The following is a 48,669-nucleotide window of genomic DNA, read 5'->3' as shown; positions in this document are numbered from 1 at the left end:
CCATTGGATTCCCTCCCTAAAATTAAGAGCGGAATTCTAATGCTTTTTAGTCAGCCAGCAAGTCCCGTGCGTAACATGAGTTATTAAATAAATTTAATCATTGGTATTTTCTTAGAGAAGCTGTTTGTAAGAACAACTTTCGAAAGGCTATGTTTCTTATGAGTTGGATTCTTATAATCTTATTGTGTTATTTATCTTTCACAGTTCATGAAGCGATTTTTCTATTATTAGCACTATCAATGTTTTTCCAGCTCTATACTGTTTTCCATACAATGGATAAAGACTATGCACCATTTATCCCTCCTAAGACTCACAAATTATTAAACCGCCATTATCTCAGCTTAAGGTTATATTCAATTAAAAAAATTTTACAGCAAGATAGAGTCTATGAAAAAAATTTTCTAAATAAATCCTTGGCAGAATGCGAAGCCTTTTTGCTTTTAGAAGCTAACAGTAATGCATCTATTTATAAACACCCAATAGCGGGTGCTTTCATAGCCATTGCTACTTTTATACTTGGGAGTATCATTTGGGAGTCAATCAACAAAATGCCTATTTTATTTTTTTATTTTCTAATCTCAATACATTTATTTATATGGGTTTTACCAATGTTTGAAAGTCGCTATCAAAAGATACGGACAATTAAATTTTTTTTATGTACATTTAAGAGTGAATTAGAATATGCAGAGTTTAAATCAATCGAGAAAAAAGCATCTCAAATTGCAAGGAGTCAAGTCACAGATCTAATAGGTGTGATTGACTGATTTTATTTTCTTGATTGATGAAAAATAGCACATTAAATTAGATGCGCCTGATTTTATGTCAAATAATATAGCTATACAAAATAGCAGGTACGAGTGTTTTATTTACATGAAATTTTAATAAAATTTTTTGCAAATTAGAGAATGGCTGTATATAATATAACCATGAATACATTAAAGCGTGACAACCTATATTCCCATATGAAAGCCGGCTTCGTTTACCGGAGAGAGGAACTTTTGCCCTTTTCAAGCAATTTGGATAGAGATCTCAATACCTTAGTAGAAGCAAACAAACTTAAAAAGCCAGCAACAGGCTTATATTACAAACCAAAGCATTCTCGTTTTGGATTACTACCACCGACTGATGAGGCGCTTGTTAAAGGTTTTCTCAATAAGCCCTTTCTCATGTATTCATGGAATGATTATAATAAATTGGGTTTAGGCCTGACACAGCTTTATAACCAAGTAGTTGTTTATAACAGTGAACGACATGAAGATAAAAAACTTGGACATCGTGTTTTCTCTTTTAAACGCCCAAGTAATGGTTTCCCAACCAAACTGACTAAAGAGTTTTTATTGGTGGACTTATTAAACAATGCGAAATATTTAACGGAAGATGTAAGCCAATTACAATTAAAAGTTGATAAAAATCTTGATCAGTTTGATAAAGTCCAGTTGATGAAACTATCTGTCAAATATGGCAAAGTTGCCACCAGGAAATATTTGCATACTCTCCTTGGAAAGCACTTAAAAATGAGGACGTAAAGCAAGCCTATGACGTACTAGAGTCAGAGTTTGCATTGGTTAACTCATTACTTTCGAAGCGTCAACAAGCCGGATTAATGCAAGAACAGCTTGCAGAGCGAATGGGAACGCAAAAAGGTAACATTTCTCGATTGTAGAAAGGGAATAGCAACCCAAACTGGACAACATTAGAAAAATAGGCGCATGCCTGTACACTAATCACAAAATCCATATGTTCATTTTTTCATGTTGTTCATTTTTTTTGAACAAGCTATAATTATGAACATGACAAAGAGGATATTGTGATGAATATAGACAAACTATTATCAATCATAAAGGATAGATCAAAGCTTCAATGTAAATTTGATGAAAAACGAAATCAATTAACCCTCCAAATTGAAAAGAATAATAAGCTAATCTATAAGCCTGAACTTGTTGGCAATATTGATAATTCGAATATTGGTGCCATCGTTCAATATATGCAACATTTAAATAAAAAAAGCATTTTAATTAGCAACCACATTAATAAAGTTTTGGCTGATAAATTGCAAAAGGCGAATATTGAGTACGTTGATTTCTCTGGCAATATGTATATAAACTCTCCCCCTGTATTTATCTCTATTAAAGGAGAAACGCCTCAAAAGAAAAGTATATCGGACATCACTCAATTCACACTGAGTGTTGCCAGTATAAAACTTATTTTTACATTGCTTGTCATTAAAAAACCGTTAGAGCATACCTATCGTGAGCTTGCTAAAATGAGTGATGTGGCATTAGGAAGTGTTAGCAAAACTCTTTTAATTTTAGAAAAGCATGGATATATCGTAGAAAAAAATCGTGGTGAAAAGCATTTGGTTAATAAAGATATCTTATTAAGTAAATGGTGTATTGGCTATGCTGAGAAATTACGTCCAAAATTAATGATCGATAAATTTTCAACAGATAATCTGGCACAGTTTAAAGAAACAAATCCCTGTGAATTTAATTTTCTTTGGGGAGGAGAAATAGCTGCTGCAAAGTTAACTCATTATCTAAGCCCCCAAATAATTACACTTTATGCAGACGATGCATTACCACTATTACAATATAAATGCAGGTTAAAAAAAGATAACAATGGGAATATAGAGCTAATAAAAAAATTCTGGAATTTTGATACCAAAACTTATAAAGAAAACCATGTACCATTCATTTTGGTTTATGCCGATTTATTAAGCTCACTCGATGAAAGAACTCAAGAAACAGCGGAAATTATATATGACAAGTTCATTAGAAAACAGATGGAATAATTTTTCAGATAATGATATCGAGTTATTTGAATTAATTAATAAGATTGCTCGTGATAATGATAGTTCTTACTTTTTAATTGGTGCTAAAGCGAGAGATATGCTCTTAGATTATTTTGGTAAAAAGGCAGAATTAAGAAAAACATTGGATACTGATATTGCTTTATGTTGTAGACAAAGTTTGAAGGAATACGCAATACTTTTTTCCGAGGTTGAAGTAGAAGCTATCAAAGCCAAAAGGCTAGTGAATATCAATTACTTGTCCAAGTTTAGTCGGATAGGCATTTGAGTTCATCCACAGGGACGTGCAGGTCGGCATTATGCTGAATGAATAATCACTTGCGGAGTCCCATATGTCTGTACAAAAACCATCCCGTTTACATCTATTAAACGAATTCGAATCAGCGCCTCATTCTGCGCTCTTTAATCAACAAACGATTGCGGCAGTTTTAAGCTGCTCCACCCAGTTACTTGAACGTAACCGTTGGTCGGGTGGTGGTGTTCCTTATTTAAAAATTGGTCGCAAGGTGTTGTACCGAAAAAGTGATGTGTTGAATTTTCTCCAGCAACAAAAAGTTTATCGCTCAACCAGTGACGAAGGTCAGTTACAGCTTGTTGAGAACGCATAAATTTAAAATTCGTCAGAATGAATTGGCTTCATTCCGATGGTTTGACTGTTGTTTGGAGAATTATCTATGTCACAAAATCATGTTATTGAATTACCCAACTCACCAAAGCAGCGTCCAATTGTTTGCGATTATGCTGGTGGATGTTTTCGATTAACTGCTGAGGGGTTAACCTTTATCGGTATCGATAAGGATGGGACTCCATTGCCACCTCGTTGGATATGCGCACCCTTGTATGTCGTTGCCAAAACCCGAGATGCTCAGAGTGGTGAATGGGGTCGTTTGCTGGAATGGCAGGATGATGATGGTATAACCCACCAGTGGGCTATGCCACTATCCTTACTGCAAGGCGACTCCTCCGATGTGAGGCGAGAGCTGGCAAGACTTGGGTTGAGTATTTCACCCAATAGAGCAGTACGCGATTTGCTCACCTCCTATTTACAGGTCTTTCCAGTAGACGCACGTGCACGATGTGTTGATAAACTGGGTTGGCATGGTGATGTCTTTGTAACCGCTTCCCAGTGTATTGGGCAATCAACAGAGAAGATTGTATTCCAGAATATCAATGCTATTGAACCAGCAATGTCTTCCAAGGGTAGTGTTGAAGAATGGCGAGATTCAATAGGTCGGCTGGCATCAGGCAACTCAAGACTGGTATTTGCCATATCTGTTGCTCTTGCACCTGTACTGGCAAAGATTGTTGGTGAAGACTCAGGTGGTTTTCATTTCAGGGGCGCATCTTCATCAGGCAAAAGCACGGCATTGAATCTAGCTGCTTCTGTTTGGGGAAACCCACAATCTTATTGCCGTTTATGGCGCAGCACCACCAATGGGCTTGAAGGCTTGGCAGCATTACACAATGATGGATTGCTGATTCTTGATGAACTCAGTCAAATGGATCCCAGAGAAGCAGGGGAGGCGGCTTATTTACTGGCCAATGGTCAGGGAAAAACCCGTGCTTCTCGTACTGGCACAGTCAGGCAATCTTCCCGATGGTCTTTATTTTTCTTATCTGCTGGTGAAGAGTCTTTGACAGCACTTATGGCAAAATCAGGGCAGCGTATTAATGCAGGTCAGGAAATCAGGCTTGCTGATATTGAAGCGGATGCAGGTAGTCAGATGGGGATCTTCGAAACGATTCACGATCAACTAAGCCCAGCCAGCATGGCATTATCGCTTAAGAAATACAGTGGCCGATACCATGGTGCAATTGGTATGGCGTGGCTGAATCATGTTGTTACCAACCGGCAAACAATAAGCCGATATATTACCAACACCATTCAAACGTTTGTTGATGCGGTCATTCAATCCGATGCTACGGGGCAGATTATCCGTGTTGCAAGACGCTTTGCCCTGGTTGCTGCTGCAGGAGAACTGGCCAGTCAATTTGGTCTGATAGGATGGCAAAAAGGCGAAGCGTTTCATGCTGCGAAGACCTGTTTTATTGCATGGCAGGATGCTTTTGGGGTTGATGGCCACCGTGAAGATCGCGCCATTATGGCGCAGGTGCGCGCTTTCTTTGAATCTCATGGCGCCAGTCGTTTTGATAATGCCAACTCACCCAACAATGACAAAATTCTCAATCGAGCAGGATTTTATCAAACAGATGATGAAGGGTTTCGAATCTATATGGTGTTAACCGAGGCGTACAAAAATGAACTGTGCAAGGGTTTTGATCAACGCACAGTGACAAGGGTTTTATTACAAGCTGGCTGGTTGAAACCCGCCTCAGATGGCAAAGCCTCACACAAGCCAAGAATCAAAGGAGTAGGCACCCCAAGACTGTATGTCTTTACCGGTAAAATTTGGGGAGGTAAATAAAAATTGACTATGAACATGGTTTTTACGTTGAGCACCAAAGGTGCGAATAAGGCTCGTGAAGTTTGGTAGCCAGCGCGCTGGTTAGCTAACTTCACCTATCTTGCCCTGCATTTTGAAATTTATTTTGGAACCGCAATTTTGTAATTATTCGTTATTTTTCTTTAAATAACGATTAGTAACGAAAATAATCATGAATAAACGGAAATAAATAATAAATTACCGAAAATTACCAAAAGGGCGTTACCAGTTACCGAAAAAGTCGAAAATAAATAGAAATAAACGTAACTACTCACCCTACGCCCCGTGGCTTGTCCACGGGGTCCAGTGATTTATGGGAGATCTACTGGATCCCGCTGACAAGCAGCGGGACGTAGCAAGGAGTGCAGTTACAAATAAACTACAAAATTCAAAGGATTGGATAACCAATAATATGGAGACAACACCATGAAAAAATCCTTAACAGAAAGCATAATGACTTCTAAAAAGAGCCAACAAAGAACGAACGCCAGAAAAAATAAAGTGGAATTCTTGGCTATGCGCCAAGACATTTCCGAAGCCTTGGACAAAGGCTGGTCGATGACCGTCATATGGGGAACTCTTAGGGATGAGGGAAGCTTCACTGCAACTTACAATACGTTCCGGTTGTATGTGTTGAAATACTTGAATGGTCAAAAACCAGGGTATTCTCGAAATGATTTAGTTGAACATCGAGCTAAACAGTTAGTTGAAAAGTCTTCAATGAAGAAAGAGCCAACCCCAATACCCAGTTTTACTTTTAGTCCTAAGTGCAATCCAGAGGATCTATTCTGATTGCTTTGCCTTTATTAGATGGTCAAAGTATTTAACCTCAATTGCCCCTTCTGTCCCGCTTCATTACTTTAAATGTGGGGCAGCTAGAGCCTAATGCAGGAAAAGGATTCCCATAAGTCCCATTTGTCCCTTGCATTATCTATTAGTCTGCAATAAATCAGTTTTCAATAGGTAGATTCTCTGCTGTAAAGTCACAATAAATACACATTTTAGATAGGAGAATATATATATTAGTTTAATGTGGACATGGCCATGCTTTAGCAAATGCCTCACTTACAGATTGCCAGTCCTGTAAATAAAGACTTTCTGGATGATCTGTTGCCCATTTCATAAAAACCCAAACCATTTGCACATTTGATACAGCTAATTTTAAACCTGAACTGTCAGAGGGAGGGCAGTTTTGCTCTTTCAGTATTTCTTGAATATTGCTTGTAGTCCATCCATCATACAGTCCTGTTATATAACCTAAACAATATCCATTTGGATTAATTGTACATTGACGTAATAATTCTTCGGCAGTGAGTGGAAATGTATTGGTAACAAAAATTAATAAAGTTAATAGAACAGATATGCGAAAATGAAATTTCATTTTCTTACCTTGTTATAATTACTTCTTTTTATTTTAGTACAAAAATTAAACTTGCATATAAGAATCGATTGGAATCAGACTTGATTGATTTATATTCTAAATATCCGACACATTCTAAATAAATTCCGAAATAATCAATCGAGTTGTCCCCCATTGGCCTTTTTGTTGGGATAAGTAAATACCAAAGCTATAAATCAAATAAAAATGTATAAGGTCTAAGTTATACTCTGGAGTTAATATTTTATGAAAAATCAAAATAAAATATTATTATTTGTAGTATTGGTAACTGTATTCTCAAGCAAATCCTTTGCTTGTCAATTTGATACTGATTGTAATCCTGGAAGTAACTGTGTTAAATCCTCCGGTAATATCTATGGAGTTTGTGTAGGTGGTCTAAGTCCAGGAAATAGTAATGATCAACAACCAGTATACTCACCAACTGATCCAAACGGTACTATAGGTGATACCTGTTCGTTTGATACAGACTGTGGCCCGGGTTCAATTTGTTATAAGAGCAATGGTTCTATATATGGTACTTGTCTTCATAATTAGGACTGGGTAATCAAAAAAATATAAAAAAACCATAGCAACTTTGTTTGCTAGCTATGCTTGCTTATTTCAACATCATTCAAATATCTATGCTATATAAAATATAACCTAAGGATTAATTGAATTAGCTATGGATATTTTAATAGGATTGTTAACAGGGGCGTTAGGTGGTGCTATGGTAACAGCATGGAGTACTAACCATATAAATAAAAGAAATCAAAAAATTGCTCTATTAGAACGTAAAATTAATAATCTTTATGGGCCATTATCTTTTTTACTTCTTTGTACAAAAACTTACATTGAAAACTCCAACGGTTTAATAGAACAACATAAAATATATTTTGTACCCGAAAAATTTTCTCAACATCCAGATGCTCAGCTCAAAATCAATGCACAGTCAATTGCTACTCTTGATTTAAGCAATTACTACTTTGAAAAAGCAATTGACAATATTCAAATGATTTTTAAGTTGATTTCAGATAATTATTCCTTAATCCACAATGCAGAAGACGAGAGCTTAATAAATAATTTTGTTGGAATGTTTATTCGTTTGTCCGTTGAATATATCAACCCACGGGTTGAAATAAGGGAAATTCCACTTGAAATCCAAATGAATAGAGGAAAAATGGGAACGATAGCAAATGCTTTTATAGAAAATATTATTGATAAAAATAAGTCACTAAATGATCAATTAAAAATATTAGTTAATCACAAATTATGCTCTTTTGATTGCGGTAATACAAGGAAGGACAAATGTTAGATTAGGCCGATCACATAGATTGCTTATCATGATTTTAGAGAAATATATGAATAATAATTTAATAGCAGACTTTGACCACAAAATAAGGAAATATTTAAATTCTCTTAAGTTACCTGATAGGGAGTGCGAGCATGTATTTCATTATTGTTCCTTGGAAGCTGGGTTAGGTATTCTTAAATCAGAATGCCTTTGGATGAGTCATCATAGGTATATGAATGATCCTAGTGAAATTGGTTATTCAATGGATTTGATTCAAGGTTGTGTGAGGTCGAATTTAAATGGAGATGTGCGAGACAACGTCCTTTACTTTTTGGAAAATCAAATTGCGGAAAACTACCATTGTCTGATAACTTCTTTTTTGGAGAAGGAAGATTATATGCCCGGCTGGCGGTATTATGCTGAAAATGGCAAGGGTGTAGCAATGAAATTCAAGAAAACGGTATTTATCCAAACAACATTCCCGGAAATAATTACTACTGGCTCTGTCATATACGATACTCTTCAAAGAGATATCATTAATAAAATTTTAAGCATATTTTTGACTTATTCACCAGAAAATCAAAAACTGCTCCAACCAGAGTTAGTTAATCAACTCATAGTGCTTATGCCTTATTTTAAAGTAAATGATTATCAGGATGAATGGGAATGGAGGGCTTGTTCTATTAGATTATTCAATCCAATCCTAAAGATTTATTTACCTTCACCACCACCCGATCTATTGCTAATTGATTCTCAATCAAAACCAATTTATCAAATCTTAAATTTTTCTTTGGATGATTTGGCAGGAATAACCTTTGGTCCTTGTTGTGATGGTGTGTATTCAGAAAATCAGTTTAGAAAAATATTTCTTCAGAAAGGAGTATCAGAAGAACGAATAAGGAATTTTAATTTTGGAGTAAGTACAAGAAGATATCGCTCATAATAATTTAAATTAGCCTCAAGTCACGATATAACCAAGTAATTCGCACACCATCGGAAAATTTTGATTTGAATATTACTTTAACATCGAGCTGATAGAGTCGTATTTGATTCCAAACTTCGACACATATTCGACACGTAAAATTTAAGGTTTGATTGAATTTCGCCACGATCCAGACTAGGAGTGGCTCCCCGGACAAGACTCGAACTTGTGACCTAATGATTAACAGTTATAAAATAATCGTTTCTATTCATTTCTATATTTTCCTTAAAACCCTTACATATCCTATACGTAACAAGGGTTTTTATTTATAATCACTTCTTAAATTTTCTTAGTAATTCTAAATAATTTTTCTACATTGCTTCTACATGTAGAAAAAGAGGTGATCATGAAAGTCAAAATAAATAAGACCTTTGTTGAAAAGGCGGAAGTACCTGTTGGAAAGGATCAAGTGTTCTATCGTGATTCTGAACTCAAAGGTTTTGCATTGCGTGTTACTGCGGCAGGAACCAAAAGTTTTGTGGTTGAAAAAAATATTGGTAATAAGATTCGCCGAATTACTCTTGGTAAGTATGGGGCGCTTACTGCAGAACAAGCACGCAAAGAGGCACAAAAAACTATTGGCCAGATCGCAACAGGGATTGATCCCATTGCGGAAAAACAAGGTATGAAAATTAATAACATGACCTTGAATGACGTTTTTAATGATTACAAGAAAGCCAGAAAATCTTTAAAACATAATACGCTTTATAATTACGAGCGAGTGCTTAATGTTGCTTTTGCTGGATGGGGCAATAAGTCATTCTTGTCGATCACCAAAGATAAAGTAGCAAAACATCATGAGAAATTAGGCAAAGAAAGTGGAGAAGCCTACGCCAATTTGGCTATGAGGTTGTTAAGGGCTTTGTTTAACTTTGCTGCAGGCCAATACGAAGACGCTCAAGGCAGATCGCTTGTCATAGAAAATCCGGTTAAACGTCTATCACAAACTAGAGCATGGTATCGGGTTGAACGTCGACAGACATTTATCAAAGCACATGAATTAGCCCCATGGTACGCAGGTGTACAGCGATTAGAAAATGAGACGTTAAGAGATTATCTTTTATTAATCATTCTTACAGGGCTACGCCGTCAGGAAGCTGCTACTTTACGTTGGGATCAGGTGGATTTAAAAGCTAAAACATTGACAGTGCTTGATACCAAAAATCATGAATCACATACCCTACCTCTTTCTAATTACCTCTACGAATTGTTATTATCACGCAGTCAAAAAAGAAGTAATGAGTATGTTTTTTCTGGCGCGGGGGCGGCTGGTCATATTATCGAACCACGCAAGCAAATGGCCAATGTAACCAAGTTTTCAGGCATCCATTTTACGGTACATGATTTAAGGCGAACATTTATAACCATTGCTGAAGGACTGGATATTTCAGCTTATGCGTTGAAACGTTTAATGAACCATAAAATGAGTGGCGATATCACTGCTGGTTATATTGTTACTGATGTAGAGCGGCTAAGAAAACCCATGCAACAAATTACTGATTATTTCTTAAAGTGTATGGGGGTTCAGCTCTCGGCACTAGTATTAGAGATCCAACCACAACAAGGAGCAGTACATGAACAATGAAATTAAAACGCAGGATGGTTCATTACATCTGAATAAAGAGTACATGGACTTTTTTAGCACCATTAAAACGCGCTTAAAAACAGCGCAAATACGTGCAGCACTGGCTGCCAACAGCGAGCTAACCCAGTTCTATTGGGAACTTGGCACGGATTTAATTGAGAAACAAAAAAGCCACCAATGGGGGTCAGGTTTTTTAGTGCAGTTTTCTCATGATATGCAACGGGCATTCCCTGAAATGCAGGGGTTTTCTGTTAGTAATCTTCAGCGGATGAAGAAATTTGCAACACTATATCCTCGCCTTTCAATTACGGCACAAGCTGTGCCGCAATTACCTTGGGGTCATATTGTCCGTTTAATGCAGATGATCAAAGATGATATAGAGCGAGAATGGTACGCCCAACAGACCATTAAAAATGGGTGGTCACGCTCTGTATTAGAAATGCAGGTTGAAGGCGGGCTATATGAGCGCCAGGCTGAATCTAGCAAGAAAATCAATAACTTCCATAAACAGTTACCAGCCTTACAATCCGATCTAGCCAATGAAATGTTGAAAGATCCGTACAACTTCGATTTTTTAACCATTCAAGGCAAAGCGCATGAACGAGCAATCGAAGATGCACTGGTCACTCATATCCGTGACTTTCTTATTGAGCTCGGCCAGGGGTTTGCGTTTGTTGGCTCACAAGTACCACTAACTTTCGATGATCAAGAATTTTTTGTTGATTTGCTTTTTTATCACTTGCATCTACGCGCATTCGTGGTCATTGAGCTCAAGGCTACCAAATTTAAACCAGAACACACTGGGCAGCTTGGTTTTTATATGGCAGCGGTTGATGACCTAATGCGTAAAGAGGGTGACAATCAAACTATTGGAATCATCCTATGTAAATCTAAACATAAGGTCGTTGCTGAATATGCGTTGCGGAATATGAACGCACCTATGGGCATTTCAGAATATACCCTTGCCAAAGCGTTGCCTAACGAGCTGAAAACAAGTTTGCCGACTGTTGAGGAAATTGAGGCGGAGTTGAATGAAGATATAGGCCAAAACAAGGATGAAATATGAAGCGAAATAGAAAAATTATACTTAATACGGGTATTCAAAAATACCCAAAGGATTTTGATGTGCTTTGCCAATTAGGGGAAATACAAAATATACCGAATATTAAAGAAAATGTACCAGGTTATGTTGAGATAGTAGAAAAAAATGAATTTTTTCGATGGTTAAATGCTTCTGATTCTGATGTTACCAATATAAAAGAGAAAATGATAAAAAAGGGAGCAATTGCTTCAATAAATTTGTCGCCTATGTCACGCGGGGAATTTTTTCACAAATATTGGCTAGATTTAATATGTGCTGCAGCAATCACCTACTTCATACATAACACATCAGGATTAGAAAAATTTTCATCAGCGGGTAAAGGACATAAAAAATTAAAAAAGCAAATGGAGCTTATCCATAAGCAATTCAGTTCAATTTTACTTATAAACGATGATGCGCAGAAATTATTTTATCTTTCACTGGATTTTCTTGTAAAGCGCGGTATCAGCAGCCCATTCCTTTCAGGGAAGGGGCATAGTTTTCTTGCCAGAGACGTAATGACCAAAATCGTAATGTATTTTATCTATTACTTTATCATCCCGGATTTTTTCATAGCCCATATAAATGAACTTGAAAGAATTCCAAGCTTAAAAGCTTTTAATGAATGGGAGCATAAGCAAGGTATCGTTCTTTCTCAAGATGAATTATATTTTGTAGATGACGATCTTGAACTACAAATTATTGAATTAAAAAAACAGGGAGAAAATACTGAGTTATTAAAAACTCTATGCTCAATCCTACCTGAAGATAAATTATTTAAATTTTATGCCTTTTCATCAGTTGATGGAGCGCCCAAAACCTTTGAGGCCTGTGTTTTAGAAACAGACCGCTCATTAATGAAATTTAATATGACAGATCATTTCGTTATTGAAGCATCAAATGCTGTAGCGCATCGTTTCTTTGATTCAAAAATAGAAACTCCACGTCGTCTACAGGCCATGGCAAAAGAAATGAAATATGCTGTAATTAAAAAGAAAAAGCGTGATAGCGTACTTCAACACATCTCTGTTTCTGAGTTATTTTCAACGAATTTTGCAGAGATTTTCTAATGGAGATCATCACCTATTTTTGTTGAACTAGTCCCTTAGACCCGCCCTATTTCCTCCTAAATAATAACGCTTGGTTTTAAGTCATTTTAAAACCCTTGTTTTAATATTTAGGAGCACTAATTATGTTAGAAAAATCCCGTACTGATATCAACGGATATGTAGTTCAAGAAGTTAAATCGCCACGAAAGCGCACTCCAAAACCTAAAAAAACTGATGCTGAGTTGGTCTCTGAATTTTGGACTGCACATCATGAAGCATTATTTGGTCAAGAAACTGTAGCACCTGTTCTTAATAGGAGTATTAAAACACTAGAATCGGATCGTTGGCGAGGTAAAGGGATTCCTTTTAGAAAATGTAAGGGCCGTATCAATTATAAAAAAGCAGATGTGCTCAACTGGATTGAGGCGTATGAATTGGTAACGTCTACAAGTCAATATTCAAAGAAAAAGGAGGGATAATTCATGAATAGTTCAAGTGAGTTAGAACTCAACCATAATTCGCCAAATGTTTCATGCGAAGTGGAAGAAAGCGTTAAAAGCGACAAAACCGACATTGTGGATAATGATAATTTTTTACATGCTGTATTTGGGGAAACATTAAACAGTATGCGGCCACTCTTGGTCAGTTTTGAGGGAGATCCGACAGCAGGGCCAAAGAAGAAATGGTTCGGTCAGCCATGGGTTAGTGATGCTTCTATAATGGTCGCTGCTAATAATAATTATTTTAGCCTTGGCACGTTTCGACCAGATGATGCAGGCCAATATCGCCGAAAAAAAGTAAATTTTTGTGGGCTATATGCTGTAATGCTTGATGATGTTGGTACGAAAGTAAATAAGGAACGAGTAACTTTGCCACCAAGTTGGCTATTGGAGACTTCTTCTGGCAATTATCAAGCAGGTTATTTGTTAGATGAGCCGTTGCTCAGCACCAAAACTATAGATCAACTCATGAATGCCATCATAAGCGCTGGCTTATGCGACCGTGGTGCCAATGGAGAAACAACGCGGCTCGCGCGATTACCTATTGGAGTGAATGGCAAACATGAGCTTCCATTTCAATGTCGAATGGAGATTTGGGAGCCCGAACGTCGTTATTCAGTGCAAGAGTTGATAGATGGTCTTCAACTTGAAATTGTACATACAGAGCGATCAAAACGAGAGAAATCAGATACGCCTCAAAATGAAGAGGTAGATACTGAGACGATATGTATTCCGTGTCCAGAAGAAAATGCTGTAATTACCATTCTTCAGCAACGTAATTTATACAAAGCACCTCTTGGCATGGGTAAGCATGATATCACTTGTCCGTGGAAAGAAGAGCATACGGATGGGATCGATGGTGGTACAGCTTATTTTGAGCCAGATGAAAATTGGCCTATCGGGGGGTTTAAATGCTTTCATGGGCATTGTGCTGATAGGCATATTCGTGACTTATTGCGTATTCTTGGCATTTCCATAAGCATTGCACGTATGAAATCTGTTATACGCGTTATCGCCGGAGAAATTCATCGTGTAGCAGATTCTGCTGAAATTGAATTGGCGCAATCAAAAAAATATTATCAACGAGGAAATCTCATTGTAGCCGTGTTTAACGATGCAGGAACACATGAGACCAGAATACAAGCACTATCCAAACCTGCTTTAGTTCGAGCATTGGCAGGTATTGCTGTTTGGGAACGCTTTGATGGTCGAGCAAAAGATTGGGTACGTATTGATCCACCTGAGCGTCATGCCTCGGTATTATTTGATGCCGGTAATTACCCGCATTTACCGGCACTTAATGGTTTAGCGCGTCAACCGTATCTTCGTCCAGATGGAACCCTCATGAATACGGCAGGATATGATCTATCCACGGGTATGTTTGGAATGTTTGATGCGGCTCAATTCTCGGTTCCTGATAAACCATCACGCATGCAAGCGGAGACAGCTCTTGCACTACTACATGATCTATTAGCTGAATTTCGTTTTGCCAAGGATTCTGATAAAGCGGCTGCTTTATCAGCAATTTTAGCAGCGACAATCCGGCCAAGCCTTGCCCTCGCACCGATGTTTCATGTGCGTGCACATGCAGTCGGATCAGGTAAATCATACTTGTGTGAATTGATTACGGCTTTTGCCACGCCTCAGCGAGGAACGCCGACCACGTTCCCTGCAGATGATGAAGAATGCCGAAAACTATTGTTAGCAGAATTACTGCGCGCCCCCGCGGTAATTGAGTTCGACAATCTCACAAGTGATTTGATAGCCCACAAAAGCCTGTGTACAGCATTAACCTCGGAATTCATCAGTGGACGCATACTCGGTGTGTCCAAAACAGCCGCGGTTAGTACTCGCACACTTTTTTTATCAAGTGGCAATAATGTTGGACCGGTTCAAGATATGGCACGACGTTGCATCACAATTAGCCTTGATCCTGCAGTAGAAATTCCGGCTACACGTACGTTTTGTCGACCCAACTTGATTCAAGAGCTGTTACAAGAGCGAGAACGTTATGTTTCAGCCGCTCTGACAATTATACGTGCATGGATCGTTGCAGGCAAACCAAAAACAAAATGTGAGTCTTTAGGTAGCTATGGTGATTGGTCTGATTTATGTCGTCAGCCGTTATTATGGCTTGGCTGTGTTGACCCAGCTTCATCCGTATTTGAAGCATTGGCAGAAGATCCTGATAGAGAAACCTTAGCGCGTTTATTAGAAGTTTGGTATACAAAATTTGGGAAAACACCAACCATGATACGAGAAGCTATGAAGACCATCAATTATATTTATGAGTGTGAGTTGAGAGAGGTATTGCAGGATATTGCCAGTGAGCGCGGTGAAATTAATCGTCGTAAGTTAGGCTGGTGGTTCAAGCGTCATGCTGGACGGGTTGTCAATGGATTACGTTTAGTTCGTTGTAGTGGCAATAGCTCAGCTGAAAAATGGCGTGTTGAATCGGTTTCGCCGGTTTTATTGGTTTCTGATATCTCGGATGAAAAAACTGTCGATTCATCAGCGTATAAACGTGCGTCTTCTGGAGAGTAATTTTTTACGTATGGATAAATTGTAATAAGTATAAGCATTTTATTCATGATAAAATTGGCATGGTGCTTAGATCTATCAATGTGATTTTCGCACCATGACTGAAATACTGCGTAAAGGGGATTTGACATGAGTGATAGAAAATTAGGTCGGCCTAGTGACTACTCACAAGAATTGGCAGATCTCATCTGCGAACGAATCGCAACTCATGGTGTTGGGTTACAAAGACTTTGCGATATGTATAACGATATACCAGAAAAATCAACCATACGGCGATGGTGTTTAAAATATCCACAATTTAGAACCCAATACGCGCAAGCAAAATCCCTTCAAATTGAAACGCTAGTTGATGAAATCATAGACATTGCTGATGATTCTGCCCAAGATTCTATTTTTAATAATCAAGGCCAAGAGGTATGCAACAGCGAGGTTATAGCCCGCTCACGACTTCGTATTGATACACGGAAATGGCTCGCATCAAAATTAGTACCCAAGGTGTATGGGTTAAATCCAGTTGATACACCAATTCCTGAACCGATACCATCGTTAGAGGGTGTAACTGATCCAAATGAAGCTGCACGAATTTATATGCAAATAATGCGTGCAGGTAGGCCTGTTTAGTAGCAATTGAGTTCGTTGTTACCAAATGTTGTGCGAAGGTTATCGATTAAAACGCTCAGAATACTTTTAATATTGCTGCTAATTAATCGCTAACCATGCTTTTTTGCTATCCAAACAAGATGTTGCTCTTGATCGCTTTCTTTTAAAAGAACTTCAAAGCCATATTTTTTAAGATACTGTTCATAAGCATTCGGGGCTAGGCTGTAAAAATGAAGCTCTTGGTTGAGCATATTACTGTCGGCACCTTCAAACTCATTATCACCACTTGTAAACTCAAGTATTCCACCTGGCTTTAACCACTGTGCAAAACGAGCAATCATAAGCTCATGGTCTGGTTTAGGTAGATGAAAAAGGCACCACCATTCGACAATAGCATCAACAGTTTCATTGAACTCAATAGTACGAACATCACCATATAGGCCACGCATTTTCGGACATTTCTTTTTAGCGATATTTAGTAATTCTTGCGATCCATCAATCCCAGTGACAGAGAAATTTTTCTCAATAAAATAATCAGCAATAGGGAACCCAGAGCCACAGCCAATATCAAGGATATGCGATTTTTCAGGTATATAATTTATTAAAGCATCGAGGTATTTTTGCTCCGTATTAAAAGAATCTCGCATGTTAGCAAAACCCTCTGCAATAATATCGTAAGATTTTCCTTGATTGTTCATCATTGGGCTCCTAAATTTTCATAATATTTTTTTCATGTAATACCTTTTGTGGCCTGGAGGGCAAGCATCAAGGACGCCAAAAATTTCATACCCAGCTTTCAAATAAAAATCCTTTGCTTGCCAGTCAAAGGTATCTAAATGTGAAAGGCTAGCCCCCATTGCTTTAGCTTCGGTCTCAACTTTATTCAGTAACAGGCTTCCAAGCTGTTGACCACGATGACTCTTACCGACAAACAAAACATCGATATAGAGCATGCCCCAGCAATACATTAATGAGTTGATCCCCGCTATTACATGGCCACTCTCATTCTTAATGTGAAAATTTAAACTGACAAAATCGTTGTTCTGTGTAAACGGAGCGTGGCTTCTATTGAAGGCAACAATTTCATCATCTACAAACTGCGCTTCTTCTTCACTGCTGATAACGATATCCCAACTCATAATGCTTTCCTAAGAAAAATTTCATAAACTTGTGTGTATAAATCCAAATAAGTATCTATTTTCATAACAAGTCTCGATTATTATATGGCGCTCTTTGATACTATTGAGCGAAATAATCATTTAATAACTTCATGGTAATAGGCTTCAATATTTCGCTGCCATATAGTTTTAATTTTTCATCTGGTTTGTTAATAGAACTCAATTTATCAGTCAGATTACTCACAAAAATATATTGTTGTGAATCCATTTCAATGAATCCGACAAACCAGCCATCACGTAATTGGCTAGGATTAGGTTCTCTCTCATTAGGCCCATGCCGGCCAGAACCGGTTTTACCATAATAATCCGCTCCGTTATCCAATTTTCCTTGATACATATTTCTCTTGGTATTAATTATGAATTTTTTACTTACGTGTAGTTTGTCACTTAGCATAGCGTTTAAAAAATTGAGCTGCTCCAATGCGGAGATCTTGAGGCTGCTGCTTAACCAAGCATATTGCAGCCCATTTTTTTTACCAGCATCACCTTTGAAATTCTGATTACCATAATTAAAATCAGCCAAATATCGTTTTATTCGAGCAAGGCCTAATTGAGGGGTGATTTGCTGAGAAACCCAAACAACAGAATATTTCAACCAGGTTAGAGGTGTTTGATCTTGATCGTGGGTAGGCAAGACTCCCTTTTTACCATCCCATTTAAAAATAGTATCTTGATTGATAATGCCTTCATTAAAAGCCATCAATGACAGTGCGATTTTAAACGTAGAATCTGGTGCAATGCGCTGTCTACAACGGTTAGTTGGATTATACTTACTTACCACTTTATGTTTATTAACACTATAGAGGATAAAACAGCCATCGTAGTTTTTAAATTGTTGGGAATATTCTTCTGTTGTTATTATTTTGGCATAAACACTTGCAGTGGTTATTGCCAACATCAAGGCTATCAATTTATTCACTTATATTCCTCAAAATAATTTCTGCTCGTTCATCGATAGGCTTGGCTGGAATAACCACACATTCATAACCAAATTTGGCATAAGCTTCTCTATGAATTTGCTCAAATTTTAATGAATCTTCAAAGCTTATTTGTCTCGCATCGGTATTTGTTATAAAGCCTAAGTTTTCAAGGAAGAAAGCTTGTTTTTCATAAATATCGTATTTGTGAATTCGTTTTATTTCACTCATCAGGTTGTGGGATGGCTCAAACCCAAGATATAAGGCAAGTGCATAAGTGCAAATTGGTGAACGGTCATAAAAATGTAAATCCGAATAATCTGCACACATATCAACTTGTCGATGTTTTTGAAGCCTGACAATATCATCAATAAAATTAGGGTATTTCCATGGCTCAATGTCACCCTGTGCTTGTCTAAAAGCAATAAGATCAGTTGCTGCTTCGCTAACAACACTTGCTCCTGTTAATTCCAGAGCACGAATAACAGAGGTTTTTCCACAGCCTGGAGTGCCTGTTATGATGTATCGCTTCATGGTTTGCGATCCAGGAACGCAGGGTAGAATTCAAGTGGCTTCACATCTGACCAACGGGTTTTAACTGCACTTAACATATCTTGTGCCATTTTCCTTAAGTGAGGTAATTGATCATTTTTTGAAGCCACCTCAATAAAGGCTTGGAGTCGTGTCAGAACTCGTGGCCTGACATTATTTTCTTCTGGTTTCCATAAAGAGTTTTCAGGAGTTGGCCCTGATGATCCCACTCTGTCGTTATCTATAACAGAGTTTAGAAGAGGAACGGTTTGTTGCAATAACCAAAAACCGCAAGCTTCGGTGTAGGCCGTCATATAAGCTAAATCATCGGAGGCAGCGGGTATTGCGCGTTTTAATTCTTCTCTATAGATTGTTTCTAAAGATTCAATCACTTCATTGGGTATAGCTTTAGCACACCAACAGGTGGGCATGCTCATTCGCAAGTAGGTGCCATCCAGTAATGCATTACGCACGACTGCCCATTCAAAATCGATAAGCTGTAATTCTTCAGAGTTCTTATGATCAAACACATTGTCTGGACAAATGTCCCCATGAGTTAACACTGTAAATGCGCCAGGTGTAATGAGTGATTCAATTATGCTTTGGGCTTCGTGGATAATCTCTGGGGTGACAGTTAATCCAAGGCTTTTATTAGCTAGCTCAAGTTTAGGCAACAAATCATTAAACATAAAATCAAGTTCATCTTGTATGCTTTCCGCTTGCTGATTGATGCTATGCAGAATAGCTTCATATTTTGAAACATGGCCAAAGCTCGCGGCATGAAAATTTCCCAGTGCCATCATAAATCGCGTCAGTGCAGCAATTGCTTCTGTTCGATTAGGTAAGGTCAAGGAGTCAACCAAACTAACATGTTCCAAGCCTAAATCTTCAAGCAGGATAAATCGATGCTCCTTATGACCGCCATAAAATTTTGGAACATTGTGATGCCATTGTTTGAGCCCACTTAAAAATTCAAGGCCAGCCCAATCTCGTGCGAATCGGGCACAAGCATCTTTGTCGTCATCATCTATTGCTTCGGGCAAGGACTGCTTTAGAATGACGCTTGCAGGGATATCCTCAGATTTATTTTCTAAATAAAGCCGTAAAACCACGTTTCTTCGATCGGGTTCACTTAAAAAAGTGGCGGACTTTATCTCGCATGGATTTGCAAAACATTGCTGTAATAAATATTGTGCTGCTTGGATGACATTTAGGTTTGTTACTTGCTGATCTGATTGATTATTATTCATGCATTCGTCTCTTTATCATCTAAATATTCGGGAAGAAACCTATCCGCTTATATGTGCCACAGTTTGGCATAATGTCCGTTGAGTTTGATTAATTATTCATGTAAATCAATCGAGTCTGATCCCGTTGATCGCTCACACTAGGTCCGTTCAAAAGAGAGTTAAGTTAACGTTAAAGAATCTTTTTGAGTCTTAGTGCCCATACCTATTGAATAGGTTTTTTCTATTTGCTTTTCTTTTTCATTAAACAGAAAACCGCTTGGTAGGCAAGAGGAAGCCACCGTTGGTTCAACCCCAACTAAACTTAAATAATTATTTTCTACCCATTTTAAAATTATTTTATGAAACGAATAATAAGCCCTGTTATTTCTGCTTTTTTCCCCTAGTTTTAATCCCATGATATTTAATAAATATCCTAATATTCTAGCTCCTTTGTAGTTGGGGTACGTTTCAAGTTGCTTTATTTCGTTATATAACAGACGTCTTAATCGACTATGAATAATTTTCCAAGCATGCCTTTGGTTTTGATGCGATTTAAAAAATGCATACCAAACAATGTTATGTTGAATCATCCAGCAATTAAAATTTGGACAGTTAATATAGGCTGCAGAATGTATAATTTCAAAAAGATGATTGGTAAAATAATCGTATATATCCTCATATGAATGGCTGTTATTTCTTCGTTTGAGCTTGGCAGGTGGCGTATTTTCTTGTTGGCTTAGATAATCAATAGCCTCTTTGAAAAATTCCACAGTAATGTTCAAACAGTTATAACTAGTATGATTGGATAAGTCATCGTCTGCCTCATTAAGCTTATAGATATTACCACACGAATTTCTTATATTTTCAAATGCACGACATAAAGAAAATAATTTTTCATTCCAATTAGCAGTATCAATGTAGTTTTTGAAACTTAGCATGACACATCTGCAGTATGTATTTAATTGTGCTGCATCCCAGGAAGATTTAATTTCAATATGGATATCAAGAGGCGAAGCATGATGAACGCCGAGCTCTTCAACTAAGTGATGATTGCCGTATACAACGCGGCTAAAAGGTTTTATATAACCAAGTAATCCTGATTTATAGCCCTCATCCTCATGATACAGGATAGAGTTTTTATTAAGTATTGCTTCTGTAGTAATGTTCTTTGTGAATTGTCCTATTGGAATATTATATTTTTTAGTTTTTGCAATTGACTCAAAAAGGATAATGGCTGTGAAGGGGGCGTTTGCAACAACATGCTGGCAAAACTTCCGGTTACCAATGAGCGATAAAATTTCATAGGCATAGTCCCTAGCCTTAGGTGTGCTAATTTTTTCATTGGGTGTATTCTCTTTGGTTAGCTCTACAAGAGACTCTGCTGAGAATTTTAGCTCCTCTGAGATAACAGCAAGCTCAGTATCAGATCCCTTTAAAATCAATAGATATAAATGTTGCGCGAATTTTTTAGCGTTGCATTTGGAAAATTTAGATGGTTTGAAAATAAACAAAATCCAGATAAAGATTAGGGATAGGAAAATTAATCCCAACGCAGCTTGCCAACGATCTTGATGTCCTAAAAATTTAGACCAACCTTCAGCCGATCCTGTATCCAAGACTAAAGTACCCAACCCCAGTACAGCTATCGCTATCAAACTAATTTTAAATAGGGGAAACGGTGCTACAGCAACTCGGAAACGATAACGAATGTCTATTATGGTGAAGACTATAAGAAATAATGATAATGCTGAAATGAAAGTAGAAAAATTGAATATAGATACATTTGACATGGGCACAGATTGCTCCATTTTAGCATCATCTAACCTTGCTTAATCTCACCATCTTTCTACATTGCTTCTACATGAGAATTTCAGAACTTCGGTGTGAATCGCCACAACCCTTATGTGGTGTGGCTCCCCGGACAAGACTCGAACTTGTGACCTAATGATTAACAGTCATCCGCTCTACCGACTGAGCTACCGGGGAATGAGGCCGAATCTTAAAACGATTCTTGTTGGAGGTCAAGTAGATTTAATAATAATTTTTTAAATCTTATTGTTTTGAGAATTTTTGCTTCATTATTAAAACAGTAATTCTCCTCACTTCTCTAGCAGCGAGGAGAGAGTTAGAATTTATTTGCAAAAATTTTGGAGACGATTTAATGCATCTTGGAGTGTTTCCATGCTGGTCGCAAACGAAAGTCGGATGCAACCTTCATTACCGAAAGCGGAGCCCGGGACTAACGCTACTCCTGCTTCAGTTAAAAGTTTTTCTGAAAATTCTAGGTCATTAGCATAACCGCGTTTTTCAATAATCGCTTGTACACTAGGGAAAATATAAAAAGTTCCGTCTGCTGGAATTACCTCGACTCCAGGAATGTCCTGTAATCGTGAAGCGACAAAGTCATGTCTTTGGTGAAAGGCTTTTACCATTTCTAAAACACTTTCATGACCACCATTTAATGCAGCTACCGCTGCTCTTTGCGCAATAGAACAGGGATTGGAGGTAGATTGAGATTGGATGGTTTTCATCGCATTCATTATAGAGGCGGGACCTGCAGCATATCCTATGCGCCAACCAGTCATCGCATAGGCTTTGGATACCCCGTTTAATACGATAGTTCGGTCATATAATTCAGGACATGCATTAAGGATGTTCGCAAAAGGTTGGCTCCATAGAATATGTTCATACATATCATCAGTGGCAATAACAATCTGAGGGTGTTTTTTCAATACTTCAGCCAACGCTTTTAATTCATCTAAAGTGTAGGCTACTCCTGATGGATTGGAGGGACTATTTAAAAAGATTAGCCGTGTTTTAGAGGTAATGGCCTTTTCCAATTGCTGAGCATTAATTTTGTATCGTTGGCTGGGAGTGGTGGAAATAAATACTGGAGTCGCATCGGCAAGTAAGACCATATCTGGATAAGAAACCCAGTAAGGAGCTGGAATGATGACTTCGTCACCTGGATTAAGCAATGCCTGGCATAGATTATAACAACTTTGCTTTCCACCTACAGAAACTAAAATCTGATTCAACTGATAATCAAGGCCATTATCTGTCTTAAATTTATTTTTAATTGCTTCTTTTAATTCAGGTATACCGTCTACCGCGGTATACTTGGTATGGCCTTGTTGAATGGCTAGGATTGCTGCTTCCTTGATGTAATTGGGGGTGTCAAAATCAGGCTCTCCAGTACCTAAATTAATCACATCATGCCCTTGTGCACGCATTTGAGTCGCTTTTGCTGCTACAGCCAAAGTGGGAGAGGGTTTAACTTTTTGCACGCGTGTTGCCAATGCGATATTCATTTATTGCTCCTGTGAGATATACTATAAAGATATGAAAGATTTATTTAAAATTTATGCCGATTTTCAACCTGCCGGTGATCAGCCAACTGCTATAGCCTCATTAATCGATGGCTTAAAATCAGGTTTGGTCAAACAAACCCTTTTAGGGGTCACTGGTTCAGGTAAGACCTTTACTATAGCACATGTAATTCAAGCTATGCGAAGGCCTGCCTTAATTATGGCTCCTAACAAGACGCTTGCTGCTCAGCTTTATGGTGAATTTAAAGCCTTTTTTCCAGATAATGCGGTGGAATATTTTGTTTCCTATTACGACTATTATCAGCCAGAGGCTTATGTACCTTCCTCAGATACCTTTATCGAAAAAGACTCATCCATCAATGACCACATAGAGCAAATGCGATTGTCCGCAACCAAAGCCTTAATTGAACGTAAAGATGCAATTATTGTTGCCACTGTTTCGGCAATTTATGGTTTGGGTGATCCTGATTCTTACTTACGTATGGTATTACATCTTTCTCGTGGAGAACAATCGGATCAGCGTAAAATTTTAAGACGACTTGCTGAAATGCAGTACACTCGCACCAATTTTTCTCTAGAACGTGGTCAATTTCGCGTGCATGGTGATGTGATTGATATATTTCCTGCTGACTCTGAAAAAGAAGCAATACGCGTTGAGTTATTTGATGATGAAGTCGAAAATATTGCTCAATTTGATCCGTTAACTGGCGAAGTTTTGCGACGATTACCCCGAATTACTGTTTTTCCTAAAACTCATTATGTAACACCTCGTGAACGTATCTTACAAACGGTAGATTGGGTAAAAGAAGAATTACAAGAACGCTTGGCTGAGTTTAAGGCACAAAATAAATTAGTTGAGGCACAGCGCTTAGAGCAACGTACTTATTTTGATATCGAAATGATGTTGGAGTTGGGATATTGTTCCGGTATCGAAAATTATTCACGTTATTTATCAGGACGAGAGGCTGGTGAACCGCCTCCTACTTTATTCGATTATTTACCGGATGAGGCGTTACTGATTATTGATGAGTCTCATGTTACCGTACCTCAAATTGGTGGCATGTATCGAGGAGATCGCTCACGTAAAGAAACTTTAGTGCAATATGGTTTTAGACTCCCTTCTGCTTTGGATAATCGACCTTTACGGTTTGAGGAATTTGAAGCGCGTTCGCCCCAAACAATTTACATTTCGGCAACGCCTGGTCCTTATGAACAAGAACATGCCGATAATGTGGCGGAACAAGTCGTGCGGCCAACAGGTCTGGTAGATCCCGAAGTTGAAATTCGCCCGGTTCGTACCCAAGTCGATGATTTAATGTCGGAAATTCGCCAGGTGATCCAGCATGATGGGCGCATTTTAGTTACTACTTTAACGAAACGAATGGCCGAGGATTTAACCGATTATCTGAATGAACATGGAGTTAAGGTGCGTTACTTACACTCTGACATCGATACGGTAGAACGGGTAGAAATTATTCGTGATTTACGCTTGGGGGTTTTTGATGTTTTAGTGGGAATTAATTTATTACGCGAAGGTTTGGATATGCCTGAAGTGGCTTTGGTTGCTATTCTTGATGCTGATAAAGAAGGATTTTTACGCTCGGATCGTTCTTTAATCCAAACGATAGGGCGTGCAGCACGTAATATGAAAGGACGAGCAATTCTTTATGCCGATAAAATAACCGGGTCCATGCAAAGAGCTTTGGAAGAAACGAACCGTAGGCGTGAGAAGCAACAAGCATTTAATGAGGCGCATGGAATCACGCCTAAAGGGATTAATAAATCCATAGCAGACATTATGGAGGGTGCATATCATGGAAAGCGCAAAGTGGCTGTTGCAGAATCAGTCCCAGAATACAAGCATTGGTCAACCCAGGAGTTAATTAAGCACATTAATACCCTGGAAAAACAAATGTATCTCCATGCGAAAAACATGGAATTTGAAGCAGCAGCGAAGGTTCGCGATGAATATCTTTTATTAAAGAAACAACTGGTAGAAGGATAGCCCCGACAGACATGGATTATGAACCCTTTTGGTTCAAGTGGGTAGCGAATGAATCGGTTCAGGCTTCCCACTTTAAAGTGGGCTTGCTCAACGCCGAGTTCAGGATGCTTCCCATGCTGTTAGCATTGGTTCTAAAATCACTTGCTATCGGGTTAAGTAGATTATAACATGACCAGCTTGATTAAAGTCAATAATAAGAAAAAAAAGTCGAAATACTTTTTTTTCAGATATGAAAATAACGTTGTCAATAAAATCCAAAATTATAAAACAGAGTAATTCTGTTTTGATAAAAAAGAGGAGGGTGTTATGGTAGCAACCCTATCAAATATGCTTCCGCTGGGAAGTAAAGCTGCTGATTTTAATTTAATTGATACACGAAACAAGCAAATGGTTTCTTTGGCACAGAGTAAATCGTCTGTTGCAACCGTTATTATGTTTCTGTGCAATCATTGTCCTTTTGTCAAGCATATTCAAGCGAAACTCGTTGAGTTAGCTGAATATTATCAGAAAAAAGGGATCCAGTTTATAGCGATCAGCTCCAATGATGCGGAAAAATACCCCGCAGATGGTCCAGAAAAAATGTGTCTTGAAGCAGAGCAATTTCATTATTCATTTCCTTATTTGTATGATGAAACCCAAGAGGTGGCCAAGGCTTATCACGCAGCATGTACTCCTGATTTTTATATTTTTGATAAAGAATTACTTTGTGTTTATAGAGGTTGCCTGGATGACTCAACACCTGGCAATAATAAACCGGTAACGGGTGAGCATTTACAAAAGGCGTTAGAAAGCATACTTGCAGGACAACCTGTCAGTGCAGAGCAAAAGCCGAGTATTGGATGTAATATTAAATGGAAGTAAGCTTTGTTTTTTGTTCTATAATGAAGCTATAAGTCATTTTACTATGTAAGCCTTGTATGATTGCAGCAGAGAACGTATTGACATTGAATATAATCCCGGCTTAGCATGCAAGATATTTTATTTATGGATATGTGATGGGAATTGATCATTTACGCGATTTAGTGAGTGAAGATTTTGAAGCAGTTAATCATTTAATCATTGAAACAATCAAATCGCCCATCCAATTGATCGATGATATTGCAAACCACGTCATCCAAAGTGGCGGTAAACGCTTACGATGCCTATTAGTTCTTTTAGCGAGTCGTGCTTGTGGTTACGAAGGTAAAGAGCACATTATGCTTGCAGCAATGATTGAATTTTTCCATACTGCTACTCTTCTTCATGATGATGTGATTGATGATTCGACTTTGCGCCGTGGTCGAGAGACAGCTAATAAAATATGGGGTAATAAGGCAAGTATTTTGGTTGGAGATTATTTATTCACGAAATACTTAGAGCTTATGGTGGAAGTGGGTGATATCGACATCATCCAGCTTCTCATTGGCATTGCACCCCAGATGGGGTGTGGGGAAATCCAGCAATTTTCTAATCGCCATAACTCCGATCTTTCTGTTGAAGAATATTTTGACATGATTCGAGCGAAAACAGCCCTTCTTTTTGCCGCATCTTCTGCCATAGGTGCTCTAATCAGTAAATCAGAACATCAAATCCAGAAAACGATGTATTCTTATGGATTGCATTTAGGAAACGCTTTTCAATTGATTGATGATGCTTTGGACTATTGCTCGGATGCTCAAACAATAGGAAAAAATATTGGTGATGATTTAGCAACGGGCAAAATTACTTTACCTTTACTGCAAGCCTTAAAATATGGCACGGCTGAGCAACAAGTAAAAATAAGAGAAAGCTTAGAAAAGGGGACGCTTCTGCATTTACCCGCCATATTAGATGCAATCACTGAAACAAAAGCGATTGAATACACGCGAGGTATTGCGGATAAAGAAGCAGATTTTGCAATTGATGCGTTAAGTATTTTACCTGATTCAATCTATAAAAAAGCCCTTGAGGAGTTGGCTCGGTATGTTGTTCACCGCAAGCATTAAATTGTGGTGAGTTATTCTTTGCGTAGTATTCATGTTTCCTTTTCTTGAAACATTGAGGCCTTCTACTACAATAAGATAATACTGATTATGAGCAATCTCTTGATGGTTTGATAAATAGTGAATTTCTTTAAGCTTACCCCACAGATTAAAAGTCATTATAAATTGGTATATTTACATTGATGAAGTATAATTAACATTCCGGCATACTTAAGTACTCAGCATGAGCTATCAACTTTATTCGTCAACTGGAACCTAATTATGGAAGATCTTGATACACTTCTAAAGCCTTTTTGGGGCTCCGAAAAATGGATTCTTGAAGGATGGAACAAAATCACTGATGACGAAAGAAAAGACATCAAAAATCGAGTAGAAAATCTATTTAAAAATGGTCTTCCTTTTGAAATAAAATATGACAAGCTTCTGTATCTTTATATTTTCTCGTTGATGGCGCAACTGGAAGTTTTGGGTATTCAGCTACCTATGCGTTTTGAAGATAAAATGCATAACCCAGAGCTAAAAAAACGAATGCGCGCCCAATTAGTGGATGAAATTTATCACGCCATTGTTTTTACTAAAATTATATTTACCCTCTGCGCACCTTATGCAACGCCTCCTGCTTATAATGAAGAAATTGAACGAATTTGTGAGTTTATTCGTGCTCAAGATTGCCTCAAAGTAGGCATGGTTGTTATGAACTTAGTGTGCGAAGGTTTGGTTGAAGAGGTTTTTACTATTTTTCACAAATATGGTGTTGCAACGGAACTTTTTGAACTTATTATCGAAGATGAACATCGACACGTTTGTGAAGCGGATTTATATCGAGAAATAGGGTTACCGGATAAAGAGATCTTAGCAGAGAAACTGCGTGCATTAGAGGAACTCCTCATTTCTGCTTTTTCGTTACAGCCCAAATATGATGTGGCGCTCAGTGTATTAATTGGCCCAAGAGGTACTGGTGAATTTCTTTTGGCGTTGCAAGAAAAACACATTCGCCAACTTAAAAAAATAGATATGGTTCCAAGTGAGAAATGGGAGTTGGTCTTCCAGCTGGCTCCCGAAGCTTTGGCTGAATTAGAACCTCATAAAGAAGAGCTAACTCGTGAAGCGGAGCTTGAAATTTACGAAGTGGAAATGACGCCACTGAAAAGAATTTTCATGTACCAGTTAGATAATCCTGGTGATCCTACTACCGTAGCTCAATTTAGCATTGATATTAGCAATTTTGGATATTTTGATAATAAATACCCGCCTGAGCTTTTAACACCCTTAATAATGCAGGCTGTAAGTCATATGGGAGCCACTGAAGATTCATTTCGAAATTTTCTAAGTTATAAAAAAATGTATCGTACTCGGGGTGCTTATGTTGCGCTTTATCAGAAATTACCTGGTTGTGGCGATCATTTAGCCACCATCTTTTTTAGAGATTGCCATGAGTTAAGCCCCATTGAAATGCTCCCACGAATTAAACGTACTATAGAGATGATGGTGTATTGCTATAAAAAACGCGAGCAAGTTGAGAAAGAACACCCAGAACTTAAGCGACGTTTAGATGATTTGCTTTATGAATATGCTCATGATGTTTATCCTTGTCCAATTCCTGTCAGTTATGGCGCATATGTAGCTAATGCAGGGGAGTGTGGCTATGAGCAAGTGGTAGCTCCTCTATTGAAACAGACGAGCTTGCAGTTGACGCTATTGGCTGTTGATAGAAAACCGGTTTGGAATAATGCAACACGATCATTTGAACCTAAAGATGTGTTACCTGTATCTCTTAGTGCAGACGGTCGAATTTTTGATGGAACGTTACCGGTTCCAAAACTACTCAATGAATCCTTTCAATTAATGTTTGAAAAGATGAACGAACGAATGAATAGTTCATTGAAGGATAGTGATATAGCGGAGAGTCTTTACAAGGAAAAAGCGGATAAAATTGCTGAAACTCTATTAACCAAAGAAAAAATTAAACGTGGGGAAAAAATCGCCCAATATTTAACGAGTAAAAAAATAGTACTCAAAGAAGCACGAAGAATCTTTGGGGATGATATTGAGGATTTCGAGTTATATGGTGAAAAATTATCCCAATACTCAGATTTTAAAAATATTGCCAATAATCTTTTGCTTGATTATTTAGGATTTAATGCAGAAGAGGCAGCGAAAAACGAAAAGCTTACGCGTATGATCGATAAAATGTTGGCCGAAAATGTAGAGATGGGGTATCGCATACTGTCTACCTTACAAACTCTATGGCTCGATTATGTAGATATTGAGGCGGTATTTAATACCGCCTATAAAAAAGTAGCGCAAACACGACTGATCAAATTGGCTAAATTTATTCCTACTGTTGGCAAACGCTTAAAATACGAAGATCCTGAAGAGTGATGATTTATCCGAGTAGCAGCTTTACTGCGGCATAATCAACAGTTCTTTTTAAAAACATGGAGTCACTTATAGTGATGGAATAGGTTTTTAATAGCAAACTAGCACTCTAACTTTTATTTAATACTTTTTCAAAGTAACTTAGGCAACGTCTCTAAAGTTTTTTTATAGTTTCCTCAGGCTGAATCTGAGCACAGATTTTTCAGATTATTTGCCCCCTCTTCCCCAACCCTCGTCCCGCAAGGCATCAACTACTCAAAATATATCACTATAAAATGCCGGCATTGATAGTATCTTATACCGTGGAGCGAAGCCACGGTATTTAGAATGGAGTACATAGGGGCAATTTAAAAACCCGTTATTTCATGAACTCTGGTTGTGGGTAACCTATTGGATAGGCGTTCTCTACCGGTTGCCCAGTACGTGGTTGAGCAAAAATTCCAGGATATACGCTTGGTGTTGTTGGCCAAGAGGCTGAAGTTGTATAAGGATTGCTTTCTCCGATAGGTGCGTTGTATAGCGGAGCCGAAGGAGCGCTGGGTTCAAAACCAGGAGCAAAGGGTGGTGGGAAGCTTTCATTTGGAGTCAACCGAACGGATGAAATAGGAATTTGTCGATTCAGTTCTTTTTGCATTGCTAGCAACTGAGCCCACATCCCTGATCCAGGTTCCGGTTGAAATAACCCTCTTTTTACTGCAAAAAAATTACCCAAAGATGTTTGTTTTGATAGTGCCTGATTAATCAACTCTCTCTGCATAAAGAGAGGTAAGGATTGAATATAGTTTAAAACACGCTCTTTATTGTTTCCATATTTACCTAAAACAGCCAGCGCTTTTGACTCAAGGTATTCCTTTGATTTCATTCGCCATTCAGAACAATCCATAATATGCTCCTGTTTAATAGGAGGGAGATACAATCGGCTGCCCCTAACTAAGATACCTGAACAGGCAAAAACTAATAATGCTGTTGCTTCGCTGTCTATAGATTGCTGGTGTAGAAGATTATATAAAGGGGATTGTCCTGAGTGGTTTACTTTTTTAGCATTTACGCCGAGTTTAAGTGCTAAAGAGATATGGCTTAGACAATTTGAAATAACAGCATGTTGCAACAAATTATTGCCATAAGTATCTTCCGTATCAACTTTTGCACCAGCTTGTATTAATACAGCGGCAGCCTCAAAATCTATGGGGTAATTATTAAATAAACATTGCAGGGGAGATAAACCCACTTTATTGGGTTTTTGAATATCCATGCCTAATCCTAATACTGCAGGAATCAGTGTATAAGCTTTGCAATAAATGACCAAATGAAGCAAGGTATCGCCATTTATATTGGGAGTATTAGGATTTGCTCCTGCTCGAATAAGTGCGGTAACTCCTTCTAAATTAAACTCTGATTGTGATAAATAATCTCTTAACTCGACATCGTGACTCATTTAAAATTCCTTATTAGATCTTAAAACGTATAGGTATCTATGAAAAAACGGTTATCGCTCCTCAAAATCTGGAGATTTACATTAAAATAATTGGTTCTTAAAAGAAAGTATTTAATAATCCCGCATCCTTATGTTTTTTATTGAAATTTTGATTAGGTTTAATAAGTAATAAGAATATTTTAGATAATAGGCTATCTCTCTATTATTTATTGATAACTATAATATAAATTAAATCCGCCAAAAGGAATTGGTATGAGAAAAGAGACTTTTAATAAAAAAATTATTCTACTGGGATTTGGTTGTATCGGACAAGCGATATTGCCGTTATTAGTTAATCGATTAAATATTTCTCCATCGCAAATTTTAATTATCACTGATGAAGATTTTGCAATTTCTCTTGCCAACAAATGTGCAGTTAATTTTTTTATTCAAAAGATTACGAAACAAAATTATATAGAAATTATTGGTAATCAACTCGCATCAGATGATTTAGTTATTGATGTTTCTATTGGTATTTCAAGTGCTGCTATGATTCAACTTTGCAATGAAAAACAGGCATTGTATATAAATGCCTCTATAGAAGAATGGGGAGAAAGTCTTTTTGAAAAAAATATTCCTGAAGAGCGGACAAATTATTGGTTGCGAGAAACAATTTTAAAATTAAAAAAAACCGTTAAAAAAACAGCTGTACTTACCCATGGCGCTAATCCTGGATTGGTTTCTCACTTTGTGAAACAAGCTTTATTAAATATGGCCAAGGATAATAATCTTCAAATTCCTACTCCCAAAAATCAATTGGAATGGGCTCAGCTTGCCTCTACACTTAATATTAAAGCAATTCACATTGCAGAACATGATACTCAAGTGACTCGCTCTCCTAAAAAATTAGGAGAATTTGTTAATACATGGTCTATCAAAGGATTTATCGAGGAAATTAAACAACCTGTTGAAATAGGATGGGGTAGTCATGAACGTCATTTTCCAGGCGATGGAAAAATTCACTCTCAGGGAGAAAAATCCAGTATTTATATAGAACGCCCAAGTGGTAGTTTTAAAATTCGTTCTTGGACTCCAAGCTTTGGTCCTTATCATGGATTTTTAATTACTCATCCAGAAACCACCGCAATTACGAGTTATTTAACCTTGAAACATGATCATGAGATTTTATATAGACCTACAGTTCTTTATGCTTATTGTCCTTGTCCTGATGCAATTCTATCGATTCATGAACTGCAAAATAAAGAGTGGTCTCCCCAAAAAAATAGTCGATTAATTGTTGACGAAATAGTGGAGGGAGTAGATGAGCTTGGTGTTTTACTTATGGGTAATTCTAAGGGGGCTTATTGGTTTGGCTCTACTTTGTCCATAGAAGCTGCTCGTGAAATAGTTTCCCATAATAATGCAACAAGTTTACAAGTTGTTGCGGGATTGCTTAGCGGGATAATTTGGGCGATACAACACCCTAACAAAGGCTTAGTGGAGCCGGACGAGTTAGATTATGATGAGATTTTACAAATTGCCTTACCTTATCTTGGGGCAGTAGGCGGTTACTATACTGATTGGACTCCTTTACAAAATAGAAAAAAATTATATTTTGAAGAATTGGATTTTTCAGATCCTTGGCAATTCATTAACATGCAGTCAAATAAGTAAGACCTAGAATTTTTGTAATGAAACACAATATAGAGCATCTTGCATTCAAGTAAAATCAACCTATTTGGTAAGAAACCACTAAATAAACACCTAAAATTTTTCTGGATCGGCTGCTTCCCAATGAGATTTATAACTCTCCGGAATATCAGAACTTAATAGTTGTCCTGGTATCAGATATTCGTAAATCTCATTAAATGCTTTAACTTCTTGCACGCTAACTCGTCTCATAATATGACTTGGTTTCAAATCACTAGGATTGTCTAGGCCTAATGATCCAACCATTTCTAAAAAGCTTTTCATGGTATTTTTATGGAAATTCGCGACTCGATGTTTTTTTTCATCCACAACCAAACCATATTGTAAGCGTTTGCTTTGAGTTGCTACTCCTGTTGGACAGGTATTGGCATTACATTGTTTTGTCTGTAAACAACCGGATGCCATCATCATTGCTCTTGCTGAATTACACATATCCGCTCCTAAAGCGATATTGGTGAGCAAGTCAAATCCATTAGCGACCTTACCACTACAGATAATACGTATTTTGTCGCGTACATTAATTCCTACTAAAGCATTATGTATGAAAACCAATCCAGCTTCTAAAGGTGTACCAATAAAATTGGTATATTCTACTGGTGCAGCCCCTGTTCCTCCTTCTGCCCCATCAACGGTAATAAAGTCCGGTAAAATATTGGTTTTTAACATTGCCTTACAAATTGCGAGAAACTCATCTCTGCGCCCAAGACATAGCTTAAACCCAACAGGTTTTCCATGAGACAAATCACGTAGTTTTTTTATGAAATGGAGCAAACCAATAGGAGTAGTAAATGCAGTATGCGCAATCGGTGATACTACGTCTTGGCCCATGGTTACTTTTCTGGCTTTTGCGATTTCTGCAGTAAGTTTCGCTGCTGGTAAGATCCCGCCATGAGAGGGTTTGGCACCTTGAGAGAGTTTAATCTCTATCATTTTCACCTCTTTACGGTTTGCTTCTACGGCAAATTCTTTTTCATCAAAATTACCTTGCGCATCCCGGCAACCAAAATAAGCAGTTCCTATTTGAAATACAATATCACCACCTTGAAGATGATAGGGACTTAAACCACCTTCACCAGTGGATTGGGCAAAGCCACCAATCAGGGCTCCTTTATTCATGGCCATAATAGCCTTTCCTGACAAGGAGCCAAAACTCATGCCTGAAATATTAAATCGAGAAGCATTATAAGGTTGTAAACAATCGGGACCTCCGACGACAATTCTTGATTCTACTTCGGAGCGGTGTTTCGGAGCTAAAGAATGTAACGCCCATGTGTAGCCTATACTTAAAATATCTCGTTCGGTTCCATAAGGTATGGTGTCACGCGTATTTTTTGCTCGTTCATAAATAAGCGAGCGTGTTTCACGATTAAATGGAAGTTCACTTTCATCAGTAGCAATGAAATATTGTTGAATTTCGGGACGTAAGAACTCTAAAAAGTAGCGGACATGACCTAAGACTGGAAAGTTACGCAAAATGGTATGCTGCTTCTGTACTAAATCATAGATCCATAGAATTATAAGAGGCGTAAGAAAAACAAAGAACCACCTAACATCTTGCAGCATTGTAAACAGGGCAAGAGTAATTAATAGGGCTACTCCAAAGCCTATATACCATTGGCGTCTCATTTTTAGTCCTTTAACTGGTTATGTTTTAAGTCAAAATTAGCACATAACATTACAGTAATTCAAAAGCGTTCCGAAAGACAGTTAATCTGTTTCCGTAATACTTTCTAGCAATTCACCATCTACCATTTTATTAATTTTATTTTCCAATGAAGTAATAAATTGAGTTACTTGATGTTGCTGATAGGCTTGTTTATTTTTGCATAATATTAACTCATGGCTTATATCAAGAGCAGCAAGTAATAACGTTTGAAGATTATCAAGTTGTTTTGACTTCTTTTTATTAATGAGAATTTGGTTATTTAATTTCTGCACGGCAAGATGTAAATTAGCCTCTTCGCCTTCCGGACATTTGATTTCATAAGTTGAATTAAGCAATTTAATGGTGCATGTTTTCATATGAGTCATAATAATAGACCTTGTAATTCTACTGAATTGTAAGAATAGTAACAATTTTGCTTGCAAGCAGCAATTAGTAGGGTGAACGCTTGCATTAAATCGGTTATTATGGAGATCACTTTATATAAATGAGTTGAATATGTCTGAGAAAGAGCATTTGCATTTGCCTAATTATGGGGAATTTTCCAATAGCATTAATGTATTAAAATTACAGATATCTGCCAGTTTATTACATGGAGCGATGTGTGGCTATCTTTGTGCAGGCGCAGATATTCAAGGTGAAGCTTATTTACGTGCCTTATTGAATAATAAAAAAGATGAAGCGAGTCGTCAGGCTGTTTTAGCGATGTTTGCTGTTTTTTCAATAAGCCAACAACAAATTTGTAGCTTAGATTTTGGCTTTGAAATGATGCTTCCTGATGAATATGAGCCTTTATTAGTACGGGCGCAAGCTTTTAGCGAGTGGTGCCAAGGGTTTATTGAATCGTTGAAGCTAGCAGGTATTGGCGTTGGGCAATTCCAGGACGAAGAAGCACAAGATGCATTCCAACATCTTATCGAGTTTGCCGAACTTGATTGTGACACCATAGATGTAGGTGAAGATGATGAACGTGCATTGATGGAAGTGAGCGAATATACCCGGATGGCAGTGCTGCGCTTGTATAGTGACCTGGTGATGGGTGAACCTAGTGGGAATTCTGGAATAACGCATTAATAAAGGATTTTGATATGATTTCTCAACAAGAATATCAAACAAGAAGAAAGAGTTTAACGCAAAAACTACCGGCAGGAAGTATTGCAATTATCCCGGCAGCTCATGAATCTTTGCGTAATGGAGATGCGCATTATCGTTTCCGTCAAGAAAGTAATTTTTATTATCTGACTGGATTCAATGAACCTGATGCATTGTTAATACTTATCTCTGGCTCAGATATGCACAGTATTCTGTTTAATCGTCCCCGTAATCCAATGGAAGAGCAATGGACAGGAAAGCGTTTAGGCCAAGATGGTGCTTTGTCTGAATTAGGGATGCATGCTTCTTTTCCTATAGAGTGTATCGCCGATGAATTGCCTAAATTATTAAGTGGGAAAACAGCAATTTATTATGCCCTGGCGCGTAATTCAGAAGTTGAGAAAATAATTATGCAGGCCTTGGAGAAGGTGAAAAGCCAAGTACGACGCGGTGTAAAAGTACCTGAGCAATTGTGTGATTTAGAACCTATATTGGGTGAAATGCGTTTATTTAAAAGTGAAGCGGAACTGGAGCTAATGCGTCGAGCAGCAAGCATTTCTGTTAACGCTCATAAACAGGCTATGCGCCGCTGCAAGCATTTGGAGCATGAATATCAGTTAGAAGCTGAGCTTGTTTATGAATTTAGCCGCCAAGGTTGTCGTAGCGTCGCTTATGATCCTATTGTTGGGGGAGGCGAAAATGCCTGTATTTTGCATTATACGGATAATAATAAACCCTTACGGCAAGGTGATCTTGTTTTAATTGATGCTGGTGGTGAATATGAAAATTATGCTGCTGATATTACGCGAACATTCCCGGTAAATGGGGAATTTAGTTTGGAGCAAAAAAATATTTATGAACTAGTGCTCAAGGCCCAAAAAGCAGGAATTGCGGCAGTGAAGCCAGGGCTTCCTTGGAATGAGATACAACAAATTATGTTACGCATTTTAACAGAGGGTTTATGTGAATTAGGTATCTTGCAAGGAAATGTGGACGAGCTGCTTGCTAAAGAAGCCTATAAACCTTTTTATATGCATAATTCAGGGCATTGGCTAGGGTTAGATGTACATGATATTGGTCTTTACAAAATTAATGGTGAATGGCGTCCTTTGGAACCGGGAATGGTTTTAACGGTAGAGCCTGGTTTATATATCAGTTCAAACACTCCTGGAGTAGATCAGCGCTGGTGGGGTATAGGAGTACGTATTGAAGATGATGTGGTAGTGACTAAAACAGGCCATGAGGTAATAACTGCGGCTTTGCCTGTAGACGTGCATGAGATTGAGGCATTAATGCGTGATTAACAGAGAGATTGATATACTGGTTATTGGTGGGGGGTTAACCGGTGCCACTTTAATGCTTGCTTTGCAAGGATTGGGTTATCGCACTTTATTGGTAGAAGCGAAACCATTTAGTGATAAAATAAAGCCTGATTTTGATGCACGCTCATTGGCATTATCACCAGCTAGCCGACGTATACTTAGTATGCTTGGCGTTTGGGAACATCTTAAAGCCTATGTAACCCCTATCGAGATGATTCATGTTTCAGATCAACACCATTTTGGTGTGTCACGCTTACAAAGTCAAGCGGATGAACCATTAGGCTATGTTGTTGAAATGCAGCATATTAACCAGGCTTTGCATCAATTAGTACCTCAAGATCAGCTTATAGCGCCTGCAACATTACAGTCTTTGGATTATGAAAAATGCTCCGCGACTGTTCATACTGACTTAGGAGAAGTTACTATTGCTGCTCATTTAATTGTTGCGGCAGATGGAACCCAATCGGGTGTGCGTCGTTTTTGTAATTTATCAACTAAGGTGAAACAATACAATCAGCATGCCCTTGTTGCCAATGTAGGTTTGCTTAAACCGCATCAACAATGTGCCTATGAGCGATTTACAATTCATGGTCCATTAGCACTCTTACCCATGCAAGACGACCGAATGTCTTTAGTATGGGCAGTGCCTCCTAAGGAGGCAGCACAGTTGTTGTCTTTATCAGATGCAGATTTTTTAAGACAATTGCAACACGCTTTTGGTTATCGTGTTGGTCGTTTTGATAAAATAGGTAAACGTTTTTCTTATCCTTTGCAGCAAGTTTTAATGCCACAGCAAATCCGTTGGCCCATTGTTTTTGTTGGCAATGCAGCACATACCTTGCATCCCGTAGCAGGACAAGGATTTAATTTAGGACTTAGAGATGTGGCAACGTTAGCACAATGCATCGCAGAGCAAGGACTGAATGCAGAAATGCTGCTGCATTATGTGCAACTAAGAACACACGATCAAAAAGCAATTACCTGCTTAACCGATGGTTTAATTCAAGTGTTTACCAGCCGTGTACCAGGTATGGGTTTGATGCGTGGTTTAGGATTGATGGCACTGGATAACATTCCTGTATTAAAAAATCTTTTGGCACGATATGCACGTGGTTTTGGGGGAGCGATTCCCGATTTAGTGTGTGAAATTGCTTTAGGTGAGGTGCAAAAACATGCTCCGCTTAAACTTTCGGAGACAAAATGAGTCTGGAATTTAATGTATTGGTAGTTGGCGGTGGCATTGTGGGATTGGCTTCTGCTTTAGCTATGGCACAACGTGGCTATACTGTGGCCATTATCGATGCAGGCCCCTTAAAAACAGATGTTTCATGTGCCGATACTCGTGTTTATGCCATTAATTATGCCTCACAAATGCTGTTACAACAATTAAATGTCTGGCCCTATTTGGAGCAATCACGAGTTTCTCCTTATTGCCGCATGCATGTTTGGGACTCAGTAAGCGGTGCACATATTGATTTTGATTCACGGTATATTGCAGAACAAAATTTGGGCTTTATCATGGAAGAGTCCGTGCTTAAGAGTGCTTTATTCAAAGAAATTGCGTTGCATCCTACAATTCATTTATTCCCCAATAGTTTTGTGGACGAAATAAGTTTTGATGATAATGGGGTTACTGTGAGCAACATGAAGCAAAGCTGGAAAGGGCAGCTCTTAATGATCGCTGATGGAGCCCATTCTCCAGTACGACAAAAACTAAAAGTTGCTTTAACAAGTTGGTCTTATGACCAGCAGGCTTTGGTAGCTACCGTGTTTACCGAGGAAGAACATAAGCAAACTGCTTATCAAGTGTTTCGTCCTAATGGTCCTCTGGCATTTTTACCGCTCGCGGATCCACATCAATGTTCCATTGTTTGGTCCACTGCACCCAATCATGCGAAGGAATTAATGGGCCTTTCTGATCATGAGTTTAATAAGTCACTTACCCAAGCCTTTGCTAAAAGATTAGGTAAGGTAGAAGTAATGAGCGCACGTCATCAATTCTCTTTACATATGAGACATGCAAAACAATATACAGGTAATCGCTGGCTGCTTCTTGGAGATGCCGCGCATACAATTCATCCTTTGGCTGGTTTAGGTTTAAATGTTGGCTTAGCTGATGTCAATTCCTGGATTCAGTGCTTGGATGCTGCTTCTGGTGGTCTTTGTTCGAAAAAAGCATTAGGTACTTATCAACGCGAACGCAAGGCTGCTGTATGGCAAATTATATTGCTTATGGAAGGATTTAAACGTTTATTCGGTAATTCTTTTGGTCCGGTGGTTACTTTACGTAGTTTAGGCTTGGGATTTTGCAACGAGTTTACTCCTATAAAGCGTTTATTTATTCAACATGCTCGAGGATTACCAACGTAATGAACCTTATGTTGCTTTTTCTTACCTACTTTTCTGTGAAAAAATTTCGGACGAAGTGCGTTTCAAATTTGCAAAATAAGTAACACTAGCTAAGGAGAGTTTTTCGCATGATTTTGTTTTGTTCTTTTATCAAAGCTAAAAACTCTCATTTTTTCATTCAGTTGTGTCAGATTAAGCTTAAACTAAACTATTTCATATCAAGTTTAGGAGACGATTTCTCTACTTTTGTTGTTGAATCTTGACTTAATTCAGTCGTTATCTCATCAGTCTGTTGTCGCACTTCTTTTATAGGAGAGGGGAAATGTTTTACTTCTTGCATCGGTTGAGCACCAGATTTTCTAATGAGAGATGTTACTTTTTTAGGAGCCGGACTATCTGATATTTGTGCTACAGTATCTTTGAGTTTAGTGGCGATATCCATTGCCACACTGACCGGTTCTACGAGCACCTCTTTACGAAATCCTGATGTAAATAAGCGATTAAAAAAATTTTTAATTTTAATGAGAAAGTCTGTAAAAGAGAATGGTGTATTGTGTTCTTTAGTTTGGATCTCTGTACAGATTTGTGCACATTCGTTTTTGAATTCTTGGTTTTTTTTCGTTCCTGTGCTCCAATTTTTATAGAGCTCATCCAAAGATTTAAGTTGTTCTGGATATCTTTCTTTACTTTTAGAATCTTGGTTTAGTTGATTGATAAGCACGCTGCAATAGTGAATCTTTTGTTTTTGTTGTTCTTCACGAATGTTTTTATCTTGAACTTTTTGTACTAGCTCTTGATGCATCATTGATTTTGTTGCTATTCCTTGAGCGTATTCTTGAGCTCTATGAAATTCATAAGCAGTATCATCAATAAGAGCGTAATCCAATTTAATGTTTGCTTGAGCAAAAATAGACTGAATGTGTTGATCTTTAAAGATATCGATGACTTCTTTATAACTGTGGTAACCGTCCTTAATGTATGCAGAAGTCCATAACATTACGATATTATTTATTTTTTTTTCAAGGTGTGGATCGGTTTTATGATTATCCATATATTTTTGTAGCACAACAACCAGAGAGAACGTTGTGCCGGATAATGAAGCTACAAAAGGAACTTGAGGATTTGTTTTTGAGTAGCCGCCAGTTTTTTTCTCATCTATGATTATTTTATCTATTTGTTTAATAGGAACTATATTATCTGCAAAATTAGGCGCATTTGGTTTCATAATGCCAGGGTTGGCTGTTAGAACTTTTCCTAACTCTTCCCGGGAGCGATCTTTTTTCTGGTAGATTGCTGATTGAGCTTTTAATCCCAGTTCGACATTATCATTAAGCATGACGAACGCTAAAATGAGCTTTCGTGCCTCTTCAAAGGTATTAATTTTTGTAAGATCATTGACTGTATATTCAGGCCTTACTGCGTTGTATGCCTCATTTAATTCATCAAAAATGGAGCAATCAAAATCTTTCCTCAAGATAGATTCAAGATGTTCTCCATACAATACTTCATAAAAGCGTCGACTCTCATTGTCTTTAGGTTCACTTTTTATCTGAGTGGCTTTAGTTATCAAACATTGAACAACGTTGATGCCTAATAGCGTTTCATTCTCTTTACACAGTTTTATAATATTTTCTAGAGCATCTTTATAATTTTGTTCTAAATAGTATTTTTGAATTTGTTTCAAAAGAGCAGGAAAACTCTCATTATGAGCTAGTTTTTTTTCAAGAAGCTTAGTAGCAAGTAAAATGAAATCTGACTCATCTAACTTAGGATACTCTAAGGCCAAAAGAAGACCATTTTCAATTTTTGTATATGACATATTAAAGCGCTAAAAATAATTAGTAAGTTTAAACATAGATCATTCCAAGTTTACCGGATATATTAAGCTCGGAGAGCATTGATATAGGGCATCTTTTTTGACTATATATTGTCCTAAATGATAACATATGGATCATCTTATTGGAAGACTGTTTTTTAACCATTTTATACGCAAGAGGAAAACAAAATGCCTAATTTTATGGAAACCCCCAATCCAGCTAAACCTGGTATCTTCAATATTCAATTAACTCGCTCGGCGATAGGCAAACCCAAACCTGACTTTACAGATAAAAAAAATCCAGTCGCTGTTTATTATCCCGATAGTGTATTAGAGGGTTTTCAGGCAATCATTAAAGAAAGTGGCTTATGTGGACAAGAGTTCTATAATCCCTTCACAGAAAAGATGGAACGATTTCCAGAACATCCTACGGAATTTACTGCACGACACTTACAATTTTTAGCACGCAATGAAAGTAGTAATGTTAGTGGTATTATGGATTGTAGCTTATACGGCGGGCTACTTACCGAAGATCAAATTGCGCGTATTCGATGTCTAGTTAAAGAATCAGTGGTTATTGGTAAAGTTACAGCAACTAAAGTATATGGCTTTGGTCGTACAGTGAAAGAACTTCCCAAACCAGAAGATGTAATCGTTATCGATCAAATTGGATTGCAATGGCAAGGCGATTTGCGTAATACAGGTGGAATGTTTTTTTATCCTGAAGATTCAGAGATTGAAAAATTACCCAAGAATTATGCTGCATGGCAGAATGAAATGTTTTTTCAGATGTATGGAGTTGAGAGAAAGGATAAACCCTCTAAAGAAAATGTTTTGGAATTGCAATGGGGGCCAAGCTTAGATAGCGACTTAAGAATACGTGGAGTGCTTGATTTAGATGGTGTGCGTTGGGGTATTATGCATGAGTTTCATCAAGCATTAGCAGGTTTGGTCAATTACAGTCAGACTCTTCCCGAAGATTCAAATCCAATTAACTTTAAATTCCTTAAAGCAGGAATGGGTTTTTTTAGTGCTGGTCTTTATGATCTCGATTTTAATTACCCTTTTACAGCGCTTCAAAATGATGGTTTTGCAAAAATTGAATTAGCTCGATTAAAAGGAATATTGGCTGCTTTAGAGAGTTATCCTACTGACACCTACTTCGGAAAGGTTAAACGTTTGAATTTGCCTTTTAGTGCCTTGGTTCCGGATAATGCAAGCCCAGAAATCGCAAAACAATATGCAACAATTCTTCAAGCTATTAAAAATGAATGTAAGCGATTGGAGTTGGAATGGGGTACTGATCAAATAGAAGATGCTTTAGTTCCTGTACCAGGATACATTAATGCAGTAACAAATTGTGCTGATCCACATGCGTTGATTGGAAATGAAGGTAAATATTCAAGTGTTGATGCAGCTATTTCCAGTAATATTCCCAATATTCATTTGCTTAACTCGGCATATAACACTCATATCCTTTGTTATTCTTTAGCTCCTGGATTTACTATGCCAAAACGAAGCAAGCCTGAAGTGATTATACCTCATGAAGATGTTTCTTTGCTTGGGTATGTACAAAAGCTAGCTACAGGCTTAGTAGATAGCTGGACTAAAAAAACCCCCCTTCCTGAACAAAATGTGGCTACAAAACTCGATAAAGTAGGCTTTTTTGAGTCCTCATTGCATACAAAAAGGGATGAGATTGAGAAAATAGCGAAAGGAGTTCCAGAGAAGCATGAACGTGGCCCAGATATTAGATAATAACCGTGAATCTAGCTACCCCGGTTAATTTTATTAACCGAGGTACTTACGACCATTCCTAGAATAAAAAGTTAATTATAGAGAGCATGATTCTTTATTTTAAACGAGAAAAACTCTCGCGGCTGAAGGCTACTTTTTCTGCGACTGACTCTTTGGGATACTGATGATATCGGGCTTCAATGGTCCGGTATCTTTTCAATCCTCCTTCCCTATTTGCAATTTGGATGTTTAATCCTGGGCGCGCATTTAGCTCAAGCATCAAAGGCCCCTGTTCTTTATCAAGTACTATATCAACCCCAAGGTATCCTAATCCGGTTAACTCATAACAGCTGGAAGCTATTTCGAGTATTTTATTCCAATAAGGTACTTCTATGTCTACTATTGAATTCAAGGTATCTGGATGATAATCGATGATGTCATTGTGATAGACACCGCCTAGAGTTTTTCCAGTGGTAAGGTCGACTCCAACACCAATAGCTCCTTGATGCAAATTGGCTTTCCCTCCCGATAATCGAGTAGGTAGTCGCACCATAGCCATCGCCGGATAACCCAACAAGGTAATAATTCGGATATCGGGGATGCCTTCATAACTGACTTCAGCAAATACAGGGTCAACAACTACTCGTTTCTCAATAATAGCGTAGTCTGAAGATCCCCCAAGACTATATGCGCCTGAAAGTAAGCACGACAAATGATAACTAAGCTCTTGGGTTGTCGTTAATTTACCGTTAATTTGCCGATAACGCCCGTACACTTTATCTTTAAAAACTAAGATGCCATCACCACCAGAGCCACGAGCTGGCTTTACTACAAAATCGTTATAAGGTGCCAAACGTTCTTCAATGGTTTTAATTTGTTGTTCTGTTTCAATAATATCGTATAAAGGTGGAACAGCAATCTCTGCTTTTAAAGCTAATTTTTTTGTTTTTAATTTATCATCTACCAAAGGAAATAATTTTCTAGGGTTATAACGCAATACAAAATCAGTATTACGCTGATTGATACTCAAAATCCCATGATTTTTTAAACGACGAAACAGGGTAATCATTCTACATGTCTCGCTAGTGATTTAAAGCGTTTTAATTCAAACAAGCGATAGCCTCGATATTGTCCAAACCATAAAATTAAAGCTAATAAAATCAAAAGCAACTCAGGGAAAGCAAAGACTAAATATTGTAATGGTTCGTAGCTCATTGCCCAATATGAGATGACTGCTGCGACCAGACTTCCAATGCCAGACTTTATCGCTTCGGAAGCACCTCGCTCGTCCCAAGTAATACACATGCGTTCTATGGTCATGGTTAAAATGATCATGGGGAATAAAGCAACAGATAACCCTGCATCGAGTCCAAGACTTTGACTAATGACACTAATAAAAATCATTAATAAAATGACAACAGTTAGGATTGCTCCAAGTCTTGGTACCAGAAGCAGCCTTAATTGATCCAAGTAAAAGCGTGCTAACAGACCAAATGAAATAATGATAACAAAGAGAGAAATTCCCCAGACCACATGAGTTTCTCTAAATGCTAAAGCGATTAAAACGGGCATAAAGGTACCAAAGGTTTTAATCCCAATAAAATTACGCAGGATTAAAATAATAAAGGCGCCTATAGGAACAGTTAATAAAATTTTATAAGTTGCTTGAACATTGACTGGGAGTTGTAACAATGAGAAACGTAATAATTGTGAATCTGATTGCAATCCTCGTGATTTGGCAATACTTAAGGCATTGATAGGAGTAGGGGAAACTGTTAAAGTAAATTGAGCCTTTTTACCTCCAACAACATCAAAAACAGGTTCATTTCCATATTGCCAAATAAGAAAATCTTTAGGTAATCCCGCCCCCCCTGTTTTGGGATTAATATAAATCCAATTTTTACCATTAAAAACAGCTAAAAATGAATTTAAATCAGCTTTACTTTTTTGGGATAAATAAATTCCCTTGACGGGAACTGCATAAATTTTAGACTGATTTAAAATGAGAATCGCCGCGCTAATGATGTGTTCATCATCAAAGTTATTACCTGTTAATAACTTAGCATTACCATCTTTTTTATTCAGTTCTTTAACTGTGCTTTGCGCAAAGGTTTTAATGTCTGCAGAAGATTGTCTCACTTGGCTGGTAATAGTTTCTACTGCTGATTTTTGATTTTCCTCTAGAGGCTGGGATTTTACCATAGGAGGTGCTCCTAATGGTGATTCATTTGCTTCTGTTTGGCGGAAAATAGCTCGATAATACAACGACTGCTGACCATTCGCTCGTCTTATTGCCCAAACTGTTTCTCGATTATCGCCGTTTAAATTGGTTGTAACTCCATAGTTTCTTGAGACAAAATATTCATCAAGAATAGCAAAATGAGGGGGTAAATAAGGAATATTAAAGCTTGCTTTAATTGGTGTATTCGGTTCGGCAACAAAACGTAAATTGGATTCAACCATCCAGCTGTTTATGGTTTCTGTATCTGTTAAAGGTACATCAAGTACTAGATGCCTGTATAAAAAAATCCCTGCTCCTAAGATAAATAAGGTAAATATCAGTCCATAAACGTGACGCGTATTGTTTTTCATTATTTCTTAAGACTCTTATTTCTTTCTTAAAGTAAAAGTGAGAGCAGGATCAACTGCGCCATTAAACGCAATGATTGCATCTCTTCCTAATAGAAGAGGGTAGAGAAAACGTTTGCGATTAGTGAGGTTGACTTTAATTGTTCTCACCTTATCGCCAAGTTGCATACTGAGCAGTACTACGGGACGTTTAATTGGTACATGTGCCAATATTTCTGAGCCGTGTTCTCCCTCGCGAACTTTGATTTTCACTCGACCTTTATATTCTGCTTCGAATTGGTAATCCCCGTTTTTAGTAGGCACTGTAAATCGCAAATAGGCTATGCCTTTTTTGGTAATTTCGGTAATGTTGGTTGCATTTAATGATGCTGATTTAGCGCCAGTATCCAGTTTTGCTGAGAGAGTTAAATTTTTTTCTGGAAAAGATACTTTTTCAACATAACCATAGATTTGTGCTTCATTTGTTGCCATAACAGGTCCAGTTATTAATAACACAAAAATAAAGAGAGCAAGCGTTGATCTCATTTAATCATCTTTCCTAAGTTGTTTTTATTATTTAGTGCGATATCGTAGCAGGTTTTGCAGCTTAAGTCACAACCGTAAGTATGTTTACAACATATTTTTTGTACGTCTTGAGTGTGATATCATGAGCAATGGCCAATAAAATTGTATTTTTTTGGCCCAGGATGAAGCTATTATTGACACGAAGGTCAATTATACATATAATCCGCGCCATCTTAACTGATGGTCTCTCTGCGTGTAAGCATGTCCCATAAGAGTAAAGATTCAGCTTCAAAATCAAAAGAACTTATTTTTCTTTTAGCTATTGCTGGGCGTATTGACGCGCAAAGCAGGCTTCTGGCTCAAAAACTCGATAAGAATCGATATGTTTATCATGCCTATGCAATTTTAGATTCCCTCAGCTCTTCCTATAGCATGCTTAAATGGTTTTTTGAAGTATGTATGCCAAGTAACGATCCTGATGTAATGCACGATATATTAACTTCACCTGAAGGTATCGCTGCAGTTTCAGCGGAAGCACTCTTTTTAGTTTCTTTTTCTTTTTTAGCAAGTGTTTATGATGGAGAAGATAAAAATCCTGTTAAAAAATTCATAGCAAGTGCATGGCCTTATTTTAGAGATGTAATGAAAGGCTTAAAAAATGCATACAAAGGCTGGAAAAGCGCAGTACAAGTCTTAGGCATAATCAGTGAGGTTGATCTTAAGTATATGGTTGTTCCTGTCGGACTTGTATTAGGTGTGTTTGCTGCAGCAAATCGACTTTGGATACGGGGTATGCTTGAGTCGCGTAAAAAGAAAATGAATGAAAATAAAGAGCTTTTAATTGAAATCCAACAATTAAGCTCGTTAACACCTTTAGATCGCGAATATTATTTATCACGTATTGCCCATCAGGATGAAGAGGAACGTATTCATGCTTATTTGGCAGTGGGCGCTGGTGGTTTGCTTGATGGGTTATATCTCTATATAGGGGTAGTCAGCCTTTCTGTTTTGGCTCCTCCTCTTTTTCTCGCCATGTCAATACTCAGTGCTATTTATGCGTTGTCATGCGTCATTACACGAATTTATGAAGAATATGATTTTCAATTGCGTTTGATGGTTACCCAAACCAAATGCCAACTCGCGCTTGTTACTAAAGAAATGGAGCTGTCTTATGCGAAGTTACTTTCTTTGGAAGAAAAAAAAGACAAGACTCCTGAAGATAAACTTGAAATTAAGCGCTTGAAAGCTGAAGTCTGTGAACTTCTTGAACATTTTGAAGCGTTGCGCCAAACCTTAAAAACACAAACAACCCATAGCTATTGGACTGCTGGCTTGTTAGGAATGAAATATGGTTTATATGCCTATGGAGTGTTGACCAGTATTTTATTTATGGTTTCTTCGGTGTTTTTAGTGACGGCAACAGCGTTTCCACCTGCTTTGTTAGCTGCGTTTATTATCTCAGGCTTAGTATTAATGGCTGGGTTCACTGCTTATACCTTAAGAGCTCACTCTCAACATCTGAAAAAACAAAAAGAGATAGAAGAGAAAGATCATCCCTATAAGCAGTTAATGGAAATGAAAAAAAATATAGCGGCCAATGGAGAAGCTGCAGAAATTTTAACTTCTGATAGTTTTGGAGTCTCCGTAAAAGATGGTCTTGCACTTGATCCATCACCGCAATACTTTTTTCAAGAGTGGTTTGAAGTTTTTCGTTCGCTGGCATCTGGTATTTCTAAAGGAAAAAGCTTTTCTAATTTTGCGACAACCTCCCTCCAAGAGGCTGATTCTGACGGACATTATCATGATACTCCAGTAATGGGTGTCTTAGCTGTCGCAAATGCCGTATTGTTTTCTATAGTTCTTGGCCTTAGAGCTTTGGCACGAGGATTTGGGCGTCCTCCTTTAGGGCAGGTAAATTCACCTAACGTGAAGCAACCACCTGATGTGGTTGAGTCGTCAAAGGGCGGCATAAAAACCAAGTTCCCAGGGGAATCAAGCGAACCTTCCAAGAAAAAAGCGTCTGATTCCCTGTCGAGAAATGAACCTTCTACAGCAAACCTTGGCTTCTTTAGCTCAAAACTTAAAAAAATCCCCCAACGCGATAAACCCATTACTCATTCAAAGAACGAAGCTCTTTTATCTTCATTTGAATCACCTAGCAGTGGTATAATTCTGGGTTTAGATTAGGATCATGATACAATTTTAAATTGATGATAGATTCTAAATGCCCGTTTTTTGCTTGTACTACCTCAAGCAGCTCGCCAAAACATTGAGATAATTGTTCTAATTTGTTGAAGCAGGAAACACAGAGGCTTGAAACAATTTAAAGGGGCATTAAGGAGACAAAGCAACGCTTTGTCTCAGTAGAAACTAAGCGACTAATGTTAAACCAAACTGTAATTGATTTGTGTATAGATGATTCAAACTTAATCCACTATTCATGGTTTGTCCATCAGCTGCGGCAAGATTACTTTTACCCCAGTCCGCGAACTCATAGCCTACGCTTGCGTATAAGGATGATGTAATGGCTCTTTGAATGCCCGCACCTACTGTATAAGTAAAGGTGGTCTTCGTATAGCCATTAAAAGGAGGAGCTGGCACTTCTTCAAAAATTTTGGGTGTAATGACGAAATTATGAGAGTGGTTAAATCCTACGCCAATGCTGCCACTGACATAAGGTTGCA

The 48,669-nt window shown here is 37.8% G+C and carries 43 protein-coding genes, 1 tRNA gene and 1 other RNA gene; 27 read left to right on the top strand and 18 right to left on the bottom strand.

Annotation, left to right across the window (positions count from 1 at the left end):
- The first annotated feature begins 158 nt into the window (after positions 1-158).
- The 7 genes from Lsan_RS10200 to Lsan_RS10170 all read left to right on the top strand — a co-directional run bounded on the left by Lsan_RS10200 (position 159) and on the right by Lsan_RS10170 (position 6,045).
- Positions 159-764 (top strand): hypothetical protein, encoded by a 606-nt coding sequence (locus Lsan_RS10200; RefSeq protein ID WP_058514297.1) that lies wholly within the window; start codon positions 159-161, stop codon positions 762-764.
- Positions 765-926: 162 nt separating this feature from the next.
- Positions 927-1,526: a hypothetical protein gene (locus Lsan_RS10195; protein ID WP_058514296.1), complete on the top strand. Its 600-nt coding sequence runs from the start codon at positions 927-929 to the stop codon at positions 1,524-1,526.
- A 284-nt stretch (positions 1,527-1,810) separates the two neighbouring features.
- Positions 1,811-2,791, top strand: coding sequence for a type IV toxin-antitoxin system AbiEi family antitoxin (locus tag Lsan_RS10190; RefSeq protein ID WP_058514295.1), 981 nt, complete (start codon positions 1,811-1,813; stop codon positions 2,789-2,791).
- Positions 2,760-3,077, top strand: a complete 318-nt coding sequence (locus Lsan_RS22605; RefSeq protein ID WP_058514294.1) for a hypothetical protein — start codon at positions 2,760-2,762, stop codon at positions 3,075-3,077. Before Lsan_RS10190 ends, Lsan_RS22605 begins: the two co-directional genes overlap by 32 nt.
- A 64-nt stretch (positions 3,078-3,141) precedes the next feature.
- A complete protein-coding gene (locus tag Lsan_RS10180) occupies positions 3,142-3,417 on the top strand; it encodes a MerR family transcriptional regulator (protein WP_058514293.1) in 276 nt (91 codons plus the stop codon).
- Between the two features lie 66 nt (positions 3,418-3,483).
- The gene (locus Lsan_RS10175; RefSeq protein WP_058514292.1) at positions 3,484-5,235 is read left to right on the top strand and encodes a DUF927 domain-containing protein; all 1,752 of its coding nucleotides are present in this window, start codon (positions 3,484-3,486) and stop codon (positions 5,233-5,235) included.
- Between the two features lie 444 nt (positions 5,236-5,679).
- Positions 5,680-6,045: a TraK family protein gene (locus Lsan_RS10170; RefSeq protein WP_058514291.1), complete on the top strand. Its 366-nt coding sequence runs from the start codon at positions 5,680-5,682 to the stop codon at positions 6,043-6,045.
- Between the two features lie 235 nt (positions 6,046-6,280).
- On the opposite strand, the gene Lsan_RS10165 is transcribed toward Lsan_RS10170, so the two are convergent.
- Positions 6,281-6,634: a Rap1a/Tai family immunity protein gene (locus tag Lsan_RS10165; protein ID WP_058514290.1), complete on the bottom strand. Its 354-nt coding sequence runs from the start codon at positions 6,632-6,634 to the stop codon at positions 6,281-6,283.
- A gap of 243 nt (positions 6,635-6,877) precedes the next feature.
- Between Lsan_RS10165 and Lsan_RS10160 the strand changes: the two genes are divergently transcribed.
- From Lsan_RS10160 to Lsan_RS10120, 9 genes are all read left to right on the top strand, one after another.
- The gene (locus tag Lsan_RS10160) at positions 6,878-7,186 is read left to right on the top strand and encodes a hypothetical protein (RefSeq protein WP_058514289.1); all 309 of its coding nucleotides are present in this window, start codon (positions 6,878-6,880) and stop codon (positions 7,184-7,186) included.
- A gap of 127 nt (positions 7,187-7,313) precedes the next feature.
- Positions 7,314-7,943: a hypothetical protein gene (locus Lsan_RS10155; protein WP_058514288.1), complete on the top strand. Its 630-nt coding sequence runs from the start codon at positions 7,314-7,316 to the stop codon at positions 7,941-7,943.
- A gap of 46 nt (positions 7,944-7,989) precedes the next feature.
- Positions 7,990-8,865: a DUF2971 domain-containing protein gene (locus Lsan_RS10150; protein ID WP_058514287.1), complete on the top strand. Its 876-nt coding sequence runs from the start codon at positions 7,990-7,992 to the stop codon at positions 8,863-8,865.
- A gap of 385 nt (positions 8,866-9,250) precedes the next feature.
- The gene (locus Lsan_RS10145; RefSeq protein ID WP_058514286.1) at positions 9,251-10,489 is read left to right on the top strand and encodes a tyrosine-type recombinase/integrase; all 1,239 of its coding nucleotides are present in this window, start codon (positions 9,251-9,253) and stop codon (positions 10,487-10,489) included.
- A complete protein-coding gene (locus Lsan_RS10140; protein ID WP_058514285.1) occupies positions 10,479-11,555 on the top strand; it encodes a PDDEXK nuclease domain-containing protein in 1,077 nt (358 codons plus the stop codon). The genes Lsan_RS10145 and Lsan_RS10140 overlap by 11 nt, the downstream gene beginning before the upstream one ends.
- Before the next feature lie 59 nt (positions 11,556-11,614).
- Positions 11,615-12,640, top strand: a complete 1,026-nt coding sequence (locus Lsan_RS10135) for a hypothetical protein (protein ID WP_157068299.1) — start codon at positions 11,615-11,617, stop codon at positions 12,638-12,640.
- A gap of 122 nt (positions 12,641-12,762) precedes the next feature.
- Positions 12,763-13,098, top strand: a complete 336-nt coding sequence (locus Lsan_RS10130) for a hypothetical protein (RefSeq protein WP_058514283.1) — start codon at positions 12,763-12,765, stop codon at positions 13,096-13,098.
- A 3-nt stretch (positions 13,099-13,101) separates the two neighbouring features.
- Positions 13,102-15,663: a hypothetical protein gene (locus Lsan_RS10125; protein ID WP_065236296.1), complete on the top strand. Its 2,562-nt coding sequence runs from the start codon at positions 13,102-13,104 to the stop codon at positions 15,661-15,663.
- A gap of 126 nt (positions 15,664-15,789) precedes the next feature.
- Positions 15,790-16,281 carry a terminase small subunit-like protein gene (locus Lsan_RS10120; protein ID WP_058514282.1) on the top strand — a complete coding sequence of 164 codons (492 nt, stop codon included), beginning with the start codon at positions 15,790-15,792 and terminating at the stop codon, positions 16,279-16,281.
- Between the two features lie 89 nt (positions 16,282-16,370).
- On the opposite strand, the gene Lsan_RS10115 is transcribed toward Lsan_RS10120, so the two are convergent.
- From Lsan_RS10115 to Lsan_RS10080, 8 genes are all read right to left on the bottom strand, one after another.
- A complete protein-coding gene (locus Lsan_RS10115) occupies positions 16,371-16,961 on the bottom strand; it encodes a class I SAM-dependent methyltransferase (RefSeq protein ID WP_083505117.1) in 591 nt (196 codons plus the stop codon).
- A gap of 15 nt (positions 16,962-16,976) precedes the next feature.
- Positions 16,977-17,399, bottom strand: a complete 423-nt coding sequence (locus Lsan_RS10110; RefSeq protein WP_133134323.1) for a GNAT family N-acetyltransferase — start codon at positions 17,397-17,399, stop codon at positions 16,977-16,979.
- 100 nt (positions 17,400-17,499) lie between these two features.
- Positions 17,500-18,357: a penicillin-binding transpeptidase domain-containing protein gene (locus Lsan_RS10105; RefSeq protein ID WP_058514279.1), complete on the bottom strand. Its 858-nt coding sequence runs from the start codon at positions 18,355-18,357 to the stop codon at positions 17,500-17,502.
- A complete protein-coding gene (locus Lsan_RS10100) occupies positions 18,350-18,889 on the bottom strand; it encodes an AAA family ATPase (RefSeq protein ID WP_058514278.1) in 540 nt (179 codons plus the stop codon). The genes Lsan_RS10105 and Lsan_RS10100 overlap by 8 nt, the downstream gene beginning before the upstream one ends.
- Positions 18,886-20,136 carry a phosphotransferase gene (locus Lsan_RS10095; RefSeq protein ID WP_058514277.1) on the bottom strand — a complete coding sequence of 417 codons (1,251 nt, stop codon included), beginning with the start codon at positions 20,134-20,136 and terminating at the stop codon, positions 18,886-18,888. The genes Lsan_RS10100 and Lsan_RS10095 overlap by 4 nt, the downstream gene beginning before the upstream one ends.
- A gap of 158 nt (positions 20,137-20,294) precedes the next feature.
- Positions 20,295-21,905: a hypothetical protein gene (locus Lsan_RS10090; protein WP_157068298.1), complete on the bottom strand. Its 1,611-nt coding sequence runs from the start codon at positions 21,903-21,905 to the stop codon at positions 20,295-20,297.
- 120 nt (positions 21,906-22,025) lie between these two features.
- A tRNA-Asn gene (locus Lsan_RS10085) sits at positions 22,026-22,101 on the bottom strand.
- A gap of 146 nt (positions 22,102-22,247) precedes the next feature.
- The gene (locus Lsan_RS10080; RefSeq protein WP_058514275.1) at positions 22,248-23,426 is read right to left on the bottom strand and encodes a pyridoxal phosphate-dependent aminotransferase; all 1,179 of its coding nucleotides are present in this window, start codon (positions 23,424-23,426) and stop codon (positions 22,248-22,250) included.
- Positions 23,427-23,457: 31 nt separating this feature from the next.
- Between Lsan_RS10080 and uvrB the strand changes: the two genes are divergently transcribed.
- Positions 23,458-25,449: an excinuclease ABC subunit UvrB gene (gene uvrB, locus Lsan_RS10075; protein WP_058514274.1), complete on the top strand. Its 1,992-nt coding sequence runs from the start codon at positions 23,458-23,460 to the stop codon at positions 25,447-25,449.
- Here uvrB and ssrS read toward each other — a convergent pair.
- A non-coding RNA gene (gene ssrS, locus Lsan_RS21250) (6S RNA) lies at positions 25,444-25,615 on the bottom strand. The two genes, uvrB and ssrS, sit on opposite strands and share 6 nt — an antisense overlap.
- A gap of 140 nt (positions 25,616-25,755) precedes the next feature.
- Here ssrS and Lsan_RS10070 point away from each other — a divergent pair.
- From Lsan_RS10070 to Lsan_RS10060, 3 genes are all read left to right on the top strand, one after another.
- A complete protein-coding gene (locus tag Lsan_RS10070) occupies positions 25,756-26,310 on the top strand; it encodes a thioredoxin family protein (RefSeq protein ID WP_058514273.1) in 555 nt (184 codons plus the stop codon).
- Between the two features lie 134 nt (positions 26,311-26,444).
- Positions 26,445-27,413 (top strand): polyprenyl synthetase family protein, encoded by a 969-nt coding sequence (locus Lsan_RS10065; RefSeq protein ID WP_058514272.1) that lies wholly within the window; start codon positions 26,445-26,447, stop codon positions 27,411-27,413.
- 258 nt (positions 27,414-27,671) lie between these two features.
- Positions 27,672-29,792, top strand: a complete 2,121-nt coding sequence (locus Lsan_RS10060; protein WP_058514271.1) for a hypothetical protein — start codon at positions 27,672-27,674, stop codon at positions 29,790-29,792.
- A gap of 355 nt (positions 29,793-30,147) precedes the next feature.
- Here Lsan_RS10060 and Lsan_RS10055 read toward each other — a convergent pair whose 3' ends face one another.
- Positions 30,148-31,224, bottom strand: a complete 1,077-nt coding sequence (locus Lsan_RS10055; protein ID WP_058514270.1) for an ankyrin repeat domain-containing protein — start codon at positions 31,222-31,224, stop codon at positions 30,148-30,150.
- Between the two features lie 252 nt (positions 31,225-31,476).
- Between Lsan_RS10055 and Lsan_RS10050 the strand changes: the two genes are divergently transcribed.
- Complete coding sequence (locus Lsan_RS10050; RefSeq protein WP_058514269.1) at positions 31,477-32,877, top strand: saccharopine dehydrogenase C-terminal domain-containing protein; 1,401 nt, start codon at positions 31,477-31,479, stop codon at positions 32,875-32,877.
- Positions 32,878-32,967: 90 nt separating this feature from the next.
- Here the strand turns inward: Lsan_RS10050 and Lsan_RS10045 are convergent, their stop codons facing one another.
- Both Lsan_RS10045 and Lsan_RS10040 read right to left on the bottom strand, forming a co-directional pair.
- Positions 32,968-34,539, bottom strand: coding sequence for an FMN-binding glutamate synthase family protein (locus Lsan_RS10045; RefSeq protein WP_058514268.1), 1,572 nt, complete (start codon positions 34,537-34,539; stop codon positions 32,968-32,970).
- An 81-nt stretch (positions 34,540-34,620) separates the two neighbouring features.
- Entirely contained in the window at positions 34,621-34,944 is a 324-nt protein-coding gene (locus Lsan_RS10040; protein WP_058514267.1) for a cell division protein ZapA, read from the bottom strand.
- 130 nt (positions 34,945-35,074) lie between these two features.
- Between Lsan_RS10040 and Lsan_RS10035 the strand changes: the two genes are divergently transcribed.
- The 4 genes from Lsan_RS10035 to Lsan_RS10020 are packed head-to-tail and all read left to right on the top strand — an operon-like array spanning position 35,075 to position 39,360.
- Complete coding sequence (locus tag Lsan_RS10035) at positions 35,075-35,650, top strand: UPF0149 family protein (protein ID WP_058514266.1); 576 nt, start codon at positions 35,075-35,077, stop codon at positions 35,648-35,650.
- Positions 35,651-35,664: 14 nt separating this feature from the next.
- Positions 35,665-36,972, top strand: a complete 1,308-nt coding sequence (gene pepP / locus Lsan_RS10030) for a Xaa-Pro aminopeptidase (RefSeq protein ID WP_058514265.1) — start codon at positions 35,665-35,667, stop codon at positions 36,970-36,972.
- A complete protein-coding gene (gene ubiH, locus Lsan_RS10025) occupies positions 36,965-38,194 on the top strand; it encodes a 2-octaprenyl-6-methoxyphenyl hydroxylase (RefSeq protein ID WP_058514264.1) in 1,230 nt (409 codons plus the stop codon). Before pepP ends, ubiH begins: the two co-directional genes overlap by 8 nt.
- Positions 38,191-39,360: an FAD-dependent oxidoreductase gene (locus Lsan_RS10020; RefSeq protein WP_058514263.1), complete on the top strand. Its 1,170-nt coding sequence runs from the start codon at positions 38,191-38,193 to the stop codon at positions 39,358-39,360. The genes ubiH and Lsan_RS10020 overlap by 4 nt, the downstream gene beginning before the upstream one ends.
- 187 nt (positions 39,361-39,547) lie before the next feature.
- Here the strand turns inward: Lsan_RS10020 and Lsan_RS10015 are convergent, their stop codons facing one another.
- Positions 39,548-41,158 carry a hypothetical protein gene (locus Lsan_RS10015; protein ID WP_058514262.1) on the bottom strand — a complete coding sequence of 537 codons (1,611 nt, stop codon included), beginning with the start codon at positions 41,156-41,158 and terminating at the stop codon, positions 39,548-39,550.
- Between the two features lie 186 nt (positions 41,159-41,344).
- Between Lsan_RS10015 and Lsan_RS10010 the strand changes: the two genes are divergently transcribed.
- Entirely contained in the window at positions 41,345-42,913 is a 1,569-nt protein-coding gene (locus Lsan_RS10010; protein WP_058514261.1) for a hypothetical protein, read from the top strand.
- 94 nt (positions 42,914-43,007) lie between these two features.
- On the opposite strand, the gene Lsan_RS10005 is transcribed toward Lsan_RS10010, so the two are convergent.
- Genes Lsan_RS10005 through Lsan_RS09995 form a run of 3 tightly spaced genes read right to left on the bottom strand, consistent with a single transcriptional unit; the run spans position 43,008 to position 46,006 of the window.
- Positions 43,008-43,961, bottom strand: a complete 954-nt coding sequence (locus tag Lsan_RS10005; RefSeq protein ID WP_058514260.1) for an alpha-L-glutamate ligase-like protein — start codon at positions 43,959-43,961, stop codon at positions 43,008-43,010.
- Positions 43,958-45,484: an inactive transglutaminase family protein gene (locus Lsan_RS10000; protein WP_058514259.1), complete on the bottom strand. Its 1,527-nt coding sequence runs from the start codon at positions 45,482-45,484 to the stop codon at positions 43,958-43,960. The genes Lsan_RS10005 and Lsan_RS10000 overlap by 4 nt, the downstream gene beginning before the upstream one ends.
- 15 nt (positions 45,485-45,499) lie before the next feature.
- Positions 45,500-46,006, bottom strand: a complete 507-nt coding sequence (locus tag Lsan_RS09995) for an ATP-dependent zinc protease family protein (RefSeq protein WP_058514258.1) — start codon at positions 46,004-46,006, stop codon at positions 45,500-45,502.
- A 240-nt stretch (positions 46,007-46,246) separates the two neighbouring features.
- On the opposite strand from Lsan_RS09995, the gene Lsan_RS09990 reads away from it, so the two are divergent.
- Positions 46,247-48,172, top strand: coding sequence for a hypothetical protein (locus tag Lsan_RS09990; protein WP_058514257.1), 1,926 nt, complete (start codon positions 46,247-46,249; stop codon positions 48,170-48,172).
- A gap of 183 nt (positions 48,173-48,355) precedes the next feature.
- On the opposite strand, the gene Lsan_RS22345 is transcribed toward Lsan_RS09990, so the two are convergent.
- Positions 48,356-48,669 (bottom strand): outer membrane protein (locus tag Lsan_RS22345; protein WP_420324295.1); only part of this gene is annotated, 314 nt, incomplete at its 5' end.

The sequence above is a fragment of the Legionella santicrucis genome (genome assembly GCF_001468135.1).
In the GTDB taxonomy this organism is placed as follows: domain Bacteria; phylum Pseudomonadota; class Gammaproteobacteria; order Legionellales; family Legionellaceae; genus Legionella; species Legionella santicrucis.
The sequence above is the reverse complement of the archived record's forward strand: the minus strand, read 5'-3'. Positions and strand labels throughout refer to the sequence as shown.

What these genes read in the sequence shown, in the direction of transcription:
- Lsan_RS10200 (WP_058514297.1), top strand. Translation starts at nt 159, where the DNA reads ATGAGTTGGATTCTTATAATCTTATTGTGTTATTTATCTTTCACAGTT.
- Lsan_RS10195 (WP_058514296.1), top strand. Translation starts at nt 927, where the DNA reads ATGAATACATTAAAGCGTGACAACCTATATTCCCATATGAAAGCCGGC.
- Lsan_RS10190 (WP_058514295.1), top strand. Translation starts at nt 1,811, where the DNA reads ATGAATATAGACAAACTATTATCAATCATAAAGGATAGATCAAAGCTT.
- Lsan_RS22605 (WP_058514294.1), top strand. Translation starts at nt 2,760, where the DNA reads ATGACAAGTTCATTAGAAAACAGATGGAATAATTTTTCAGATAATGAT.
- Lsan_RS10180 (WP_058514293.1), top strand. Translation starts at nt 3,142, where the DNA reads ATGTCTGTACAAAAACCATCCCGTTTACATCTATTAAACGAATTCGAA.
- Lsan_RS10175 (WP_058514292.1), top strand. Translation starts at nt 3,484, where the DNA reads ATGTCACAAAATCATGTTATTGAATTACCCAACTCACCAAAGCAGCGT.
- Lsan_RS10170 (WP_058514291.1), top strand. Translation starts at nt 5,680, where the DNA reads ATGAAAAAATCCTTAACAGAAAGCATAATGACTTCTAAAAAGAGCCAA.
- Lsan_RS10165 (WP_058514290.1), bottom strand. Translation starts at nt 6,634, where the DNA reads ATGAAATTTCATTTTCGCATATCTGTTCTATTAACTTTATTAATTTTT.
- Lsan_RS10160 (WP_058514289.1), top strand. Translation starts at nt 6,878, where the DNA reads ATGAAAAATCAAAATAAAATATTATTATTTGTAGTATTGGTAACTGTA.
- Lsan_RS10155 (WP_058514288.1), top strand. Translation starts at nt 7,314, where the DNA reads ATGGATATTTTAATAGGATTGTTAACAGGGGCGTTAGGTGGTGCTATG.
- Lsan_RS10150 (WP_058514287.1), top strand. Translation starts at nt 7,990, where the DNA reads ATGAATAATAATTTAATAGCAGACTTTGACCACAAAATAAGGAAATAT.
- Lsan_RS10145 (WP_058514286.1), top strand. Translation starts at nt 9,251, where the DNA reads ATGAAAGTCAAAATAAATAAGACCTTTGTTGAAAAGGCGGAAGTACCT.
- Lsan_RS10140 (WP_058514285.1), top strand. Translation starts at nt 10,479, where the DNA reads ATGAACAATGAAATTAAAACGCAGGATGGTTCATTACATCTGAATAAA.
- Lsan_RS10130 (WP_058514283.1), top strand. Translation starts at nt 12,763, where the DNA reads ATGTTAGAAAAATCCCGTACTGATATCAACGGATATGTAGTTCAAGAA.
- Lsan_RS10125 (WP_065236296.1), top strand. Translation starts at nt 13,102, where the DNA reads ATGAATAGTTCAAGTGAGTTAGAACTCAACCATAATTCGCCAAATGTT.
- Lsan_RS10120 (WP_058514282.1), top strand. Translation starts at nt 15,790, where the DNA reads ATGAGTGATAGAAAATTAGGTCGGCCTAGTGACTACTCACAAGAATTG.
- Lsan_RS10115 (WP_083505117.1), bottom strand. Translation starts at nt 16,961, where the DNA reads ATGATGAACAATCAAGGAAAATCTTACGATATTATTGCAGAGGGTTTT.
- Lsan_RS10110 (WP_133134323.1), bottom strand. Translation starts at nt 17,399, where the DNA reads ATGAGTTGGGATATCGTTATCAGCAGTGAAGAAGAAGCGCAGTTTGTA.
- Lsan_RS10100 (WP_058514278.1), bottom strand. Translation starts at nt 18,889, where the DNA reads ATGAAGCGATACATCATAACAGGCACTCCAGGCTGTGGAAAAACCTCT.
- Lsan_RS10095 (WP_058514277.1), bottom strand. Translation starts at nt 20,136, where the DNA reads ATGAATAATAATCAATCAGATCAGCAAGTAACAAACCTAAATGTCATC.
- Lsan_RS10090 (WP_157068298.1), bottom strand. Translation starts at nt 21,905, where the DNA reads ATGTCAAATGTATCTATATTCAATTTTTCTACTTTCATTTCAGCATTA.
- Lsan_RS10080 (WP_058514275.1), bottom strand. Translation starts at nt 23,426, where the DNA reads ATGAATATCGCATTGGCAACACGCGTGCAAAAAGTTAAACCCTCTCCC.
- uvrB (WP_058514274.1), top strand. Translation starts at nt 23,458, where the DNA reads ATGAAAGATTTATTTAAAATTTATGCCGATTTTCAACCTGCCGGTGAT.
- Lsan_RS10070 (WP_058514273.1), top strand. Translation starts at nt 25,756, where the DNA reads ATGGTAGCAACCCTATCAAATATGCTTCCGCTGGGAAGTAAAGCTGCT.
- Lsan_RS10065 (WP_058514272.1), top strand. Translation starts at nt 26,445, where the DNA reads ATGGGAATTGATCATTTACGCGATTTAGTGAGTGAAGATTTTGAAGCA.
- Lsan_RS10060 (WP_058514271.1), top strand. Translation starts at nt 27,672, where the DNA reads ATGGAAGATCTTGATACACTTCTAAAGCCTTTTTGGGGCTCCGAAAAA.
- Lsan_RS10055 (WP_058514270.1), bottom strand. Translation starts at nt 31,224, where the DNA reads ATGAGTCACGATGTCGAGTTAAGAGATTATTTATCACAATCAGAGTTT.
- Lsan_RS10050 (WP_058514269.1), top strand. Translation starts at nt 31,477, where the DNA reads ATGAGAAAAGAGACTTTTAATAAAAAAATTATTCTACTGGGATTTGGT.
- Lsan_RS10045 (WP_058514268.1), bottom strand. Translation starts at nt 34,539, where the DNA reads ATGAGACGCCAATGGTATATAGGCTTTGGAGTAGCCCTATTAATTACT.
- Lsan_RS10040 (WP_058514267.1), bottom strand. Translation starts at nt 34,944, where the DNA reads ATGACTCATATGAAAACATGCACCATTAAATTGCTTAATTCAACTTAT.
- Lsan_RS10035 (WP_058514266.1), top strand. Translation starts at nt 35,075, where the DNA reads ATGTCTGAGAAAGAGCATTTGCATTTGCCTAATTATGGGGAATTTTCC.
- pepP (WP_058514265.1), top strand. Translation starts at nt 35,665, where the DNA reads ATGATTTCTCAACAAGAATATCAAACAAGAAGAAAGAGTTTAACGCAA.
- Lsan_RS10020 (WP_058514263.1), top strand. Translation starts at nt 38,191, where the DNA reads ATGAGTCTGGAATTTAATGTATTGGTAGTTGGCGGTGGCATTGTGGGA.
- Lsan_RS10015 (WP_058514262.1), bottom strand. Translation starts at nt 41,158, where the DNA reads ATGTCATATACAAAAATTGAAAATGGTCTTCTTTTGGCCTTAGAGTAT.
- Lsan_RS10010 (WP_058514261.1), top strand. Translation starts at nt 41,345, where the DNA reads ATGCCTAATTTTATGGAAACCCCCAATCCAGCTAAACCTGGTATCTTC.
- Lsan_RS10005 (WP_058514260.1), bottom strand. Translation starts at nt 43,961, where the DNA reads ATGATTACCCTGTTTCGTCGTTTAAAAAATCATGGGATTTTGAGTATC.
- Lsan_RS10000 (WP_058514259.1), bottom strand. Translation starts at nt 45,484, where the DNA reads ATGAAAAACAATACGCGTCACGTTTATGGACTGATATTTACCTTATTT.
- Lsan_RS09995 (WP_058514258.1), bottom strand. Translation starts at nt 46,006, where the DNA reads ATGAGATCAACGCTTGCTCTCTTTATTTTTGTGTTATTAATAACTGGA.
- Lsan_RS09990 (WP_058514257.1), top strand. Translation starts at nt 46,247, where the DNA reads ATGTCCCATAAGAGTAAAGATTCAGCTTCAAAATCAAAAGAACTTATT.